The sequence below is a fragment of the Thermotoga petrophila RKU-1 genome (assembly GCF_000016785.1).
Taxonomy (GTDB): Bacteria; Thermotogota; Thermotogae; order Thermotogales; family Thermotogaceae; genus Thermotoga; species Thermotoga petrophila.
In genome coordinates this window covers 920835-978505 of the sequence record NC_009486.1, presented here as the reverse complement: position 1 = coordinate 978505, position 57671 = coordinate 920835, and the positions used below count along the sequence as shown (strand labels likewise).

Annotated in this window: 54 protein-coding genes and 1 CRISPR repeat array (2 of these 55 cut by a window edge); of the genes, 19 read left to right on the top strand and 35 right to left on the bottom strand. The window is 45.7% G+C overall.

Annotation, left to right across the window (positions count from 1 at the left end; all coding sequences use genetic code 11):
- Together TPET_RS04860 and TPET_RS04855 are read right to left on the bottom strand one after the other, a co-directional pair.
- A protein-coding gene (locus TPET_RS04860; RefSeq protein WP_011943513.1) for a GH1 family beta-glucosidase crosses the window boundary here: on the bottom strand, window positions 1-296 show its beginning. The gene continues 1045 nt to the left of window position 1, outside the view; 296 of the gene's 1341 nt are visible here — the first part of the coding sequence; the start codon lies at window positions 294-296; the stop codon falls past the left edge of the window.
- A 112-nt stretch (window positions 297-408) separates the two neighbouring features.
- Window positions 409-2850: a glycoside hydrolase family 94 protein gene (locus TPET_RS04855; protein WP_011943512.1), complete on the bottom strand. Its 2442-nt coding sequence runs from the start codon at window positions 2848-2850 to the stop codon at window positions 409-411.
- Between the two features lie 307 nt (window positions 2851-3157).
- Here TPET_RS04855 and TPET_RS04850 point away from each other — a divergent pair, with 307 nt between their 5' ends.
- Window positions 3158-4072: a DUF4382 domain-containing protein gene (locus TPET_RS04850; protein ID WP_011943511.1), complete on the top strand. Its 915-nt coding sequence runs from the start codon at window positions 3158-3160 to the stop codon at window positions 4070-4072.
- 71 nt (window positions 4073-4143) lie between these two features.
- Here TPET_RS04850 and TPET_RS04845 read toward each other — a convergent pair whose 3' ends face one another.
- The 19 genes from TPET_RS04845 to TPET_RS04755 all read right to left on the bottom strand — a co-directional run bounded on the left by TPET_RS04845 (window position 4144) and on the right by TPET_RS04755 (window position 24527).
- Window positions 4144-4323 (bottom strand): hypothetical protein, encoded by a 180-nt coding sequence (locus tag TPET_RS04845; RefSeq protein ID WP_011943510.1) that lies wholly within the window; start codon window positions 4321-4323, stop codon window positions 4144-4146.
- 203 nt (window positions 4324-4526) lie between these two features.
- The gene (locus tag TPET_RS04840) at window positions 4527-7559 is read right to left on the bottom strand and encodes an alpha-mannosidase (protein ID WP_011943509.1); all 3033 of its coding nucleotides are present in this window, start codon (window positions 7557-7559) and stop codon (window positions 4527-4529) included.
- Window positions 7560-7574: 15 nt separating this feature from the next.
- On the bottom strand, window positions 7575-8465 hold the full coding sequence (locus TPET_RS04835; protein WP_011943508.1) for a glycoside hydrolase family 130 protein: 891 nt from the start codon (window positions 8463-8465) through the stop codon (window positions 7575-7577).
- A 12-nt stretch (window positions 8466-8477) separates the two neighbouring features.
- Entirely contained in the window at window positions 8478-9299 is an 822-nt protein-coding gene (locus TPET_RS04830; protein WP_011943507.1) for a carbohydrate ABC transporter permease, read from the bottom strand.
- Complete coding sequence (locus TPET_RS04825) at window positions 9296-10168, bottom strand: carbohydrate ABC transporter permease (protein ID WP_011943506.1); 873 nt, start codon at window positions 10166-10168, stop codon at window positions 9296-9298. The genes TPET_RS04830 and TPET_RS04825 overlap by 4 nt, the downstream gene beginning before the upstream one ends.
- Window positions 10165-12321 (bottom strand): glycoside hydrolase family protein, encoded by a 2157-nt coding sequence (locus TPET_RS04820; RefSeq protein ID WP_011943505.1) that lies wholly within the window; start codon window positions 12319-12321, stop codon window positions 10165-10167. Before TPET_RS04820 ends, TPET_RS04825 begins: the two co-directional genes overlap by 4 nt.
- A gap of 50 nt (window positions 12322-12371) precedes the next feature.
- A complete protein-coding gene (locus TPET_RS04815) occupies window positions 12372-13703 on the bottom strand; it encodes a hypothetical protein (RefSeq protein WP_011943504.1) in 1332 nt (443 codons plus the stop codon).
- A gap of 44 nt (window positions 13704-13747) precedes the next feature.
- Window positions 13748-15004 carry an extracellular solute-binding protein gene (locus TPET_RS04810; protein ID WP_011943503.1) on the bottom strand — a complete coding sequence of 419 codons (1257 nt, stop codon included), beginning with the start codon at window positions 15002-15004 and terminating at the stop codon, window positions 13748-13750.
- A gap of 29 nt (window positions 15005-15033) precedes the next feature.
- Window positions 15034-16020 carry a LacI family DNA-binding transcriptional regulator gene (locus TPET_RS04805; protein ID WP_011943502.1) on the bottom strand — a complete coding sequence of 329 codons (987 nt, stop codon included), beginning with the start codon at window positions 16018-16020 and terminating at the stop codon, window positions 15034-15036.
- A gap of 205 nt (window positions 16021-16225) precedes the next feature.
- The gene (gene rny / locus TPET_RS04800) at window positions 16226-17749 is read right to left on the bottom strand and encodes a ribonuclease Y (RefSeq protein ID WP_011943501.1); all 1524 of its coding nucleotides are present in this window, start codon (window positions 17747-17749) and stop codon (window positions 16226-16228) included.
- Entirely contained in the window at window positions 17749-18234 is a 486-nt protein-coding gene (locus tag TPET_RS04795) for a regulatory protein RecX (RefSeq protein WP_011943500.1), read from the bottom strand. The genes rny and TPET_RS04795 overlap by 1 nt, the downstream gene beginning before the upstream one ends.
- Window positions 18164-19234: a recombinase RecA gene (gene recA, locus TPET_RS04790; protein ID WP_011943499.1), complete on the bottom strand. Its 1071-nt coding sequence runs from the start codon at window positions 19232-19234 to the stop codon at window positions 18164-18166. Before recA ends, TPET_RS04795 begins: the two co-directional genes overlap by 71 nt.
- On the bottom strand, window positions 19227-19790 hold the full coding sequence (gene thpR, locus TPET_RS04785) for an RNA 2',3'-cyclic phosphodiesterase (protein WP_011943498.1): 564 nt from the start codon (window positions 19788-19790) through the stop codon (window positions 19227-19229). The genes recA and thpR overlap by 8 nt, the downstream gene beginning before the upstream one ends.
- A gap of 3 nt (window positions 19791-19793) precedes the next feature.
- The gene (locus TPET_RS04780) at window positions 19794-20315 is read right to left on the bottom strand and encodes a CDP-alcohol phosphatidyltransferase family protein (RefSeq protein ID WP_004082412.1); all 522 of its coding nucleotides are present in this window, start codon (window positions 20313-20315) and stop codon (window positions 19794-19796) included.
- Complete coding sequence (rimO, locus tag TPET_RS04775) at window positions 20312-21604, bottom strand: 30S ribosomal protein S12 methylthiotransferase RimO (RefSeq protein WP_011943497.1); 1293 nt, start codon at window positions 21602-21604, stop codon at window positions 20312-20314. Before rimO ends, TPET_RS04780 begins: the two co-directional genes overlap by 4 nt.
- Window positions 21601-22140: a DUF4416 family protein gene (locus TPET_RS04770; protein WP_011943496.1), complete on the bottom strand. Its 540-nt coding sequence runs from the start codon at window positions 22138-22140 to the stop codon at window positions 21601-21603. The genes rimO and TPET_RS04770 overlap by 4 nt, the downstream gene beginning before the upstream one ends.
- Window positions 22128-22703, bottom strand: a complete 576-nt coding sequence (locus TPET_RS04765; protein WP_011943495.1) for a helix-turn-helix domain-containing protein — start codon at window positions 22701-22703, stop codon at window positions 22128-22130. Before TPET_RS04765 ends, TPET_RS04770 begins: the two co-directional genes overlap by 13 nt.
- Before the next feature lie 71 nt (window positions 22704-22774).
- On the bottom strand, window positions 22775-23452 hold the full coding sequence (gene nfi / locus TPET_RS04760) for an endonuclease V (RefSeq protein WP_011943494.1): 678 nt from the start codon (window positions 23450-23452) through the stop codon (window positions 22775-22777).
- Window positions 23453-23456: 4 nt separating this feature from the next.
- On the bottom strand, window positions 23457-24527 hold the full coding sequence (locus TPET_RS04755; protein ID WP_238374285.1) for an LCP family protein: 1071 nt from the start codon (window positions 24525-24527) through the stop codon (window positions 23457-23459).
- A 166-nt stretch (window positions 24528-24693) separates the two neighbouring features.
- Between TPET_RS04755 and TPET_RS04750 the strand changes: the two genes are divergently transcribed.
- Window positions 24694-25653: an L-lactate dehydrogenase gene (locus TPET_RS04750; protein ID WP_004082418.1), complete on the top strand. Its 960-nt coding sequence runs from the start codon at window positions 24694-24696 to the stop codon at window positions 25651-25653.
- Here TPET_RS04750 and ecfT read toward each other — a convergent pair.
- Window positions 25579-26394 (bottom strand): energy-coupling factor transporter transmembrane protein EcfT, encoded by an 816-nt coding sequence (gene ecfT, locus TPET_RS04745; RefSeq protein ID WP_004082419.1) that lies wholly within the window; start codon window positions 26392-26394, stop codon window positions 25579-25581. The two genes, TPET_RS04750 and ecfT, sit on opposite strands and share 75 nt — an antisense overlap.
- Window positions 26391-28775 carry a Lon protease family protein gene (locus TPET_RS04740; RefSeq protein ID WP_004082420.1) on the bottom strand — a complete coding sequence of 795 codons (2385 nt, stop codon included), beginning with the start codon at window positions 28773-28775 and terminating at the stop codon, window positions 26391-26393. The genes ecfT and TPET_RS04740 overlap by 4 nt, the downstream gene beginning before the upstream one ends.
- Before the next feature lie 99 nt (window positions 28776-28874).
- Between TPET_RS04740 and minD the strand changes: the two genes are divergently transcribed.
- The 3 genes from minD to TPET_RS04725 are packed head-to-tail and all read left to right on the top strand — an operon-like array spanning window position 28875 to window position 30384.
- Window positions 28875-29690, top strand: a complete 816-nt coding sequence (gene minD / locus TPET_RS04735; protein WP_008194265.1) for a septum site-determining protein MinD — start codon at window positions 28875-28877, stop codon at window positions 29688-29690.
- A gap of 4 nt (window positions 29691-29694) precedes the next feature.
- Complete coding sequence (locus TPET_RS04730; protein ID WP_011943491.1) at window positions 29695-29970, top strand: hypothetical protein; 276 nt, start codon at window positions 29695-29697, stop codon at window positions 29968-29970.
- 15 nt (window positions 29971-29985) lie between these two features.
- Complete coding sequence (locus TPET_RS04725) at window positions 29986-30384, top strand: secondary thiamine-phosphate synthase enzyme YjbQ (protein ID WP_004082423.1); 399 nt, start codon at window positions 29986-29988, stop codon at window positions 30382-30384.
- A gap of 1 nt (window position 30385) precedes the next feature.
- Here the strand turns inward: TPET_RS04725 and TPET_RS04720 are convergent, their stop codons facing one another.
- The gene (locus TPET_RS04720; RefSeq protein ID WP_004082424.1) at window positions 30386-31552 is read right to left on the bottom strand and encodes a type III PLP-dependent enzyme; all 1167 of its coding nucleotides are present in this window, start codon (window positions 31550-31552) and stop codon (window positions 30386-30388) included.
- A 233-nt stretch (window positions 31553-31785) separates the two neighbouring features.
- Between TPET_RS04720 and TPET_RS04715 the strand changes: the two genes are divergently transcribed.
- From TPET_RS04715 to TPET_RS04705, 3 genes are all read left to right on the top strand, one after another.
- Window positions 31786-31986: a cold shock domain-containing protein gene (locus tag TPET_RS04715; protein WP_004082425.1), complete on the top strand. Its 201-nt coding sequence runs from the start codon at window positions 31786-31788 to the stop codon at window positions 31984-31986.
- Between the two features lie 97 nt (window positions 31987-32083).
- On the top strand, window positions 32084-33478 hold the full coding sequence (gene gltX, locus TPET_RS04710) for a glutamate--tRNA ligase (RefSeq protein WP_004082426.1): 1395 nt from the start codon (window positions 32084-32086) through the stop codon (window positions 33476-33478).
- 32 nt (window positions 33479-33510) lie between these two features.
- Window positions 33511-34275: a metallophosphoesterase family protein gene (locus tag TPET_RS04705; RefSeq protein ID WP_004082427.1), complete on the top strand. Its 765-nt coding sequence runs from the start codon at window positions 33511-33513 to the stop codon at window positions 34273-34275.
- Here the strand turns inward: TPET_RS04705 and TPET_RS04700 are convergent.
- Window positions 34259-35008 (bottom strand): radical SAM protein, encoded by a 750-nt coding sequence (locus TPET_RS04700; protein ID WP_011943490.1) that lies wholly within the window; start codon window positions 35006-35008, stop codon window positions 34259-34261. The genes TPET_RS04705 and TPET_RS04700 overlap by 17 nt on opposite strands.
- 74 nt (window positions 35009-35082) lie before the next feature.
- Here TPET_RS04700 and TPET_RS04695 point away from each other — a divergent pair, with 74 nt between their 5' ends.
- Window positions 35083-36609, top strand: coding sequence for a bifunctional UDP-sugar hydrolase/5'-nucleotidase (locus TPET_RS04695; RefSeq protein WP_011943489.1), 1527 nt, complete (start codon window positions 35083-35085; stop codon window positions 36607-36609).
- A gap of 635 nt (window positions 36610-37244) precedes the next feature.
- Window positions 37245-38472: a CRISPR direct-repeat array (repeat unit 30 nt; unit sequence GTTTCAATAATTCCTTAGAGGTATGGAAAC).
- Between the two features lie 49 nt (window positions 38473-38521).
- Here TPET_RS04695 and TPET_RS04690 read toward each other — a convergent pair.
- The 3 genes from TPET_RS04690 to TPET_RS04680 are packed head-to-tail and all read right to left on the bottom strand — an operon-like array spanning window position 38522 to window position 42828.
- Window positions 38522-40474 carry an IGHMBP2 family helicase gene (locus TPET_RS04690; protein ID WP_011943488.1) on the bottom strand — a complete coding sequence of 651 codons (1953 nt, stop codon included), beginning with the start codon at window positions 40472-40474 and terminating at the stop codon, window positions 38522-38524.
- The gene (locus tag TPET_RS04685) at window positions 40471-41508 is read right to left on the bottom strand and encodes an L-Ala-D/L-Glu epimerase (RefSeq protein WP_011943487.1); all 1038 of its coding nucleotides are present in this window, start codon (window positions 41506-41508) and stop codon (window positions 40471-40473) included. Before TPET_RS04685 ends, TPET_RS04690 begins: the two co-directional genes overlap by 4 nt.
- 3 nt (window positions 41509-41511) lie before the next feature.
- Window positions 41512-42828, bottom strand: coding sequence for a transglutaminase-like domain-containing protein (locus tag TPET_RS04680; protein WP_011943486.1), 1317 nt, complete (start codon window positions 42826-42828; stop codon window positions 41512-41514).
- 33 nt (window positions 42829-42861) lie between these two features.
- Between TPET_RS04680 and TPET_RS04675 the strand changes: the two genes are divergently transcribed.
- Entirely contained in the window at window positions 42862-43536 is a 675-nt protein-coding gene (locus tag TPET_RS04675; protein WP_011943485.1) for a cyclase family protein, read from the top strand.
- A gap of 35 nt (window positions 43537-43571) precedes the next feature.
- On the opposite strand, the gene TPET_RS04670 is transcribed toward TPET_RS04675, so the two are convergent.
- Genes TPET_RS04670 through TPET_RS04655 form a run of 4 tightly spaced genes read right to left on the bottom strand, consistent with a single transcriptional unit; the run spans window position 43572 to window position 46710 of the window.
- Window positions 43572-44000, bottom strand: coding sequence for a ferritin-like domain-containing protein (locus tag TPET_RS04670; RefSeq protein WP_011943484.1), 429 nt, complete (start codon window positions 43998-44000; stop codon window positions 43572-43574).
- The gene (gene nuoF / locus TPET_RS04665; protein ID WP_004082447.1) at window positions 43997-45820 is read right to left on the bottom strand and encodes an NADH-quinone oxidoreductase subunit NuoF; all 1824 of its coding nucleotides are present in this window, start codon (window positions 45818-45820) and stop codon (window positions 43997-43999) included. Before nuoF ends, TPET_RS04670 begins: the two co-directional genes overlap by 4 nt.
- Before the next feature lie 18 nt (window positions 45821-45838).
- A complete protein-coding gene (locus TPET_RS04660) occupies window positions 45839-46219 on the bottom strand; it encodes a (2Fe-2S) ferredoxin domain-containing protein (protein ID WP_004082448.1) in 381 nt (126 codons plus the stop codon).
- 2 nt (window positions 46220-46221) lie between these two features.
- Window positions 46222-46710: an NADH-quinone oxidoreductase subunit NuoE family protein gene (locus tag TPET_RS04655; RefSeq protein WP_004082449.1), complete on the bottom strand. Its 489-nt coding sequence runs from the start codon at window positions 46708-46710 to the stop codon at window positions 46222-46224.
- Window positions 46711-46913: 203 nt separating this feature from the next.
- Here TPET_RS04655 and TPET_RS04650 point away from each other — a divergent pair, with 203 nt between their 5' ends.
- The 9 genes from TPET_RS04650 (at window position 46914) to TPET_RS04610 (ending at window position 53169) form a co-directional block, all read left to right on the top strand.
- Window positions 46914-47675, top strand: a complete 762-nt coding sequence (locus TPET_RS04650) for an oxygen-binding di-iron domain-containing protein (RefSeq protein WP_011943483.1) — start codon at window positions 46914-46916, stop codon at window positions 47673-47675.
- A gap of 9 nt (window positions 47676-47684) precedes the next feature.
- Window positions 47685-48521, top strand: coding sequence for a methyl-accepting chemotaxis protein (locus TPET_RS04645; protein ID WP_004082453.1), 837 nt, complete (start codon window positions 47685-47687; stop codon window positions 48519-48521).
- A gap of 90 nt (window positions 48522-48611) precedes the next feature.
- A complete protein-coding gene (porC, locus tag TPET_RS04640; protein WP_004082456.1) occupies window positions 48612-49190 on the top strand; it encodes a pyruvate synthase subunit PorC in 579 nt (192 codons plus the stop codon).
- Between the two features lie 12 nt (window positions 49191-49202).
- On the top strand, window positions 49203-49502 hold the full coding sequence (porD, locus tag TPET_RS04635) for a pyruvate synthase subunit PorD (RefSeq protein ID WP_004082458.1): 300 nt from the start codon (window positions 49203-49205) through the stop codon (window positions 49500-49502).
- A gap of 2 nt (window positions 49503-49504) precedes the next feature.
- Window positions 49505-50683: a pyruvate synthase subunit PorA gene (gene porA, locus TPET_RS04630; RefSeq protein WP_004082460.1), complete on the top strand. Its 1179-nt coding sequence runs from the start codon at window positions 49505-49507 to the stop codon at window positions 50681-50683.
- Between the two features lie 14 nt (window positions 50684-50697).
- Window positions 50698-51672: a thiamine pyrophosphate-dependent enzyme gene (locus TPET_RS04625; protein WP_004082462.1), complete on the top strand. Its 975-nt coding sequence runs from the start codon at window positions 50698-50700 to the stop codon at window positions 51670-51672.
- A 41-nt stretch (window positions 51673-51713) separates the two neighbouring features.
- Window positions 51714-52484, top strand: a complete 771-nt coding sequence (locus TPET_RS04620; protein WP_011943481.1) for a glucose 1-dehydrogenase — start codon at window positions 51714-51716, stop codon at window positions 52482-52484.
- A complete protein-coding gene (gene crcB / locus TPET_RS04615; protein ID WP_011943480.1) occupies window positions 52481-52864 on the top strand; it encodes a fluoride efflux transporter CrcB in 384 nt (127 codons plus the stop codon). The genes TPET_RS04620 and crcB overlap by 4 nt, the downstream gene beginning before the upstream one ends.
- The gene (locus TPET_RS04610) at window positions 52861-53169 is read left to right on the top strand and encodes a DUF190 domain-containing protein (RefSeq protein WP_011943479.1); all 309 of its coding nucleotides are present in this window, start codon (window positions 52861-52863) and stop codon (window positions 53167-53169) included. Before crcB ends, TPET_RS04610 begins: the two co-directional genes overlap by 4 nt.
- Here the strand turns inward: TPET_RS04610 and mutL are convergent.
- From mutL to TPET_RS04595, 3 genes are all read right to left on the bottom strand, one after another.
- Window positions 53166-54698 carry a DNA mismatch repair endonuclease MutL gene (gene mutL / locus TPET_RS04605; RefSeq protein WP_193325869.1) on the bottom strand — a complete coding sequence of 511 codons (1533 nt, stop codon included), beginning with the start codon at window positions 54696-54698 and terminating at the stop codon, window positions 53166-53168. The two genes, TPET_RS04610 and mutL, sit on opposite strands and share 4 nt — an antisense overlap.
- A 94-nt stretch (window positions 54699-54792) precedes the next feature.
- The gene (locus TPET_RS04600) at window positions 54793-56760 is read right to left on the bottom strand and encodes a methyl-accepting chemotaxis protein (protein ID WP_011943477.1); all 1968 of its coding nucleotides are present in this window, start codon (window positions 56758-56760) and stop codon (window positions 54793-54795) included.
- 60 nt (window positions 56761-56820) lie between these two features.
- Window positions 56821-57671, bottom strand: partial view of a carbohydrate binding domain-containing protein gene (locus TPET_RS04595; RefSeq protein WP_048810868.1) — the 3' end only. Its footprint extends 1078 nt past the window's final position; only the last 851 of its 1929 coding nucleotides appear in the window; its start codon lies off the right edge, out of view; the stop codon is at window positions 56821-56823.

Here is a 57671-nt window from a genome sequence, read left to right as displayed (position 1 = left end):
TCCAGTCCTTTCTGATTCACCCTTCCTGTTCCTTCCGGAAGTATTCTTGGCCAGCTGATTGAAAATCTGTAAGCCTTTACTCCGAGTTTCTCTATGATTTCAATGTCCTCTTTCCATCTGTTGTAGTGGTCGCAGGCCACATCTCCCGTGTCACCGTTCTTTACATTTCCAGGAGTATGGGAGAAGGTGTGCCAGATAGACATACCAGCTCCGTCTGCGAGGGGAGAACCCTCGATCTGGTAGGAAGCTGTTGCAACACCCCAGAGGAATCCTTCAGGGAACTTTTTCACGTTCATCACCTCTCCTGTTGTTTTGATTCGTGTGCCTAACTATTCTATCAAAACTCTCTGCACAAAAAAAGAGGGGGAGTACCCCCTCGTCTGTACTATATCATCGGAGAACAAAAGGTCAGCCCATCACAACTTCAACCCTGTGCACCTTTCCATCCTCGAAAACTGGAAGTACTTGTCCTTCTATCTTTTTTCCATCAACAATGATCTCTTTGACTCCTTTGGAAACATGAGAGAGATTCTTCACCGTTATATCGTAGATGCTTCCTCTGAACTTTCTTGTGATCCTGAATCCTTCCCATTCTTTCGGGATGCAGGGATCCACCACCAGGCCGTCGTAAGTAGGCCTTATCCCGAGTATATGCTGAGTGATCGCTACAAAGCTCCAAGCAGCAGTCCCCGTGAGCCAGGAATTCTTTGCCTCTCCATGCCTCGGTGCATCTTTTCCGGCAACCATCTGAGCGTAGACGTACGGCTCAGTCCTGTGTATTTCGCTGATGTCTTCGAGATAAGCCGGTGTGATTTTTCTGTAGATCTCAAAGGCTCTGTCTCCCCTACCTATAACAGTCTCGGCTATCGCTACCCATGGGTTGTTGTGACAGAAGATCCCCGCGTTTTCTTTGTAGCCCGGTGGGTAACTCGAGATCTCACCAAGCTCGATGTAATATCTGCTGTACGCCGGCTGCTGAAGAACGAGTCCGTAGGGTGTGTCGAGATATTTTTTGACAGAATCGAGAGCTTTTTCCGCGTATCCGTTGTCCACACCGATACTTGCCATAACACACATTCCCTGTGGTTCTATGAAGATCTTACCTTCTTCACACTCTTTGCTTCCCACCTTTCTCCCAAAGGCATCGTACGCCCTGAGGAACCATTCACCATCCCAGCCGTATTTCAGAGTGGTCTCGATCATTTTGTTCACATGTTTTTCTGCTTCTCTCGCTTCTTCTTCAAGTCCTCGTCTTTTGCAGATCTCCACGAATTCTTTTCCAGCAAGAACGAAGAGCCCCGCTATGAAGACGGACTCCGCTACCCTTCCGTCGAGAGCGTTGACGGTTGTTTGGAAAGACTCATCGGGATCTTTCGAGAAACAATTGAGGTTAAGACAATCGTTCCAATCGGCCCTTCCTATCAATGGAAGACCGTGGGGACCGAGGTTGTTCACAGTGAAGTAGAAAGATCTCTTCAGATGCTCGAAGAGTGATGCCTTTTTGTTCGGATCGTTGTCGAAGGGAACCTCTTCGTCCAGTATGCTCCAGTCACCCGTTTCTTTGATGTAAGCGCTCGTTGAGAGAATGAGCCAAAGCGGATCGTCGTTGAAGCCTCCTCCTATTTCGTTGTTGCCCTTCTTGGTGAGCGGCTGGAACTGGTGGTAAGTGCTTCCATCCTCGAATTGGATAGAGGCCAAATCGAGTATTCTCTGCCTTGCCTTCTCCGGGATCATGTGAACAAAACCTAAGATATCCTGGTTCGAGTCCCTGAAACCTATTCCTCTACTGATACCAGACTCGAAGTACGAAGCGCTTCGAGAGATGTTGAACGTGACCATACACTGGTACTGATTCCAGATGTTCACCATTCTGTTGAGTTTTTCGTCATGGGTTTCTACCTGTATTCTTCCAAGAAGGTCGTCCCAGTATTCTTTGAGTTCCTTCAGGGCGTGCTCAACATCTTCACCTGTTTTGAATTTCTCTATCATCTCTTTTGCTCGCTTTTTGTTTATCACACCGGGCTTTTCCCATTTTTCCTCCTCTGGATTCTCTACGTACCCGAGAATGAAGATGAGTTCTTTCTTTTCGGATGGAGCGAGTTCTATCTCTAAGTAATGTGAAGCGATCGGTGCCCACCCGCTCGCGACGGAATTTCTGGGTTTTCCTTCCACCACCGCTTGAGGAGCTTCAAAACCGCTGTAGAGACCTATGAAGGACTCTCTGTCTGTATCAAAACCATCTATCGGTTGATTCACAGAATAGAACGCGTAGTGGTTTCTTCTTTCTCTGTATTCTGTCTTGTGGTAAATCACAGAACCTTCTATTTCCACTTCACCCGTACTGTAGTTTCTCTGGAAGTTCGTCATATCATCGAGAGCGTTCCAGAGGCAGAACTCTATAAAGGAGAAAAGTTTTATCCTCCTCGGCGTGTTCGTTCTGTTCTCCAGAACAAGGTGATGGACCTCCCCTGTGAAATGTCTTGGCACAAAGTAGGTGATGGTGGCTCTCAGGCCGTTCCTTTCACCTGTGATCTTTGTGTATCCAAGACCGTGGCGCGCTTCAAAGAAGGAAAGATCTTTTCTCACAGGCATCCACGTGGGTGTCCAGAAATCTCCATTTTCTTCTCTGATGTAAAAGTACCTTCCTCCAGCATCCGTTGGAACGTTGTTGTATCTGAACCTCGTTATTCTTCTGAGTCTCGCGTCTTTGTAAAAACAGTAACCCCCTGCCATGTGAGATATGATGGAAAAGAAGTCCTCCGTTCCCAGATAATTTATCCATGGATACGGAGTTTGAGGAGTTGTGATCACGTATTCACGGTTGACGTCATCAAAATAACCGAATCGCACGCTATCACCCTCTCTTCACTTTTTCTGTCTCTGGTATTTTATTCTGAAAATGTTTTCATTCAAAATCTGAAGAGATGGATGCAGAAACAAGTATCGGCGAATATTTTTCAAAAGAAACCATTTTCTTCTAAATCCGCGGTTCCAGTCTCCGGTATTTATTAGACGAAATCAAAAAAGATAATTTATTAGTGGGCAAAAATCTTAGTGTTTAAGATCGAAAACATACAGGCTATTAATAGATAATTTGTTCACATATTTATTATGAAACCATTAATGAGTTAAAATATATTTTGGAGGAGGTGAGAACATGAAATACGTGCTCTGGGCAGTTCTGATTTTGAGTTTGCTGGCTGGATGTGTGCTTTTCACAACCGGAACCAACACCGTAAAAGTTCCTGTGTATCTCACGGACAACCCAACTTTCAACATCGAAAAATTACTGGTGAAAATTTCAAACGCGGAATACCACTATTCATTGGATGGAGAAGAGTACACTGCTACCGCTGCTCTGCTGGAGAATGAGTTCGATCTCCTCTCACTTGCTGGAACTAAAGTTCAGTTCTTCGAGATGGAATTGCCCGAGGGCGCTAATCTCGAGTGGATCAGACTCTACATCGATGCCGCCACTGCTGTTACAAACGATTCAACAGAAACAGTTGTGGTTCCTTCCAGAAAGATCAAAATCATAAAGCCCATCATAGTGCAAAGCGGTGACTCGATCGTTCTCGACTTCGATGTGGCAAGATCTCTCAAAATCACATCCACGGGAAACAACAAAAAATACTTGCTCAGGCCCATTATAGTTCCATATCACCACAGAGAGAGGAACGAGTACGGTTTTGGTGAAGGAGAGAAACACAGGTATGAGGTGGAAGGAAGGTTGAAAGAAACACTTTCAGGAACACCATGTCTTGTGGCACTCTTTGAGGGAGAAACCTGCTCCGGTACACTCGTGAATCTTGAAATCACAGACGATCATTTTGACTTCGAAGATCTGAAGGAAGCCACTTACACCGTTTGTGTGTACACCGATTTTGAACTTCCAGAAGGATTCACTAACACTGATGAAGAATTGGAAATAGACGAAGACGATATAGAAAACGCAAATGATGAGATTTCAATACCGGAAACTCCATTCGCATCAGAAACGTTTTATCTCAACGATTCAACGATCACCTACATTCTCGATTCAAACCTGATAGAACTCACACTCGGTGATTAAAAGTAGGGGAGGGATGCCTGGAAGTCTCAAAAAAGGGTATCTGGGAAGGCAGATCATTAAAGATGGCAGGTTTACACTTCGACGGTTTCTTTCTCTCTTCTCCTCCTTCTGGAGGAGACTTTCTTTTCTTCTTTCACTGCCTTTTCAAGGAGTTCTTTTTTGAGTTCGATGGCTTTGAGATTTTCGAGAGCTTTCTTTACCCTCTCTTCGTGGATCTCTCTAACAACTTCCGGCGGCAAGAACATCATCATAGTTTCACCTCCTTTTTGTTGTCATGCCTTTTTATCATTTATTTCTTCTGTCCTGTTATTTTTATAACATAACAGTGATACAAATCAAGAACACATTTTAGAAGAATCGTTTAAGGCTTTATTTATGGGTGTTTACACAGGAAAAATTAGGTTGATCAAAGAGCGGGGTGCTATCCCCGCTCCCGAGCGATAAGGTTGAACCTTCAATCTTCTACAACGAAGGTGTAGATCTTGAACGGATGGTAAACCATTGGGAAGGCTACTTTTTGCTTCTTCTCTTCCAGAAGGTTCGTCTGGTAGATCTCACCGTTCCACGGAGTCTTAATGGAAAGTTTCCCTGATGTTCCAAAGATCTCAACAAGCCTCAGAACAATTCTGTCCTTCACCCTTCTCAGTGAAGTGAGACGGAAATTTCGAGGAGAAATCTCCAGTAAGGGAGAGGGAAGGTTCAACATCCCATGATGAACGATGAAAGACTTGTTGAGCTCTTCTGATTCTTTTACAACATCTCTCAAGCTGTCTCCGGGGTGTACGTAGACAGAATAGGTGAAATTGTGTTCGCCTTCGTCACAGAGAAAGTCGGGGAAAATACCCGCTTTTATCAGCGAAAGTGCCATGGTGTCTTGATAAACACTGCCACCGTATTTTCCGTCGTTCAGGATGGATACACCAAAATCTGTCTGGGAAAGATCCATCCACCTGTGAAACGGCACCTCGAAACGCGCCTGTTCGAAACTGGTGTTTCTGTGCGTGGGCCTTTCGATGAAACCACCGGAGATATCGAACCTTGCCTTTCTCGACAAAACAGTTGTTGGGAAGTAAGCCCTGAGAAGCGCACGTCTTGTGTGCCAGTCTGCCTTCGTTTCTATATCGAGCCTTCTGCTTTTCCTGTAGAGGATGTAATGCTGTATAATCTTGCTTCCTTCCGCCTCGTATTCGACGCGGATCACCTCCCGAACAGGACCAGATTCTATTTTTTCTATGTTTTTCGCACTCAGGGTATATCCTGTCTTTTCTACGTTTTCTGCGATATCCCAGTTGTCCCAGTAAGTGGGAATGTTTTTGTGGAGTTTCAAGACGTTTCCCTTTTCTTCGAAAACGTACCTATCCAGTTCCTTATCGTAGATCTGAACCGTTCCGTCATCGTTGACGTACACCCTGAGAAACTCGTTCTCCATGATGTTCGCTTCTCTCAACTCATTTGGAGTTTCCTCAGACGTGGCTTTGCGAACCTTCAGTTCCACTTTCGTGAACGGTGGAATTTCTCTGTCTATGAAGTACACATACCTTCCATCGTGGGTTTTCTGTTTCAAGAGCGCTTCTCCTTCGAGGAAGATCTCAAGATCTTCGTTGAGGAAGAAAAGACACTTCTTTGGAAACGAAGAAACGTTCAAAAGGGTTAAAACCTCTTCGTTCTCAGAAGAAAGAACTTTGAGAGATTCGACAATGATGCCTTTTGATTTTTCTATCACCTGTCTGAGTTCTTTTTCTGTATCTTCATAGACTTCCTTTATAGAAGATCCAGGCAGAATATCGTGAAATTCGTTTCTCAGTAGAATTTTCCAGAGTTCGTCTATTTCGTCTGAAAAATCCTTATCCGTGAAAGCCGAGATCAACTCTGCAAGATAAAGGCTGTCTTCCGCTTCTTTGTGAAGTTTCTTTGTCTTGGACTGAGAAGTGTAGGTTCCCCTGTGAAGTTCAAGGTAAAGCTCTCCGTCCCACACAGGAAGTTCTCCGTCGATCTTCATTTTCTCGAAAAATTCTTCCACAGTTCCCATTTCAAGGCGCGGCAGTCCAGGAAAATCCTTCAGAACTTCGTAATTTTCCAGCATCTCTTCGGTTGGGCCGCCACCGCCATCACCATGTCCGAACGAAAGAAGAACTCTGTTTGTGAGATCTTTTTGCTTGAAATTCTTCCAGGTCCTGTAGATCGTATCGGGATCTATCCTCCCGTTGTATCCCTCGTTGGGATTTTTGAAGCTGAAATAGATAACTTCGGATCCATCTATTCCCCTCCAACGACACAGATCGTATGGAAACTCGTTCGTGTCGTTCCAGTTGAGTTTCGTAGTGACAAAGTACTCTATTCCCACGTCTCTCAGAATCTGAGGAAGTACCCAGGAGAAACCGAACACATCCGGTAGCCAGCATACTCTGCTCTTTCTCCCGAATTCTCTTTCGAAAAACTTTTGACCGTAGTAGAACTGCCTCACAAGGGACTCTATCGATGGGATGTTGCAGTCCGACTCCACCCACATGCCACCGACTGGTTCCCATCTACCCTCTTCTACGAGCTTTTTCACTTCCCCGAAGAGTTCCGGTGAATTTTGTTTGAGATCCTCGTACATTTGAGCAGAAGACTGGGTGTAAACGAACTCTGGATAGAGCTTAGAGAGCAACACGGAGTTTGCGAAGGTGCGAAGGATCTTCCGTCTCGTCTCCTCCACGGGCCAAAGCCAGGCATAGTCTATGTGTGCGTGACCGACAAGGCGGATCGTCCCAGAACCCGGGTGGTCTTTCTTTATTTTGTCCAGCTTCTCTTTGAATTTTTCGAACTCTTTCAGAATCTGGTTTCTCAACTCTTCAGGAAGCTTCACACCTGTGAACTCTTTGAACTCTGGTGTGCTCCAAGTGTTCTTGATCTCATCTTTTATTCCCGGATCTTCCGGTGCCGTCATCAGATAGGTATCTGTGTCTCGTGGAACCCAGACTTTCGAGAGAAACTCTTCGGAGATATCCAGCAGTTTCTTAGAAAGCGACTCGTCTTCTACAACTTCCGCCGTCTTTATGGTGAGTTCGAGCGTTTTCACCACCTTCATCAACGCTTCATCGACGACGATGAAGAAAGCTTCCGTGAATACTGGCTTTTCCGGTCTTCCAAAAAGACTCCTTGGCATCACCTGAGCTTCTATTGTATGTGGTTTACCATCAGCAAGTGGTGTGATGTTCAGTATCCTGTGGTACTCATTGATTTCCCCGTAAGGTTTCCCATCCACAAGAACAAGGGTCTCCCCACCGAACCAGAGTTTCAGGTAAGCCCTCTGTCCCCCGTCGACAGAGAAGGGGGACAGACCCTTTCTGAACCAAACAGGAGCGGAGTTGAAATTCCATTCGAAGGGAGGATCCACGGTTTTCTCAACAGCATCATCGGAGAAAACCCAGCTTTCTATTCTTTCTCTTCTCAGAAAAGTATACGGAACAATCTCTGAGAGCATTCTCCACAATCGGCCTTTCACAACTTTTTCCCCCTGCTATTCTCTACACCATTTCATAACCTTTTCCACAGGAATTGTCGCAAGAGCAATACAGTTGTCTGCTGCTCCGTAGTAGACGTAGTAGTAACCGTTATACTCTATCATCGCATCGCTGAAGACCACGTTCGGTACTCCCCCGAATTTCTCCCAGTCCTCTTCCGGTTCCAGAATGGGTTCTTTCGACCTTTTTATGACTTTTGTGGGATCCTCCAGATCGAGCAGCATGAACCCGAGTCGATATGTGGGTCTGGAAGTACCCGTGTTCTGCACGCCGTGATAGAGAACGAGCCAGCCGTACTCAGTCTTTATCGGAGGAGCTCCCACTCCGATCTTCAAGTCGTCCCACATCCCAGGCCTTGGAGAAGCGATCTTCACAAAGTTGTCCCAGTGCACGAGATCATCGGAAAACGCAAGCCACATATCAGGCGGAATTCTGTGGAACATAACGTACTTTCCATTGATTTTCTCAGGAAATAGAGCCGCGTCTTTGTTATCCATTTCTGGTATCACAACACCATACCTCTTCCAGGTGATGAAATTCTTCGTGGAGGCCATAGCGATTCTGACACCACGTGGAGAATAGGCAGTGTAAACCATGTAGTACTCGTCTCCTATCTTCGTGATCCTGGGATCTTCCACTCCATAGAGTTCATCATCACTCTTGGGCGCGAATACGGGCTTTTCGAACTTGTTGAAATGAATTCCGTCGGTGCTCACGGCGTATCCGATTCTTGAAACCATGTCCTCTCCTTGCGCTCTGTAGAGCATGTGAAAGAGTTCTCCGTCGTACACCACAGCCGGGTTGAAAACAAACCTGCTCTCCCAGAGAAAGTACGGAGAAGGTTCCAGAATGGGATTTGCCGGGTGTCTTTCCAGCTTCAACTCCATGTTCTCCCTCCTCTACTTGAAAGACATAGATATTCCCTGAAGGAATTGTTTTCTGAAAATCAAAAAGATGAGAACCATCGGAAGAGTTTGTATTACGGACCCTGCCATCAACGGCCCCACATAAGCTGCGTATTCGTGGTTAAAGGTGGCAAGCAAAACGGAAAGCGGCATCTTGTTGTAGTCCTTCACCACCATCAAAGGCCAGAGGAAGTTGTCCCAGATCCCTATGAACGTGAAAAGACCCACTATAGACAGTGTGCTTCTGGAGAGAGGTACCATCACTCTAAATATTATCCATAAGGTGCTTGCACCATCAATTTTGGCGGCTTCTATGTAATCCTGAGGAATCGTTTTATAGGACTGTGTTAACATGAAGAGGCTCCATGCACTCATGAGAAACGGAACGATCATCGCAGAGTAAGTGTTGTAGAGACCCAGTTTTCTTATGAGAACGAACAATGGGATTATGAACATGAACCCAGGAAAGAGCATTTGGAAAATTATGAAGTTGAAGACAGCATTGCTTCCCTTGAACCTTAACTTTGAAAGTCCATAGGCAATGATGGAAGAAGTGAAAACCACGGAGAAAGTAACTGTGAGAGTTACAAACAAACTGTTAAAAAAAGCTCTCAGAAATGGCCTTTCCATTTTCTCTGCCATTGTGAAGATGTACTTGTAGTGCTCCAGAGTGACTCTAGAGGGAAAAAATCGTGTGAATATCTCTTCAGAAGGTTTTATAGACGAAAGGAAAAGCCATGCGTACGGATATATCCATATCAAGGCAAGAAGAATCATCACCCCGTGAAGTATGATCTCACCCATTTTTTTTCTCATACGATGGTCACCTCTTTTTCAATGACCTTTCTGATGAAGATCACAATGGAGAAGTTTATCAATGCTGTCATAATCGCTATTGTTGTCGCATAGCTGGGATTTATTCTCTGAAAGGCGGTGTTGTACATGTAAAGCATGAAGGTGAGCGTTCTGTTCATTGGACCTCCACCGGTGATCATGTACGGCTCTGTGAATATACCAAAGGAGAGATTCACAGCGAGTATCAGAACCGTCACAATCGCTGGGTTCAATAGAGGAAGTGTGATCTTCCAAAACTTCACCCAAGAAGTTGCACCATCCAGTTCTGCCGCTTCAAATATAGATTTGGGAATGGCTTGAAGACCTGAGTAGAGAATGAGACCGTAGTACCCGACGAATTTCCAGGTGACCATTATCGCTATAGTCAACATTGCAAGCTGTGGATCTGTGAACCATGGTATCGTGATTCCAAACGCGTTGTAAAGAAATCTGTTTATGGGGCCTGTTTCTGAGAATATTCTCTGGAACATGATTGAGTACGCAACACCTGATGATACATAGGCAACCAAAAAACTCAGAGTCACAAACGTCTTGAAGTACTTCATACGATTCAGAGCGATCGCAAACAGAATAGACGCGATGAAAACCATAGGAATGAAGTAGGAAAGAAAGTTTATTGTGTTCAGAAAAACCCTCCAGAACATCTTGTCTTCGAATATCTTCAAAAAGTTCTGGAGTCCCACAAATTTGAGAGATCCCACAAATTTCCACCGTGAAAAGGCAAGTATTAGCATCCAGAAAAATGGATATCCCCAGAAAATAGCGGTATATAGAAGGTAAACAGAAACGAGACTCCACCCGAGTCTTGCTTCTCTTCTTCTGAGGCTCATTTTTCTCCCCCCACACTAAACTCAAGGGTAATGGCAAATACATGCACATTCGGGGCATTAGGTAAGGTTATCTCTCTTATTGGAGTATCAACAGGTATGCTTATTAGATCAAGACCACATTTTATGTTCTGTTTTTCCCCACTGGTAACATATCTATAATCGAACATCAATTTCTTCGGAAAAAGACACCAATCAGTGACCATAACTTTGAACATCTTATCATCCACAAAAATTTCAATCTCATAGTTCCCGTGATTTGCAGCCATAAGTAAGTGAAGATTTTTCACATGGATTGCTTCTTCCAATACTATTTTCTGTCCAAAACATCTCGCATTATCAAGGCCAGAAACCTTAAGAAGAAATGGAGTACTTTCCACAAAGATCAATCCTTCTTCAATCTCATTAGCAGGGAAATAAGCACCTACTATTCCTGCGGGATTATCAAAATTACCTGGTGATACTGGTGTTCCAAATCCGTCATTATTGAACATTTCTCTTAGATTCAATATAGCGTAATTCCTGGTCACTTCTAAAGGTACTCTATAGGTTAATTTTTGTTTTTTTAATTCTTTCTCTTGGAAAAGCTGACCTTCAACCAAGTGCAAATTGTTTTCTTGAAGATCAAAGAAAATCGTTTTTACCTTCTCATTATCTTCAAGACTGATTCCATATCTCTCCGGCACAAGTATTAACTGATCTAAAAAACCGCTTCCAGAAAGAGAAAGTCTAAAACTGGAATCTAGCACAGCTTCCCCAAAGTAGAAAATACCTTCACCGGTAAGATTTTTCTTTATCTTTTCACCCGTTTTTGAATAAACCGTCAACTCCACATTCAAAAAATTTCCACTCACAAAAATTCTGTATTCATCCGATATCCTTGGATCTTCCCATTTAAGTCTTGCGTTTCCTTCAAGGGTAACAGCCGCTCCACCCCCAAAATTTCCCGTGACAATTTTCACATCAGATATTCCTGGATTTCCGGATTCAGCCTCCAGTAGAATTAATCCATTCCTTGATAAAATACGGGGAAACTCTATAAAACTTTTATACTTATCGGGTAAATCCATCGCATACAATACTACTCTTTGCGCGCAAATCGTGGATTCCGCGCCTGAATTCTTGTTTACATGCATATATTCAAGTCCATCGTATCCTTCACCATTCGGTCCCAGCATAGGAACACCCAATCTATTTCCTCCAAAAAGCCAAGAAGCGGCAAGTGATGCCAGGTAAGCATACTCTTCCTTACCCGTAATCTCCCATATCTTTATCAGAGGTGTCACAATGCAGTCCAAGGAATACGAGAGTTCGGGAAAGAGGCGAATATATTTATCTATGGAGTAGATCAGACCAGTTGCCAGAAGCAAAGGAACCTGTGAACTAAGCAGCTTCTCCGCCATCTCTAGGTAATTTCTTTCCCCTGTGGCAATGTACGCTTCTACTAAAGCCTCTGCGTAGTGGTTTCCCCACCCGTTCCACGAAAAACGATCTCTATAAACTGAGAAGAATGTCCCCACAAAATCCTCCCGGATAAAACTCAAGAGTTCATCGGTGAATTTCTTTATGTCCTCTTTCACATCAAAAACCTTGTTGTATTCGCACAATCCAAGTATAAAAAGAGCAAGACGAGAAGATGTATCCGGTGGTGACTTCTTTACTGCACGATAGGTATCCTGGATAGAACGCAATATATCATCGTCTTCTACAAACTGGGCAAGCTTCGATAACCCCCAAAACGCCCTTAGAGTCCACCATGAAGAAGGAGTCTTTGCACTTGTTGAACCATGTTTGTTTATCGTTCCATCCAAGTAAGCAAAGTTGTAAAACAAACCATCAGGTGCTTGCATTCCAAGAACAAACCTCGCAGCTTCTTTTGCAAGATCGAGGTATTCCTTCTTTCCGGTCTTTTCGTAAGCTTCACTGTAAAAAAGAACCACCCTCGCCACATCATCAACGCAAAAATCCCCTTCATCTTTTGCTCCAATAACCTGGTATTTGTCTCCACGTTTTTCAGCATAAACCCAGTAACCTTTTACTTCTTGGCCTTCCAGAAAAAACTTTTGGGACAGAGATTCAAGGTGTGATGGATTAAAAGAGATTGAAAAACCGGCGATCGCTATGAAAAAAGATAAGATGAAAACTCTTTTTATCACTTCCTCACCTCCTGTTTCCTCGAGAAACTAAAAGATGGGGGACCCCCCCATCAAAATTCCTTGAAGGGTTTCCCACCAATTTTCAGATTTCTGAAAGATTCACTTTTTTTCTCCAAAAATCGTATAGCGGTTTCCTCATCATTAGCCTCATAAATACTGAAGAGTCTGAGATGACGAACAACATCGCCGTATTTGTATCTGTTTGGCATATCTTCCAGCCTCATAGAATAGATTCCCTTTGTGGCGGAATAAACCTCGAATTCACTGGGCATCCACTTAAAAACACCATCCCTGAATTCAAGACTCTCGTATATCCAGGTATCTCCATCGAGCCATTTTTTATAATCTGAAGGAACAAATGGATTTTCAGGGAGTATTTCCGCTACGCCTATTCGCGCGGTAGGTGAAAAGTTTGTTCTCCAGCGTTCCATGGAAGCGAATATATAAGTTGCCCCCCACCAGAGAGGTTTCATACTATCTTTGGCAGGAAAAACGATATAGGGTAAATTATCAACCCAGATCACTGCATTCCTTTCCAGCCAATACTCGTAAGGAGTGATGCCCAACTGATCGGCCCAGATCAGTCTTCTGAAAACAGGAAGTATGTGTAAAGTGTCTTCAAACAAAATTGCCAAAGGTCTTGTTACCATCGTCTGAAGTTTCATTATATCAGCGTAATTTTCGAATATGAAAGAGTTGTCAACCAGTATATCACCATTGTGGAAAATATGGACCACTAGATTTTGTATCAAACCTTTAAACTTTTCAGAGGCCAGGGTTGCCATTATACCAGTGGCAACGGGACCAGCGCCAATTATTTTTACAGAAACTATCCTGAAAGCGCCTGAAGTCTCTTCATAGTGATTACCGAGATTTCCATCAACATAGAAAGTTGATTCTGGCCATCCACTCACTCTAGCTATGCCTATTTCATCCAGAATAGTACCTTCAATATTTTCGTATCTGATGATCTTTGCAAGTCCCCATTTGTTGACTACTGCTCCAATTTTTTCAGATGCTATTTTCCAACCAGTTTCTGTCTCAATCACATCAAAGACCTTTTCATATTCAGGTCTACTCACCTTCTCATCCGAAAGAACAATTTCCCCTTTTCCCTTTGCGAGAAACACGAGATAATCTTTTGCTGAAATTCTACCGTTTTCATCAACATCTTCCACTTGATAAGGAACTTCTTTTCCATCAAAGTAAATCCTGATACTATCCCAGATGGGTTCGAAATCTTCTGGTATTAAGTCAAGAAAATTAGAGAATTCCATAACAACAGGTACTTCAACGTCTCCAGCTATCACAGGTATCGAAAAGTTGGCACCGAAAAGAACAAAACCAATCAGAAGCAGCATCAATACAAAGAAACCTTTCATAACTTCACCCCCACATGAGGAAAAATGAGGTGAGGGGCCCCCCCTCACCACAGGAGTGCGTTGATTTCTTTAACAGCCTGTTTTAGAGCTTCTTCGGGTGTAGTCTTCAGATACATGAGAGGTTCTATCAAATACGTGGTCATGGTGTTCTGGACGTCTATCGTGTTGGTAATTAGAGCGGGTGGGACCGCATACGCAACTGCCTCAGCTATTTTTGCAAAATATGGATCCTTCATGTACTCAGCAAACACAGGATTCGTTCCAAGATCTTCTCTTGCAGGCGGCATCCTTGTGAGCTCGATCCAGCGTGCGTCATTCTGTGCGTTGGAGAAGACCCATTTGATGAATTCAAAGGCTTCCTTTTTGTATTTAGAATGTTTGAACATAACGAGTCCTTTGGTGTCTGCAAAAGTGTAGATCGGTTTGTTTTCAGGATAGTTATCTGGAACAGGAGGAGGTGTCATCACTATGTGCGGGTACACCTTAGGATAATGTTCTTTCGTGTAGTTCAGGTGCCATGGTCCCATGAGCTGACCAAGGATCGTACCGTTTTCGAAGGGATCCTGACCCAGATCCACAGCGGTCCAGCCGTTCTTGAAGAGTGTGTAGATGAATTCAGCGACGGCTTTTCCGTACTCGTTATTGAAGACGGCTTTACCATTTTCGATGTAGGGTTTTCCACCACTTGCCGCATAGTAGAACGTTATGAAGTCGAACCATCTGTCCCACCAGTTTCTCCCAGCGACTGCTCTTATAACGTACTTTTCTTTCGGAACAACCCATTTCTTTGCCAGTTCGTAAATCTCAGAGTAAGTTCTTGGAGGTTTTTCGTATCCAAGTTCTTTCAGAAGATCTCCTCTCCACCAGAAGAGCATGGGGTTGGAGTAAATGGGTATGACGTAGTAATGTCCGTTGAGCTTCCAGCCCTCGAGTATGCCTCTCATTTTCCTTGCGTCCGCAAGTTTCCAAAACTCTTCTCCAAACTCCTCATCGAAAGCAACGAGAACATCCAGTTCTTCTGCGAGCTGGGCAGCAAAGCCACTGAATATGTTGGTACAAATATCTGGTGCGTTTCCAGCTGCGATAGCGTTCAAAATGGCTTCTTCAGAACTTCCAGCGGCTGGGATAACCGACCACTCGATCTGAACATCCGGATGTTCTGCGTTCCACTTTTCAACGAGTTCTTTCCAGAAAGTTTCCTGATTCGGGTTTGGTGCTGTCCAGAACACTATTTTCTTGACCTCGGCGAATGCAAAGACAGAAAGAACAACGAGCATAACAAGAAGTACTCTCTTCCACATACGTATCCCTCCTTTATAAAAGGTTGATGTTATTTTGTGCTTTTTCTCTTTACAAACTGTGTGAAAACAAGAATGCGAACAGGGTGTGGATTAATGCCAGTTAGCAATTCATGTAAGCGCTTACACGCAAGACAGCCCATTTCGTACTTGAAGACCCTCAGTGTCGTCAAAGGAGGATCGAAGTTTTCAGCATCAACAATATCGTCAAAACCTATTACAGAAACATCTTCTGGCACTCTGATACCATGCTCTTTGAGGCGTTTTATCGTCCAGAACGCGATGCTATCGTTGGAAGTGAAAATAGCTTCCGGTGTGCCATAAGAGTTCAACATGATGTCGATAACTTTTCTGGTTCCTTCTTCTGTGTCATCGCACTCATAAAATCGAGGCATTAATCCTGCTTTTTCCATTGCGTCTTTATAACCGTCGTATCTCATCTTGAAACCGTATGGATGCAGCGGACCGTGAATGTGAACGATTCGTCTGAAACCTTTAGAAATGAGGTAATTTGTCGCATAAAGCGCTCCATCGTATCCGTCACTTATCACACAATCCACACGCTCTCCGGGAATGTAATGGTCCACCAGAACAAAAGGTTTCTTCCTCGATTTGATTTCCTTCAAAGTCTTCTCCGAGAGATCTCCCCCTATGAATATGTAACCATCGGCTCCATTTGACTCAAAAAAGTTCTCGAGCATTTTCAGTTCTACATTCATTCCAAGTCTTCCACAATTTTCCTCAATGGCTCTTATTATCACTCCGTAGAACTCTCCCAAAATGCCATTGCTTTGAAGAGGCGACAGTATTCTTTTACTGGCAAACACATGGATATTGAACAGTTTTCCCTTCGAAGCAAGGAGCTTCGCTGAAATCTCTGGCTTATAACCCAGCTCTTCAATGGCTTTCCAGACTTTATATCTTGTTTTTTCCGAAACATAACCCGAACCGTTTATCACTCTTGAAACAGTTGCGATGGAAACCCCGGCAAGCTTTGCGACATCTTCTATTGTTGGCACAGATTACACCTCCTGTAAGCGCTTACATATCGTTTATACAAAAATCTCCGTGTTAAATCAAGATCTATTTCAGACGAATAACTTCAACTATTTCCAATTAAGAGAAATTATTCAGGATTATGATGCAAAATCTCAATTTTAATCAAAATTCACAAAAAACAAAAGCCCCCTGATGGGGGCTTGAAGGTTTTCCGTACCAAAACTCTTACTTTGCGTAAGCGACGCTTCTTTTCTCTCTTATCACCACAACTTTCAGAACACCAGGATACTCGAGCTCTTCTTCTATCTTTTTAGAAATATCGTAGGCGAGTTTTTCAGCGAGAGCGTCATCCACTTTGTCGGGTTCCACAATCACTCTAATTTCTCTTCCAGCCTGAATGGCGTAGGCCTTTTCAACGTACTTGAAGCTTTTTGCTATCTCCTCCAGCTTCATAAGACGTTTGATGTAGTTTTCCAGACTCTCTCTTCTCGCACCTGGTCTTGCCGCAGAGAGAGCATCGGCAGCTGCCACGAGTACTGCTTCAGGTGTCATGGGTTCTTCTTCTCCGTGATGGCTGAGAATCATGTTTATGATGTCTTCTTTTTCTCCGTATCTTCGGGCAAGCTCTGCACCTATGGTCGTGTGTGAACCTTCCAGCTCCTGATCAACAGCTTTTCCTATATCGTGGAGGAGTCCTCCTCTTCTCGCTTTGTCCGCGTTTAGCCCAAGTTCAGAAGCCATGTAACCGGCGAGCAGAGCCACTTCTATCGAATGGTTCAGAACGTTTTGGCCATAGCTCGTTCTGTATTTCAATTTTCCAAGGAGTTTCACAAGCTCCGGATGGAGCCCCATAACACCCGCTTTGAACGTCGCCTCTTGTCCAGCTTCTTTTATGGCTTTCTCCACTTCCTGCTTTGCTTTTTCGTACATTTCTTCGATCCTTGCAGGATGTATTCTTCCATCCGCCACCAGTTTTTCCAGTGTGATACGGGCTATCTCTCTTCTCAGAGGGTTAAAGCAGGAAAGAACCACCACTTCCGGGGTGTCGTCTATTATCAAGTCCACACCCGTGATCTTTTCAAACGTTCTGATGTTTCTTCCTTCTCTGCCTATGATTCTTCCCTTCATGTCGTCCGACGGAAGTGAAACGGTAGAAACGGTGATTTCTCCTACATAATCCGGTGCGTATCTCTGAACAGCGAATGCTATGACTTTCTTGGCTTCCTTTTCGACTTCTTCTTCAACCTGTTCTTTCATCTCTTTGTAGAGTTTCGCAAGGTCGTGTTCGTACCTCTGCCTGGCTTCTTCGAGAATGAGCTCTCTTGCTTCTTCCACAGTCATACCGGCAAGACGCTTCAATTCTTCGTCGATTCTTTTTTCCTTTTCTTCGACCTCTCTCATTTTCTCTTCCAGATTTGCTTTGAGTTCCTCAATCTGATGTTCCCTTTTTTCAAGGTTTTCCTCTTTCCTCGTCAGGAGTTCTTCTCTCTTTAAAATTCTTTCCTCAAACGCTCTCAATTCTTCTTCTCTTCTGGATCGCTCTTTCTCGAATTCCTCTCTGAGCCTGTGAACTTCCTCTCTTCCTTCTATTATCGCTTTCTTTTTTATCTCGTTTGCTTCTTTTTCTGCTTTCTCGATTATGGTTTGAGCGTCTTCTTTCGCTTTTCTGAGCTTTTGATTTATCTGATAACTTGCTATTAAGTATCCAATCAGAAGACCACCGGCTCCTGCTACTATGTACCACAGCATCATTCTTCACCTCCATCTATTTTATTGAGAATTTCCTCGATGAGAGAAGGATCGAACCCTCTTCTGTAGAGATAATCTCTTAACTCCCATCGATCTTTGAATCGACCTTTCAATCTCTTCAATTCTTCGTGAAAATCGATCTCCTCCAGAGCCTTTTCGATCGCTCTTTCTATGATCTCTTCATCCACTCCAAGTGATTTGAGCTTCATCCTCACAACTCTCGGTCCAAAGAGTTTCAACCGCATTTCGTCGAGTGCAAAGAGATAAGCCGCTTTTTCATCGTCCAGATATCCCTGCTTCTTCAAGGTATTAATGGTACTTTCCACTTCCTCATCTGCGAAGCCCTGTTTCTTCAACCGCTCGCGAAGTTCGTCTTCAAATCTGACTCGATACTTTAGGAGCTTCAACGCATAATTAAGAGGCTTCTTCGTCTGAAGATTTCTCTTCCTTCTTCTGTTCTTCTTTCTCCACTGATAGTAATCCATATTTTTCTCTTATTCTCCTTTCGATCTCTCCTGCTATTTCAGGGTTATCTTTGAGAAACTGAACGGCGTTCGAGCTTCCCTGCCCAAGGGAAACTTCCTCACCTTTGAGAGTGGTGTAGTAATACCAGCTACCTTTTCTTTCTACCATGCTTTCCTCAACAGCGATATTGAACAGCTCGTACTCTCTATCGATCCCTTTCCCGTATATGATGTACGTCTGAGCGGTTTTGAACGGAGGAGCAACCTTGTTCTTCACGATCTTTACACTTATCACGTTGCCTATCACATCTTTTCCTTCCTTTATAGGTTCACCCCTCCTGACTTCCATCCTCATGGTTGCGTAGAATTTCAAGGCGAGTCCGCCGGTCGTGGTTTCCGGGCTTCCAAACATAACGCCTATCTTCATTCTGATCTGGTTTGTGAATATAACTACCGCCTTGGATTTGTTCACACTTCCCGCGATCTTTCTCAGTGCCTGAGACATGAGACGCGCCTGAAGACCCACCTGCATGTCTCCCATGGCACCTTCTATTTCCGCTCTGGGAACGAGAGCCGCAACGGAATCAACAACTATGAGGTCGACCACACCACTTCTTACGAGTTCATCCACTATTTCGAGTGCTTGCTCTCCATGATCAGGCTGAGAGATGAGAAGACTCTTCAGATCCACTCCAAGGTTTTTCGCGTAAACAGGGTCCAGTGCGTGTTCTGCGTCTATGAAAGCAGCCACTCCTCCCATCTTCTGGGCCTCTGCTATGGCGTGAAGCGCGAGGGTGGTTTTTCCGCTCGATTCCTGACCAAAGATTTCCACAATCCTTCCTCTTGGGTATCCTCCAACACCCGTCGCGATATCGATGGCGAGAGACCCTGTTGGTATCACCTCTACAGGCTGAACCTGGGTTTCATCACCCAGGATCATTATGGAACCCTTTCCAAAGTTCTCTTCTATTCTCTTCAACGCTTTTTCCAGGACACTCTTTTTCTGTTTTTCATCAGACATACCTGATCAATCCTCCTTCAAACTGGCATTCGTAAAGAACTCTGTAGATGGGACCCGTCGGTGTTAACGTGGACGAGTAAATCTTGAATCTGTCCACAGCAACTTCGATGGGTGGAAAATCGATGTCTTCGATCAGTTTTTCCCATTTGTCCGGGTAGTACTTCACCCTTCCAATCGTAATGTGAGGGACGAACTTCTCTTCAAACGAAAAACCGTGGTGAGACAGCTCGTTTCTGAGCTCTTCGTAGAGTTTCATCAGGCGATCAGTGTTCTCCACTCCGAGCCAGAAGACGCGCGGAGACATCTTCCTTTTGAAGTACCCAAAACCCTTCACGGTGAACGAAAAAGAAGGAAAACCTCTCACCCTTCTACAGAGGTGTTCGGCTATTTCAGAGATTTTTTGTTCGTCAACCTCCCCCAGGAAAAAAAGTGTGAGGTGCATGTTTTCTTCAGAAACCCACGTTGCACCAAAACCTCTTCTCATGAGTTTTTCTATGATTTCAGAAGCTTGCTTCTTGACTTCTTCGTTAACATCGATAGCAATGAAGGTCCTCATGAACTATCCCTCCAATTTCGTGATTCTTGCAATATCGATCGTGTACGTAATCCAGGAGATCACCGTTACTGTGAGTGAGAGCACCACAAAAAACATGAGAAGTGCGTTACTCAAAAAGCCCATCTTGAAGAGATACGCAGCGATCAACACCACAAATTGAGAAACAGTCTTCGCCTTCCCTATCCACCTCGCTGGCACAACGTTTCCTCTGCTGGCTGCGAGTATTCTGAGCCCGTTTACAAAGGTGTCTCTTGCAAAGACAACCAGAACGTACCACAACGGAAGAACATCCAACATGGCCACTGCCGTGGATATCACGAGAATCTTGTCAGAAACCTGATCGAAGACCTTTCCAAAATCCGTTACCTGGTTTTTCTTCCTCGCAAAAAAACCATCGAGATAATCTGTGAAAGCCGCAAATACAAAAATCAGGAACGACAAAGAGATCCATCCTTCCATGTAAAACCAGACAACAGGAATTACCAGCGCCGCTCTCAACAAAGAAAAAAAGTTCGCAAGATTCATATCACTGACCCCCACATGTCGTACTCGTCGTGCTCTTTTATCACCACTTCAAGAAAGTCTCCTATCTTCCCTTTCCCTCTTACAAAAACCACTCCGTCCACTTCAGGTGCTTCCGTCCAGGTCCTTCCCACAAGAAACTTCCCTTCTTTTCCCTCAACCAGGAACTTCAATTTTTTTCCAACGAATCTATCAAGCCTGCTGTTTGAGATCTCCGCCTGGAGAAGGAGCAGTTCTTCCTGTCTTCTTTTCGCCATTTCCGGGTCAACTTTCTCTTTGAGGTTGAAAGCAACCGTTCCCTCCTCATCCGAATAAACGAAAGCTCCGAGTTTGTCAAACTGAATTTCTTCCACAAATTGCTTGAGTTCTTCGAAGTCTTCTTCAGTTTCTCCCGGAAATCCCACGATTATACTCGTTCTAAGAACCGCGTCCGGGAACCTCTCTCTGATGCTCGAAAGCATTTTTTTCAACTCTTCTGAACTCTTCGTTCGTCCCATTAGTTTCAATATTTTATCGCTTCCATGCTGCACCGGAACATCGAAATACTTCACAACCTTATCCAGTTCCAGCATTGCGCTTATTATTTCCTCTGTCAGATGATCCGGATGAAGGTACATAACCCTGATCCAGAACTCTCCGTTTAGACTGTTCAGTCTCCTCAAAAGATCAGGCAGCGCTTGCTTTCTATAGAGATCGATCCCGTAGGACGTCGTGTCCTGAGCGACGAGGATTATTTCTTTCTTTCCTTCTTTCAAAAGGTCTTCCACCTCTCGCGTTATGTCTTCTATGCTCCTGCTTCTCAGACTTCCTTTGAACGAAGGTATGGAACAGAAAGTGCATCCTCTGTCACACCCGTCGGATATCTTCACGTAAGCGTAGGGTCTCTCCTCCAGATCGATTCTTTTTCTGTATCTGTACACGGTCTCTGGTTGATCTGGAACAAGATCTGTACCATTTTCAATGGCATTCGCTATCTCTTCAGGATCTGCAACACCTATCCACTGATCCACCTCGGGGACTTCTTTTTTCAGCTCTTCGTAATAACGCTGAACAAGACAACCTTTCACAACCAATTTGTAACCATACTGATCCTTTGCATCTACAAAAGAGAAGATTTCATCTATTGATTCTCTTTTCGCGTCCTCTATGAAAGCACAGGTGTCCAACACAACCACATCCGCATCCTTCACATCGAAAACTATCTCGTGACCTCCTTCTCTCAACACACCTGCCAGGACTTCGCAATCCGCTTCGTTTTTCGGACATCCTAGAACCTTTATACCAACCCTCACTTCATCATTTTCCTCCTCTTTTTGAGGTACAGCTCCCTGATCTTTTCAAGATGCTTTTTGTACTCTTCTTCTCTGTAATTTGGATAGGTGAACTCCATATGTCTGAATTCTCCCCGCACGTAAACCAGCGTCACCTCAGCGTAGATTCCTTTGCCTATGTAGATGCGGTTCCCCCAGTGTTTGGTGGAAGCGAGAACGAACTGAGTGTGATGAATGTATCCTGGATCTATGTTGACTTTTCTCTTTCCTTCGATCGAGAACATCTTTTCTATCTCGTTGGTTTCGCGCTTTATATCCGCCAGCTGGAAAGGATGGACGAGTCTTTCAAAACTCACGAGTCTTCCCTTCAAACCCTGTCCCATTTCTTCCGAATAGTAAAGAGTGTACTTCTCAAAATCGAGAACATCCGAAACGTAATCCATGGGCCCAAAACGTCCTTCGAGAACGGGCCTCACTTCGTTGAACCAGTAATCTATGTGCGATGCGAATATGAACATCACAAGATTCACCATGTCAGGTACCTTCACTTCTCCCATAAAACACTCACCTCGAACTTCCTGATCTTCACTGTCCACTCCTCGGAAGCCGTTTTTAGAACCACGTCGCTTCTGGATTCGACAATATACTCTCCTTCTTGAAGAGGAATCTCTCCACTCACACTTTTACCGTTCACGATCGTTTCCTCTGGTGCAACAAGGTAAGCAGGTGGTGTCTGCCGCAGCTTCAAATTCTCCACCGCTGAAAACAGAAGAAAAACCAGTCCTGCTATCAGAAAAAAGAACATCACCAGGTCCCTTGTTTTCTCTTTCTCCTTCTTTTTTCTCGGCTTCTTCTCTTCAACTTCTTCAGCTACTTCTTCCTTGCCTTCTTCGTACAGTTTGAGCATCTCATCTGGGGAGAGTTCGAGAAACTCCGAGTATCGTTTTATGTAACTTTTTATATAGACTTCTGCGTCAAGTCCCTTCAGATCGCCTTCCTCGATCCGCTTCAATTTCGATGGATTTATGTTCGTGAACAGAGAAGCGTCGAGAAGGGTTATTCTTCTTTCCTCCCTCTTTTTTCTGAAAGTCTCACCGAGTTTCTTCCATTTTTCGCTCAAAACAATCTCCTCCAGACCCCCGTGTCTGGTATCCTGAGGCTGAATTTATTTTATCACAGCCGAAAAATCTTTCAGAAAAGGCCTTTTTTGAGCCGTTGTGTGTAGATGTGTGCCAGTCTGGTGGGTTCCGGTATCCTTCTTCCGGGTAAGGTAAAAGCCTTGATCAGTCTTTTCGAACTTTCAATGTCCATGAGATGGCCCGGAGACACGAAGATAGGAGCACTTCCTTCCTTTGTTCTGATCACACAGCCTATTATCTCCTCGCCGTCGTAGAGATAACTCCAGGAACACCTTTTATCTTCAGGCATTTTGAACGTTCCATACAGTCTGGATTTTGCCACACCAATGGTCGGGATCTCTATGAAGAGTCCCATGTGGGAGGCTATCCCAAGTTTTCTGGGATGTGCCAGTCCCTGACCATCGAAGACCACAACATCGGGTTTCGTTCTCAGCTTTTCCCAGGCCTTCAAGAACAGAGGTCCTTCTCTGAAAGCAAGGAGCCCCGGAATGTAGGGAAAAGTTATCTCTCCCCTTTCAGAAACGACCTCTAATATTTTGAAAGAAGGATATTCGAGTACCACTATCACCGCGAGCCCTTCTTCTTTTCCCGGAAACGAAAGGTCCACTCCCGCCACGTACTCGGGCTCTCCTTCGTATGGAGTGAGTTTTATCTTCTTTCTGAGTTCGTTCTGCACTTTTATCGCTTCCTCCGGAGGAAGATCCCATCTGTGAAGCTGCCTGTAATCCATCGAATCACTCCCTGAAATCGTCTATCAGAATCAAAGCAGATACCGGAAAATCGGGATATATTCTGTTCTTTGCGAGGCTTTCCAGTATCGTGTAGTACATCGTGTAATCTTCCGGTCTGTCGAACCTGTGCACCGTAAAATGCCTGGAAGGATGCGCTTTCCTCAGAATTTCCAGGATATAGTCCTCCTTTTCCGGTTCCCCTATGAAGACATGGTCTCCCTCGAATTTCTGCGATATTCCCACGTCTTCCCAGACAACACGGTCCGGTTCGAATCCAACCCTGTCTTTCCACACTCCCCTCAGGTTGGCTTCGAATACCCTCGAAACAAGCGATGAGGTGTTCACAACGAGGAAGTTCACGCGGTATTTTTCCTGAACACTGCTTCCAATGAGATTCTCTTTGAAAGAAACGAGTCTTTTTTCATCCACAAAGATGCTTCCGTCGCTATCCACCTTGTACGGAAGTGTCGAAAAGCTCACCCTAACACTGTTTTTCAATTTAGAAAAGAGTGTTAGAATCTCTGGAAGACCGATATCCGTTTCGATGTAAGGACTTATCTTTTTGTAAAGTACGGAAATTTCGAGAGGATTTCTTGAAAGGGCCTTGCTGAGGAGTTTCTTCAGTACATCCTTCTGTCTTTCTATTCGGGCAAGATCCCCCATGGAGTCTTTTCTGTATCTTATGTACGCAAGAAGCTGTTCTCCATTCAATTTGTAAGGAACCCCAGGTTTGAAATCTATGACGAGATTCTGCGACAGATCTTCATAAAACATGACCTCGTTCGGTATCACCTCTATTGGTCCCAGTTCATCCCCGAGTATTTTGAAAGCCTCGTAGTTGAATATCACGTAAGAATCCGGCTTCTGTCCCAGAAGTGATTCGATGATCTGAAATAGTTTTTCCATTCCATAAGTGTTGTAAATCGCGTTGATCTTTTTTCCCTCTATCATCAAATCCCTGGGTATCGATACAAAAGAGAGATTTCCTTTTTTCCAGTCCAGCACACCAACAACTATCACATCGGTTCGAACGGTGTGTTCGATCTCTTTATCTTTTCCCAGAACGAGAAACACGTAAGGGTTTTTCACCTCACCCTTGAAGAGATAAGATACCATCTTATCCAGTAAAAAGAAGGATGATATAATTAAAAAGAAGGCTAAACTAATTGAAAGTGACAGAAAGATTTTCTTCAACACGATATCACCCTGACTGTATTCTATCACCGGGGAGGTGATTCTGATGAAAATAGGTATCGTAGGACTCGGAAGGGTTGGTTCCAGCACGGCTTTTGCACTCCTGATGAAAGGTTTTGCGAGGGAAATGGTTCTGATAGACGTCGATAAGAAAAGAGCAGAAGGAGACGCTCTCGATCTCATTCACGGAACACCTTTCACGAGAAGAGCGAACATCTACGCTGGAGACTATGCGGATCTGAAAGGATCAGATGTGGTGATCGTCGCTGCGGGAGTACCTCAGAAACCAGGAGAGACGAGGCTTCAGCTTCTTGGGAGAAATGCAAGAGTGATGAAAGAAATAGCGCGAAACGTCTCCAAATACGCTCCTGATTCGATTGTCATCGTGGTCACGAATCCCGTCGATGTCCTCACGTATTTCTTCCTCAAAGAGTCCGGAATGGATCCCAGGAAGGTGTTCGGTTCCGGAACGGTTCTCGACACAGCAAGGCTCAGAACTTTGATAGCGCAACACTGCGGCTTTTCTCCAAGAAGTGTGCACGTGTACGTGATAGGAGAACATGGAGATTCAGAGGTTCCTGTGTGGAGCGGTGCCATGATAGGAGGTATCCCCCTACAGAACATGTGTCAGATTTGTCAGAAGTGCGATTCGAAGATACTGGAAAACTTCGCTGAAAAAACCAAAAGAGCCGCGTACGAGATCATAGAGAGAAAGGGAGCCACCCATTACGCCATAGCTCTCGCCGTGGCCGACATAGTGGAGAGCATCTTCTTCGACGAAAAGAGAGTGCTTACGCTTTCCGTTTATCTCGAAGATTACCTCGGTGTAAAAGATCTCTGTATCAGTGTTCCTGTTACCCTTGGAAAGCACGGAGTGGAAAGAATCCTCGAACTGAACCTGAACGAAGAAGAACTGGAAGCCTTCAGAAAGTCAGCTTCCATATTGAAAAACGCCATCAACGAAATAACGGCCGAAGAGAACAAGCACCAGAACACCAGCGGTTAATAGGACGTAGAGTGTGTCCATCGGTTTCCACTTTATGTCTTTGAACCGTGTTTTTGGAGGCTCGCCCGTGTAGAGACGAGCCTCCATGGCCACAGCCAGTTCTTCTGCTTTTCTGAGGGCCGATATGAGAAGGGGCACTATTATCACCACAAGCGCTCTTATTCTGTCGAAAAACTTTCCCCTTTCGAAGTTTGCCCCCCTGGCAATCTGGGCCTTCAAGATCCTATCCGCCTCGAGCGCCAAAACAGGAACGAACCTCATCGCAATGGTCATCACCATTCCTATCTCATGGCCGATTTTTCTGGCACCGAACGTCGAGAAGATACTCTCTATAGCCCTGGCAGAAAGCAAGGGCGGAGTGGTGGCAGAGAAATTCTCAGCAAGGAGGATTATGAGCACCAGTCTGAGCATAATGTAAACGGCAGACCATATGGCTCTGTCGGTGATCATCCAGAAGATCTTTTCACCCTCTGATGAGGAAAAGAACTGAACCAGAACCGCAAACACAAGGAAGAACCAGAGACTCCTGAGTCCCGCAAGGTAAATCTTGAATCCTGTTCTGCTCAGAAACATCAAAAGAAAGATAGCCAAACCCGGTACGAGGTAAAACAAAAGATTGGGTACGATCAGCACAGCGGAAATGAGAAAGATCATACCCAGGAGTTTCGCTCTTGGATCGAGTCTGTGAACAATCGAATCAACCGGAATATATCTTCCTATCAGAACCGTCGGCAGTCTCATTTTTTACCCTTTCTCTTTTTTTTCTTCCTTTCTTCTGGGACTCCATCGAGGAGTTTTTTCATCTTCTTCAATTCTCGGTAAACCAGGTAATTCACACTGTTTCTTTCGAATTTTCCGGTCTTTGTAACCCTTCCGGCCTTCATTCCCATGACGATCTCAATCGCGTCGTCTATGGTTTCCACGGTCCATATATGGAAGAGGCCTTTCTTCATAGCCTGGATGATTTCATCCTTCAGCACCAGATTCTTCGCGTTGGCTTTGGGTATGATCACGCCCTGTTCCCCATCGAATCCACGGGTTTTACAGGCTCTGTAGAAACCCTCCACTTTCTCTACGATTCCCCCAACGGGCTGCACCTCACCGTGCTGATTTATGGAACCCGTTACGGCTATTCCCTGCTTTATGGGCACCTTAGAAATGGCAGAAAGGAGAGCCAAGGCTTCTGCAAGTGAAGCGCTGTCTCCCTCCACTTCACTGTAAACCTGCTCGAAGCTGATGGACGCGCTGACGGAAAGTGGAAAGTCCTGAGCGTATCTGCTCCCCAGAAATCCTTCCAGTATGAGAACAGCCTTGCTGTGGATTTTCCCGCTCAGATCCGCTTCGCGCTGAATGTCAACAACACCCGGCCTTCCAAGATAGACCTTCGCGGTGATTTTCACAGGAACACCAAAAGAATGATCTCCAAGGTCGAGAACGGTAAGACCGTTTATCTGTCCCACTTTCGATCCAGTTACTTCGATCATGAGATCGAATGTCTTTATCATTTCGTCGTATTTTTCTTCGAGGAGATTTCTTCGGTTCTCCATAGCTTGATATGCCTTGAGAACGTGATCAGAAGTGGTAACCTCTGATCCTTCAAGTCTTGCGAGTTCCCCCGATTCAACTATGAGATTCACTATGTCTCCAAAAACAGCGGAAAGTTTCGTGCTGTTTCCAGCGTTTCTCATAGCGTACCATATGACTCTCTTCACAGCGCCTCTGTCGAAGTGGGGAAGATTCTTCTCTCGACAGACAGACGAGATGAAGGATACGTACTTCTGGACGTTCAATTCGTTTCTGGGTATTTCCCAGTCGAACTCCGCTTTTATCCTGAACAGCTTTCTGAAGTCTGGATCGAGTTCGTAAAGGAGTTCGTACAAATAGGGTGTGCCAATGATGACGACTTTCAGATCGAGGGGTATTTTTTCTGGTTTCAGGGTGATCGTGCTTGAAACTCCTAAGGTGTGTTCGAGATTTTCAACGGAAATCTGACTTTCCATGAGAACCCTTTTCAGGTTGTACCACGCGTAAGGCTGACTCAAAAGCCGCTCGGCCTCGACGATCAAGAAACCACCGTTCGCTTTGTGGACACTGCCCGGCCTTATCATACTGAAATCCGTGTGGAGGAAACCGCCTCTCACGTAGTACTCGATCTTTCCGAACAGATTGGAATAAGTGGGATTCGTTTCATAAATGACAGGGGCGCCTGTGAGATCCGAGTTGTCCACAATCAGATTCAGAGAGTACTTCCTCATGTATATCTCTTTTCTCTCCCTGGCGTCCATTCTCAAAAAGTCCAGGAGATTCTCCACAATATCCTTCTTTACGGATTCAAGGAATTCTTTCACACCTTCGTTTTCGAATTCACTCTCCACTTCAACAAAGAGTGGATCAATGGCGAAGAGTGCCGTTCTTTTGTGGAACTCTTCGAGGGATTTTCTGAACTCGATATCCAGCTTCCTGATTCTGTAGAGCGTTCCGTCCACCAGATGCTTCAATTTCATCTGCCTTTCTTCGATTTCCCTTATGGCCTGGTCTGGTAGGGCATTCACCGCTTCTGGTGGAAGCGGTTTCCCGTCCACCACAGGCAACATAACGACGCCGGCTGGAGTCAGCTGAACCACGAAACCGAGTTCGCTCGCCTTTGCCTCTAAACTCTCCCAGAGCTGCTTTCTCATGAGAGCGTATTTTTCTTCCATTTCGGAAATCTTTCTTGCGAATTCCTCGCTTTCGAAGGATTTGTTCAAAGCTTCAACCACTTCATTGATCAAATCTTCGAGCCTCTTTTTAAACCTCCTTCCCTGTCCCGCTTTGAAAGAAATGGCCTTTGGTTCATACGGATTCTCGAAATTGTAAACATACCCCCAGTCGTTCGGCACGGGAAGTTTCTTCGCGACATCCTGGAGCATCATCTGGACAAAGGTTCTTCTTCCCGTTCCCGTCATTCCTGTAACGAAGATGTTGTAACCCTTTTCTCTGATTCTTATTCCCGTTTCGATAGCCTCTTTCGCCCTCTTTTGACCTATAAAACCTTCGTTTGGAGGGACCTCCTCCGTGGTCTGAAAATTCAAAAAATCAAGGTCGAAACTGTTTATCTCATCGGGCCTCAATTTTCTGATCACCCTCTCACTCCTCATGAGGTAATTTTTTGTACGATCACATTTTATTGTACAATATTTTGAGGAGAAAACTGTTCAGGTGAACGAGAAAGGGTGGGATTGATGGGAAATGTCATAGTAGTGACTTCTGGAAAAGGAGGGGTGGGTAAAACCACCATAACGGCTAATCTCGGATGCGCCCTGGCCAAACTTGGAGAGAAGGTGTGTCTTATTGATGCCGACATAGGATTGAAAAATCTGGACATAGTTCTCGGATTGGAAAACAGAATCGTTTACACCATGATCGATGTAGTGAACGGTAAGGTCTCTCCCCAAGAGGCTCTTGTCAAACACAAAATGCTGAAGAATCTGTATCTTCTTCCTGCTTCGCAGATAGCTACGAAAGAAATGATCTCGCCGAACGACATGAAAGCCATTGTGAAAGAACTGATACCGCACTTTGACTACATCATAATCGATTCCCCGGCCGGTATCGAAAGGGGGTTCAGAAACGCTGTTGCCCCAGCTGAGAGGGTGCTTGTTGTCACAACTCCGGAGCTTCCGGCAATCTCTGACGCGGATCGTGTGATCGGTCTTCTGGAAAACTTCGGATTTTCCGATGAGAAGATAAACGTGATCATAAACAGATTCAAACCGCACATGGTGAAAAAGGGAGAGATGCTCACCACTGACGATATCAAACACACACTGTCACTGGAGATCATAGCCGTTATACCGGACTCAGAAGATATCATAGTTGCTTCAAACACTGGAATCCCGGTTTCACTGAACGGAAATTCGAGGATTTCCAAAAACTTTGAAAACCTCGCAAGAAGAATTCGGGGAGAGGGTGTTCCTCTAGAGAACGATTTCGTCACCGTTTCAAAGGGTTTCCTCGACACGTTGAAAGACTTCTTCTCAAAACTCAAGAGGGGATGATATTATGAAGTTCCTGTTCTGGGAGTTCGGAAAGAAAAAGAAAAGCAGAGAAACCGCTAAAAAAAGGCTGGAACAGATAGTTGGGACAACAAAAAGAAGACAGATGAACATAACAGAGATCATTCCAAAAGAAATGCTCGATAAAAATTCGGATAAGATAAAAGAAAGAATCGCCAGCTGGCTTTCCGAGACTTTCAACGTTGAAAAAGAAAAGATAAAGATAGATCTCGAAGAAAGAGAAGGTCATGTGGTGATAATCACAAATGTGTTTTTCAAATGAAGAGGGGGGAAATAGATGCTTAAAAGACTCACAGTTCGGACCTCTTCGCGAACGCAGTTCGTGGATATCACTTCGGAGATTGTGAAATTCATAGAAGAATCTAAAGTGAGAAACGGTATCTGCGTGGTTTTCGTTCCGCACACCACCGCGGGTATCACAATAAACGAAAACGCAGACCCGAGTGTGAGACAGGACATAATGAACACGCTGAACAAACTGGTTCCACCGTCGGCTGGTTACACACATCTGGAAGGAAACGCCGACTCTCATATAAAAGCGTCTCTGGTGGGATCTTCTGTCACGCTCATAATAGAAAACGGACGCCCTCTCCTCGGAACCTGGCAGGGAATATATTTCTGCGAATTCGACGGCCCGAGGACGAGGAGCGTTTATGTAAAAATCGTTGAGGGATGATTCAATCCAGCACTCGTGTTTTGATTTTCTCCTCTATTGAGATCTCCGTGAGTTCTTCGATGAAAACCATCTTTGGAGGTTCTATTCCGTTGAAACGGGTGTTGTACTCAACCGTGTAAGCCCCCGCGTTTATGAAGCACACAAGGTCGTTCAGAGTGATGCTCTTTGGAAGAAAGATTCTGTCGTATATCACATCCACGCTGTCACAAGTGGGACCCGCCAGATGGTACTCTTCGAGCTCTTCTCTTTCTTTTCCGAGGACTCTGATTTCGTACTCGAAGTTTTGGATAGTTTCTGCGAGCCCGTGAAATACTCCCGCGTCGATGTAAACCCATTTTTCACCTGATCTTTCGCTCTTCAAAAGCACTTTTGTGACAAGCCAGCCTGCTTCTCCGACCATGTACCTTCCGGGCTCGGCTATCACTTTCAAATTGTGGACAAACCAGAGGTTTTCGTCTATCGCCTCTTCGATTGCCTTTCCTATTTCTTCCATACTTGGAATTGGCTTTGTGTGCTGAACAGGAAAGCCTCCACCAACGTTCAAGAGGAAAAGATTCAAACCGGATCTCATGGCTTTTTTGAACACTCTCCCCGCGATCTCTATCGCCTTTTTCCAGCTTTCAGGATTCAAATTCTGAGATCCCACGTGAAAACTCAATCCCGCGGGGATCAGTTTCATCTTCGAAGCATAGGAGAGAAGCTGAAGAGCATGCTCTGGATTGGTTCCAAACTTTCTGGAAAGGGGCCAGTCTGCGTCTGCACCATCCGTTTCCACTCTCACAAAAACGAAGCTTCCAGGAGCATTTATAGCGACTTTTTCCACTTCCATCTCACTATCCACTGCAAAGAGCCTTATACCGTTTTTGTACGCGAACGCGATGTCTTCCTCTCTTTTTATGGTGTTACCAAAACTCATTCTCTTCCCATCCACACCAAGTGCGAGGAGCTTTTCTATCTCCCCCTTGGAAGCCACATCGAAATTACTCCCCAACCTGGCAAGAAGGGATATAATACGCGGGTGGGAGTTTGCCTTCACAGCGTAGTAAATATCCGCTTTTTTGAGAGCAGCTTTCATCTCCAGATATTTCTTTTCCACGACCGACAGATCGAAAAGAAGAAAAGGCGTTTTCACTACTTCAAGGGCTCTTCTAATCCAGTATTCCATCATGGACTCCTCCTCAACGGGATATGGTTATGCATATAAAGAATAGGTAAAAAACTCTTTCATAGAAAGACCCATTAAGTTAAATAAATATGTCTTTAGGATAAAACTAAGATTTCAAAACACCGTAAACCCCTTCTGATGAAGAATACAGAGATTTTGACAAAGCCGTATCCGGGGTGTACACTTAGGAGGTGCCGCCTTGAGCGGAAAGATTTTTAAGAAGGAGTGATTTTTTCATGAGAGGTACGGTTAAGTGGTTTGACTCCAAGAAAGGCTACGGTTTTATCACCATGGAGAACGGAGAGGACATCTTCGTTCACTGGTCAGCGATCCAGATGGACGGTTTCAAGACCCTCAGGGAAAACGAAACAGTCGAGTTCGAAGTCCAGAAAGGTACCAAAGGACCTCAGGCTGTCAATGTGAGACCTGTTAGATAATAGAGGTCGAAACCGAATCCAGGCCCCGGTGTTCATCACCGGGGCTTTTTTTGATATATTAGAAGTCGGACCAAAAAAAATCAGGAGGTGCTTCGAATTGGTCAGAGTCAGGTTCGCCCCGAGTCCAACAGGCCATCTCCACGTAGGTGGAGCCAGAACCGCTCTGTTCAACTGGATGTTCGCAAGAAAAGAGGGTGGAAAGTTTATCCTTCGAATAGAAGACACCGATACTGAGAGAAGCTCAAGAGAATACGAACAGCAGATCCTGGAATCTTTGAGGTGGTGCGGTCTCGATTGGGACGAAGGGCCTGACATAGGTGGAGATTTCGGACCCTATCGACAGAGCGAAAGACTCGAGATCTACCGAGAATACGCTGAGAAACTGGTGGAAGATAAGAGGGCTTATTACGTGGTTTACGATAAGGAAGATCCCTCTAAAGAGCTCTTCACAACTTACGAGTATCCCCACGAATACAAGGAGAAAGGGCATCCCGTTACCATAAAATTCAAAGTTCTTCCCGGAAAGACTTCCTTCGAGGATCTTCTGAAAGGCTACATGGAATTCGATAACTCCACCTTAGAAGATTTCATCATCATGAAGTCGAACGGATTTCCCACCTATAATTTTGCGGTCGTGGTGGACGATCATCTCATGAGAATCTCCCATGTGTTTCGCGGTGAAGATCACCTTTCTAACACCCCAAAACAGCTCATGATATACGAGGCTTTCGGATGGGAAGCACCCGTCTTCATGCACATTCCACTCATCCTTGGATCGGACAGAACGCCTTTGAGTAAAAGACATGGCGCCACTTCCGTTGAACACTTCAGAAGGGAGGGCATTTTGAGCAGGGCTTTGATGAACTATCTTGCACTTCTCGGATGGAGAGTGGAAGGAGACGAAATCTTCACTATAGAAGAGAAACTTCAGTCATTCGATCCAAAAGATATTTCGAACAAGGGAGTCATATTCGATTACCAGAAACTCGAATGGGTGAACGGAAAGCACATGAGAAGAATCGATCTCGAAGACCTGAAGAGGGAATTCATCGAATGGGCAAAGTACGCGGGAAAAGAAATCCCCTCCGTGGATGAAAGATACTTCTCAGAGACCCTCCGTATATGTCGGGAAAAGGTGAACACACTCTCTCAGCTGTACGACATCATGTATCCGTTCATGAACGACGATTACGAATACGAAAAGGACTATGTAGAGAAATTTTTGAAGAGAGAAGAAGCCGAAAGGGTGCTTGAAGAAGCAAAAAAAGCCTTCAAAGATCTCAACAGCTGGAATATGGAAGAGATAGAAAAAACATTGAGAGATCTTTCTGAAAAGGGTCTGGCATCGAAAAAGGTGGTCTTTCAGCTCATAAGAGGAGCGGTTACTGGAAAGCTGGTAACACCCGGTCTTTTTGAAACCATAGAGGTGCTGGGAAAAGAAAGAACACTGAAAAGACTTGAAAGAACTTTACAGTTCTTAAAGAAAACCTAAAAAAATCACGCTTTATAGTTGAGGGTGACAAAATGAGGCTTGCCTTCTTTGGAGATGTTCATGGAAATTTCGAAGCGTTGAAGGCCGTTCTGGAGGACATGGAGAACAAAGGTGTCGATGAAGTGTTCTGCCTTGGAGATTTGGTCGGCTATGGACCCGATCCTGAAGCTGTTGTACAGACAATCATGGAAAAAAACATCAAAACGATTATGGGAAACTACGACGATGCCGTTGGCTATTCCAAAGAGAGCTGTGGTTGTTCCTACGCGCCCGGAAGGGAAACAGAGGTTGGAGACATCTCCCTCAAGTGGTCGATCGAAAACACTTCTGAGAAAACCAGAGAATTTTTGAGAAATCTTCCCAAAAAGCTGAGTTTCGAAGTTGAAGGAGTCAGATTCTTGCTCGTTCATGGAAGTCCTCTAAACGAACTCCTCGAGTACGTGAAGCCCAACACTCCTCCAGACAGGCTGAAGAAGATCGTGGAATCGGTCGAAGAGAATGTTGTTGTGAACGGACACACTCACCTTCCCATGGTGAAATGGGTTATGGGAAAGCTCGTTTTGAACCCAGGAAGCGCCGGAAGACCGAAAGACGGGGACCCGAGAGCGTCTTACATGATCGTTGATGTTGAAAACGGTACGGTCAGCTTTGAAATAGTGCGTGTCAGGTACGATGTGAAGACAACCGTAGAAAAGATCGCAAGAAACGGCCTCCCAGTTGAACTTGCGACCGTTCTGGCACTCGGACAAACGTTCGACATGGGACCGGGAAAGGTCACTTTCACCCTCGGCCGATGAAGGCACAGCATCCTTTGAACTCACCCGTCCCGCCGACGGGCTTTGTGATGACATCCACGAGATCTTTCAACTCGCTTTGAAGCTTCTTTCTGTATTCCCCCCTCGGTTGCATACAGCCGAGGATTACTCTTTTGAACAGTTTTCTTGCCTTCTCGAAGAGTTTCACAACCTCCTGGAGATCCGGTGGGAAAGATTTTCCAAACTTCGTTCCGGGAGTTGGAATGAACACGTTCAAAACAACGGTGTCTGTCTCCTGAGACAGGATCTCGAGCGCTTTTTCTTCGTGGGTGATCTTTCCACCCGTTATTCCTACCGTGATGTGAAACACCACGTTCTCATAAAAGTGAGCGATATCTAAAATTTCCTGTGGAGTCAATGCGAGTCCGTAGATGCTTTTCAAAACGGTTTCATCACCGAAGAAATCCATAGAAACGACGTCAGCCAGCTCCTTTGCAACCTTGGACTTTTGAAACCCCACGTGAAAGTTGTAAAGAAGACCGTGGGATTCTTTCAGCTCCTTCAAACGTTCGTAATACTTTTCAAACGGAATGGAACCATCTGGAAGCATTCCGCCGCTTATCAGAAAGTTTCTGTAGCCTTTCTTCACAAAGGCTGGAATTTCATCCACGGAGATCATGTGTTTCAAATAGTGCGCTCCACAGTGAGGGCAGTTGAGCGAACAAAACGTGCCGGTCACGCTCACGGGAATCGTGTGAGATGGATCCACCGTCACGAGTGAAACCTCCTTAACAGAATCTCACAATATGTTAGCACATTAGAGTTAAAATCTCTGAAGGGGGTGATATCATGAGAAAGTTCCTGGTGATCCTTCTGGCTTTATTGATAACCGCTCTGCTTCTTGGTGCAAGGCTCACCATCCTTCACGTCAACGACACACACGGTCACGCTTGGGCATTCGATGAGTATCGTAATCCCGGAATTGGGGGCCTTGCAGCCATCGCAACGATCGTAGAAGAGGTGAAAAGGGAAGTCGAGAGTCAGGGTGGGTACGTGATCTTTCTCCATGCGGGAGACCTGAACACCGGTGTTCCAGAGTCCGATCTTCAAGATGCCATACCAGACATTGTTGGATTCAACATGATAGGACTCAAAGCCATGGCCGTTGGAAACCACGAGTTCGACAATCCAAGGGAAGTACTCGAAAAACAGATGAAATTCGCAGATTTTCCGTTCCTTTCAGCGAACATAGTAAAAGAAGATGGTGAACCGTTCTTCAATCCATACATCGTCGAAGATCTCGGTGAGCTGAAAATCGCCATCATCGGCTTCACCACAGAAGAAACGGAGATCCTGGAACCCCTCTACCTCGAAGGTCTGAAGTTCGAAAACGCCCTGAAAGTGGCCCAGAAAATAGCACCCGAATTGAAAAAACAGGCAGATGTTGTGATCGCTCTTGCGCACCTTGACTGGGGAGAGCCGAAGAAGGAAGACATCACCACGACACACCAGCTGGCAGGAGTTGAGGGAATAGACGTTGTGATAGCAGGGCACAGCCACGTGCTTGGATCTGACGTTGTGGACGGAAAGATAATAGCTTCGGCCGGAGAATATGGAAAGTACGTTGGAAGACTCGATCTGGACATCGAAGACGGAAAGATCGTGGCGTGGCACTGGGAAGCGATACCCGTTAATTTGAAGGTGTACGAAAACGAAAAGTACAGGTACCTCGGGAAGCCGTACCTCGAAAACAGATACGTCGCAAAGGCTCTTGAATACTTCAAGAAAGTGGGAAATGAAAAACTCGATACCGTCATAGGAGAGACGAAGATCTACCTCGATGGTGAAAGAGAACACGTCAGATCGAAAAGCACGAATCTTGCCAACCTCATAGTGGACGCCATGAGATGGAAAGTGGGGGCGGATATCGCTTTCACAAACGGTGGAGGTATCAGAGCCTCTATAAAACCTGGAAAGATCACTGTGAGAGATATACTGACGGTTCTTCCGTTTGGAAACACTCTCTACGTACTGGAACTCACCGGTGAACAGATCATGAAAGTGCTCGAGTACGCCGCTACCATTCCGGAAGGTAAAGGTGCGTTCCTCCAGGTTTCCGGCCTCACTTGGAAGAGCAAAGACGGAAAAGTCGTAGAGGTTCTCGTGAACGGAGAGCCGCTCGATCCAGAGAAAAAGTACAAAGTGGTCACAAACAACTACATGGCAGGTGGTGGAGACGGTTATGTCATGTTCAAAGAGTGGGACGGATACGACACGGGATACCTCATGTCAGACGCCGTCATTGAGTACATCCAGAATGTTCTGAACGGGAAAATAGAAGAGTACGACGATTCGCAGAGGTACGTGAGAGAGTAACTGGAACAGTTCGAAGAGTTCAGGTTGAGGCGGGGCAATCCCGCCTCTTTGGTTTTTGATATTAAAAATTAACTTGAAAATTATTGATATTTACTAATTAACTTTTATGCATACAAACCAGGTTAGTTCCAATCATTCACAAAGTGGGTGATGCGTGTATCTGGCACTGGAAGAACGATACAGAGTATGCAATTACCGGTAACGAAAAATTTTATGCGGGTTTGTGGTACCGGAAGCTATGCGTTAAAAAGGGAATAATGGATGATATGAAGAGACAATATGAAGAGAATTTGTGGTAATCGATGACGTGTAAGTGCTTTTAATTAGAGAAGTTAACAGTTAACTTCTAACACACTGAGGAATACCTTCTTTCATCTATTTGTGAAACATGGAACTAATCGATTTTTACCAAAAACATCCCAAAATGCCCTGACGTAGGTTGATATAATTTATCATCTGTTTTTTGCTTGTGTTCTTTTCTTGTTTGACTATGCAATTATTCCATTTTTCCAAACAGTACTTGAAGGTGCTCTCTTGTGTGTTAGAATGGTTTATGGAAAGGGAGGATATGGAAGGTCAAAAAACATCTTGCTTTCAGAGTGTGTTTGTGGTATAATTTCTCTTGAACTCAACGGGTTTCAATAATTCCTTAGAGGTATGGAAACATTTCATCCTCCTGCATCCATGTGCTGTAGTAGACCACGTTTCAATAATTCCTTAGAGGTATGGAAACCCAACCAATCGCCTACGGCAGCCGGATGCGTGGCGGGTTTCAATAATTCCTTAGAGGTATGGAAACTGCGCCTCGATACTCGAAACCTCAACACGTTTTCGTGTTTCAATAATTCCTTAGAGGTATGGAAACATCCTCCTTACTTTGGCCGACACCGTTCGTCCGTTTGTTTCAATAATTCCTTAGAGGTATGGAAACTTTTGAGAAATAGAACATATTATTTTGCGTTGGAGTATGGTTTCAATAATTCCTTAGAGGTATGGAAACCTTCAAGCCATACTAATATTGCGTATTCTCTTCTCAGTTTCAATAATTCCTTAGAGGTATGGAAACAAAAGCCTACGAAGGGCTTCGAGTACCACCAGCTTTTGTTTCAATAATTCCTTAGAGGTATGGAAACGGGCTGAAAAATTTCCCATTTCGTTTTATCACCTCCTGTTTCAATAATTCCTTAGAGGTATGGAAACCAAGGGGAGGATGATACTGAATGGATAGGGGAACTCAGTTTCAATAGTTCCTTAGAGGTATGGAAACACCATTCATCCATTACAACCTCTTTGCCTCTAATTTGTTTCAATAGTTCCTTAGAGGTATGGAAACAATATGACTCCAACAGGGCCGTCAAACTTGATGGCCTGTTTCAATAGTTCCTTAGAGGTATGGAAACTTATGATATGTGAAAAAAATCTCGTACGTTCGCAAAGTTTCAATAGTTCCTTAGAGGTATGGAAACTCTAAAAACGCCTTCGCTTCTTCTTCTAATTTCTCTTGTTTCAATAGTTCCTTAGAGGTATGGAAACAGCACTTTTACGTCCGGATTTGTGAACACGACTTCCTGTTTCAATAATTCCTTAGAGGTATGGAAACTGATGTCTTCCCATTGTTTCGTGTTGTCAAACACCTGTTTCAATACTTCCTTAGAGGTATGGAAACTAAAGCATACGCTCCAAAACGTGAACAAATTCTCTCAGTTTCAATAATTCCTTAGAGGTATGGAAACAGTTGGACGACGATCTTGTATTCATAAATGTTGTTGTTTCAATACTTCCTTAGAGGTATGGAAACTAAGACATTCTTTCGCTAAGAAAATCTAATAGTTTGTTTCAATACTTCCTTAGATGTACGAAAAAAAATAACCCCCACATGAGTGGGGGGATGTTTTTGTTATAGACTCTCATATCAAAAGATCACGTAAGTTCCCTTCTTTTTCACGAACTCTACGAACCTTCTGTAAGTTGGATGGACAGAGAGCGTGCTCGAATCTCCCGTTGCTATCAGTTTTCTTTTCGCCCGTGTGAGTGAGACGTTGAGTCTTCTCAGATCTTCGAGGAACCCTATTTCACCGTTTTTGTTCGAACGCACAAATGAGATGATGATGACCTCTTTTTCCCTTCCCTGAAAACCATCCACACTGTGTACTTCTACTTTCGCTTCGATCAACTCTCTTATGAGATTCACCTGATCATCGTAGGGAGTGATGATCCCGATCCAATCCTCCTTCACCCCCATGGAGAGAAGCTTTTCCACAACCTCTTTCACGATCTGTGCTTCTAATGGATTCTCTCTCGAGGGAGAGTCTTTCCTTTGCCTTTCAAATCTGTCAGATCTGTTCTTTGTGTCTATGAAGACCAGAACGTTTTTTGGGGAGAGAACAACATCCCAGAACTTTCCAAAGTTCGGTATCTCCACTCCAAGGTCGAAGAGCGTTATGTTTCTGACTTTCTCGGCCGCTTTCAGTTTTCCGTCGTAAAATTCTTCACTCGGAAACTCCATCAAAAGTTCGTTCATTCTGTACTGGGTATCGAGAAGAGAAGACTTCTCGGGATATCGAGTTATGAGTTCTTCAAACAGTGTTCTCGAAAGATCCTTCGCGTCTTCTGAGAGTATCGTGGGTGGAAGCTGTTTGTGATCCCCAGCGAGGACGAACTTTTTGCCTTTCGATATGGGAATGAGGATGCTTGGGATAGTTGCCTGAGAGGCCTCGTCAACAACTACCACATCGAAGACTATTCCCGATATTATTTCCAGAGCTGCGGACGAATTGGTTGAAAGCACAACCTGCGCTTCCCGTACTATCCTGCTCGCTATTATTTCCTCTTTGCGTTCTATGAGGTCCCTGATATCTTGAATCTGGCTGTTTAACTTTATCCACTCTGCCATCTCCTTTATCTTTTCCTTGGAAGCTCCCCTGGCACTCCAGTTCTTCTCCGCGTACTCCAGGATCTTCTTGTCGCTGAGCCCTCTTCTCCACTGCGGTGAAGGTTTTGTGAAACTGTCCCTTTTTTCGATCAACTTTGCGAGTTCTTCCTTCATCTTCTTTACCTTCTCGTACTCACTGCTTGTTTCGATTTGATGTGCGAGTGTGGACTCCTTCAGATGAGAGGACACGCGCGAAGGATGGCCAATTCTCACCAGAGACACTTTCCCCCAGAGCCTCTCCACGAGGTTGTCCACAGCAAGGTTACTCTCCGCTGTGACCAGAATTTTCTTTCCACGTGCTACTTCCTGTCTTATGTACTCCACGAGTGTTCTGGTCTTTCCCGTGCCGAAGGGGCCGTGTATGAGAAAGAAATCAGAACTTCCGAGGGCAAGGGAAACCGCTTCCCTCTGACTCTCGTTCAATCCTTCATCGAAGGGAGTGAACTCTTCTTCAAACGACTCTTCTGGCTTCCTCTTTCCAAGTAGAAACTCAAGAGCTTTTTTCCCTTCCGAAGAAAGCGTCATCAGGTTCTCTATTTGTCTTCTGAACGTGATGTCGCTCGCAAAGAGGTCTATCCTCACATTTTTGAGCTTCCACGATGGAAGCCTATCGACCGCTACCGTGATGAAACGCTCTCCTTTCTCCACAACCGTTCCCGTGTAATCACTCTTGAGGGGGTTTCCTTTGCTTATGAGAACAAGATCACCCACACCGATTTCTGTGTCTATCTTCTTTCTTCTTCCAAACCTCACAAGGAAATATCCAAGTTCTTCTCCTATAAATTTTCCTGTGAGACCCAGAACGGTACGACCCTTTTTCTCTCTTTCCTCCCCCGAGAGCCGCTTCATCTCATCGAGCATTGCGTTTATTTCCGCGTTCCTTTCGAGCTCTACGAGCCTCACAAGCTTCTTTATGAACTGCTGAACCGTCATTGATCTTTCACCCTCATTCTCGGACCATCCTGGATGAATTTTCCTCTGAAAACTTCTTCCTTCAGCATCAGGTGACTGTCAAGGTCATGAAACTCAAAAGCTCCCGTTCCAAGCGCAAAATGAACACTCTGATTTATTCCGAGCGAGGACTCTCCCATGCATCCGATCATGAGCTTCAAACCTGACGATTCTGCTATTTTCACTATGGCAAGAGCGTCGGAAATTCCCGACTTCATGAGTTTTATGTTCACGTAATCAACCGCTTCTTCCTTCACAAGCCTCATCACATCGAACTTCGTCCTCGCGGATTCGTCCGCCGCGACGGGAAACGGAGAGTGGAACCTCACGAACTTCAAGCCTTCTATGTCTTCCCTCCTCACAGGTTGTTCGTACACAGCGATGTCTATTCCTTTTTGATATACTGCTCTCGCGAACTCCACCGCCTCCTTCTGGGTGTATCCCATGTTCGCGTCAACTATGTACTTCGCTCCACGGGTGACTTTCGCTATCTCTTCCACGGCTTCGATGTCTTCCTTCAAATTCTCTCCAACTTTTATCTTGATCACTCTGAAACCCTCTTCGAATATCTTCTTTGCCTCCTTCACACGGTTTTCGACGGTGTCTATCCCAACTGTTTTGTCCGTTTCTATCTCATCTCTTTTTCCTCCAAGGAGATAACAGACCTGTGTTCCAAGTTCTTGAGAGAGAGCGTCCAGTGTGGCAAATTGAACGGCTGCTTTCAAACTCGGAAACCCGAAGAGCCTGTCTGTGATCTCGAAGATCCTGGCATAGTTTCGCACATCGATGCCTGTGATCATCTCCCTCACAGCGTTTTCTATTGCAAGAAGTGCTTCCACCCTTTCACCGTTCACTCTGAAGGAGGGAGACGCTTCTCCGTACCCTTTGACACCACTTTCCAAAACGATTTCAACCTCGACATTTCTGCTTTCGGAAGATACGCTTCCAGTTATGTGAAACGGCTTTTCGTATTCGTATCTCTTGAGAGAAAGCTTCACGTTCACGATCCTCGACATCTCTCACACCTCCTCGAAACTAATAACTTCTATGGTACTTTCGAACGGCAGACGTTTCTCTTCGCTTTCCGCCTCTCCAACCTGGTTGTCTGTGGGATCGCTTCTCACAAAACGAGTTTTCGGATCGAAGTCTTTCATGAAGCCGTCGTTTGCCACCATTCTGAAGCCGTCCAGGTTTCCAAAGTAGAAGCTTCTGAAAGATTCATTATCTCTCCTCGCACCGCCAAAGGAAAGATCCGCAGGAAGCCACCCATAGGGCTCCACGTAGAAAAGTGCCCAGTCGTGAGGAGAACCGAAGATCGGATTTATGTACCATCCAGACTGCCATCTTGCGGGGACACCTGCGATCCTGCACATCGTTATGAAGAGAAGTGCCTGAAAACCACAGTCGCCTTTCAGGTTGTTCACCACAAAATCCGTTATGTTCTCGTACAGGGCATACGGTTTCACGTAGAAGTACCTCACGTTGAGTGTGATCCAGTCGTATATCCTTTTCGCTTTGAGGTACGGGTTTACCTCGCTACCCACCACCGTTTGTGTTAACCACCTGAGTTTCGGAGTAAAAACGATGTGTGGAGGCTCTTCTTTCAGGAACTCTTCAAATCCCACAACTTTCTCTGAAACTCTTTCAGGATCGACGTGGTTCACCCACTCTCTAACAATGTACTCGAATTCCACGAAAAAAGTGCTGTCTTCGCCTTCGAAGTAGATGGTCCTCTGTGGAACATCGTTCGGAGAAATGTAGTAACTTTTGTGACTTGTTCTCAGAAGTTTCACACTTTCGATCTGAAGGCCTTCCTTGGGAAACGGAAGCCATACGCGGTGCTTGGAGGATGTTTCCTTCAGTTTCAAAGTTATTCTCGCTCTTATTCTGTATCTTTTCGGATCCTCACCCTTTATGAGACGCTCCAGCCGTTCGTGGAGAATTCTTCGGGCTTTTTCACTTCTTTCATCTTTTCTGAGTCTTTCTCTGTACTCCGATCTGACGAAGGCGAGGTTGTGGAAGAAACGCCTTTCGAATCGTTTCTCACCCTCCACGACGATGTAGTCGAGTACTCCTTCGTTCATGAGATATTGGAACTCTCCCTCTGAGAAACCCTCGAACATCTCCCTCATCTTTTCCATCGCTTCTTTTTCGGTGAAAGGATAATCCTCGAGGAGTCTTTCGATCCTCTCTTTTTCGTAGATGAGTCTTTCACGCTGAAGCAAAGGGAGGTCCTTTTTCAGAAAGTCATCGATCAGCTTCAAAGCGACTGAAAAGTTCCCCAGCATTTCTTCTCTGAGCACTTCCTCTGGTAAACTGTAGATGAGAAACTCCATGTTGATACCTCCTTCAGAAAGGGAGTGACAGACGTGTTCATAGAATTATCTTATCCTATAGAAGAGAGAATGTTGACCTATCCGGACAACCCGCCAGACTATTTTGAGCCGAAAAGCAGAATAGAACAGGGAGACGCCGCCAACACGATGATGATTCATCATTTCTCGCACACGGGTACACACGTGGACGCCCCCTACCATTTTTGTGAAGAGGGCTGGACATTGGATCAGATACCTCTTGAATACTTCATTTTTGAAAAACCCCTGCTCGTGGACAGGGAGAAGAAACCAATGGAACTCTTCACCATCGAAGATATCGAAGAACTGGATCTGAATGGTGTGGATCTTCTCATGTTCAGATCGGGTTTTGCGAAGTTGAGAAGAACAGATCCTGCAACCTACAGGTACATGTTCCCCGGCATTTCAAAAGAGTTGGCTCGTTTTCTGAGGGAATCTGTCCCCTCTCTCAAAGCGGTCATGCTCGATTTTCTCAGTGCCGATCCCATCGTGTTGGGTGAAAAAGAAAACTACCCCGCGCACAGATGGCTTTTGTCGAAGAAATTCAGCAGCAAAAGACCTATCATCATATTCGAAGATGTGAATTTAGAACCCGTCGCTGGAAAGAAGATAAAACGTGTGATCGCTCTTCCTTTGAGATTCAAGGGGCTGGACGGTGGACCCGTCAGCGTTCTGGCAGAGGTGGAATGATTTGAACAAAAACCCCGCCGTCCGGCGGGGTATCTTCACACTTCCAGTCTCAGAAGGTCCCTCAGATGCTTTTTCTCCTCATCGATGATCGCCTGAACGGGTTCTTTCTCCGGTACGTAGCTCAATATTTCGCTGTAAAAGACTATGGAATCTTTTTCCACTTCGATGGCCCTTCTCACAGCCTCTCTCAGATCATCAGGGGGAGTTTCTTCGAGTTTGGGAAAGATAGAGATCTCTGCGAGAGCTTCGAGATAACCGAGCACCTCATCGGATGGGTTAAGATCCTGCTCGTATTTTTCGAGGATCTCCTTGAACTTTCTGGAGTGGTCCCTCTCTTGTTCCGCCAGTCGTTCAAAGAGTGCCTTCGTTTCCCCCTCCGTTTTCTCCGTGAGATTCTTGTAGTAAGAGTAACCGGTTGATTCGATCCTCAAAGCTATATTCAGAAGATCCCTTGGGCCTATCATTCTACCGCCTCCTCCACCGGCAGAGCTGGAGTAACCTTGCTTATAGCTCCAAATCTACAGACTTCGATACAGCTACCACACCTGACACACTCCGCCTGATCTATCACGTGAGGCTGTCTCACCTGACCGCTTATACACTGAACCGGACAGACCCTCGCACACGCGGTACATCCAACACATTTTTCAGGATCAATCACGTAGCTGATCAACGCTTTACACTTCTTGGATGGACACCTCTTCTCTTTGACATGCGCCAGATACTCGTCTCTGAAGTATCTGAGTGTGGAAAGAACAGGATTCGGTGCGGTTTGACCAAGTCCACAGAGGGAAGTGTCCTTTACCACATGCGCCAGCTTTTCGAGCTCTTCTATGTCCTCCTCTGTTCCCTCTCCGGAAGTGATCTTCTCCAGGATTTCGAGCATCTTCTTCGTTCCTTCTCTACAGGGCGTACATTTTCCACAGGATTCTTCCACGGTGAACTCGAGGAAGAACCTTGCGACGTCAACCATACAGTCGTCTTCGTCCATCACTATCATTCCACCAGAACCCATGATTGCACCGAGTTTCTGGAGGGATTCGAAATCAACAGGTGTGTCTACGTACTCAGCGGGGATACACCCTCCGCTCGGTCCCCCAGTCTGGATGGCTTTCAGCTTTTTGTCTCCGGCTATTCCTCCTCCAATCTCGTATATGAGCTCTCTGAGTGTGATTCCCATGGGAACTTCCACAAGACCTGTGTTCTTCACTTTACCGGCGAGAGCGAATACTTTCGTTCCCGGAGAGTTCTCCGTCCCGTATTTTCTGAACTCTTTCGCACCGTTTCTGATGATCCAGGGTACGTTCGCAAGTGTTTCAACGTTGTTGATCACTGTGGGGTATCCCCAGAGTCCCTTCTCAACGGGATAGGGAGGCTTCACCTTCGGTTGGCCTCTCTCACCCTCTATGGAGGCCATCAAAGCGGTTTCCTCACCACAAACGAACGCACCCGCACCGATTCTGATCTCTATATCGAAGGAAAAATCCGTTCCCATTATGTTTCCTCCAAGGAAACCGTACTCTCTTGCCTGATTCAGCGCTATGTTGAGCCTTTCAATGGCGAGAGGATACTCCGCCCTGACATAAACGAACCCCTTCTGAGCACCTATCGCGTAGGCGGCTATTGCCATCCCCTCTATGACGGCGTGTGGATCTCCTTCAAGAACCGATCTGTCCATGAAAGCACCCGGGTCTCCTTCGTCCGCGTTACAGACAACGAATTTCTTCTCGGCCTTTTGCCTTGCCGCGAGTTCCCACTTGAGCCCTGTTGGAAAACCCGCTCCTCCTCTTCCTCTGAGTCCGCTGTCCTTTATCTCCTTTATCACGTCTTCCGGTTTCATCTGAAGAGCCTTCGCAAGGGCAAAATATCCGTCTCTTGCGATGTACTCCTCTATCTTCGTGGGATCTATGACACCGAGATTCCTTGTGACGATCCTAACCTGTTTCTTGAAGAAAGGCACTTCCTCATGAACTCTTGGAACAGGTTTTCCTTCGGAAGCCTTGTAAAGGTACTTCTCCACGATCCTTCCCTTCAAAATGTGTTCTTCGACGATCTCTCTTGCTGCGTCTGGTGTGAGTTTCTGGTAAAACACACTTTCCGGGTAGATCACGGCAATCGGTCCCAATGTACACGCTCCCATACAACCGGTCTCTATCACCCTGACAACTTCATCGAGGCCGTACTTTCTCAATTCTTCTTCGAAGGCATCTTTGACACTCTTTTCGCCGGCGGAAATACACGCTCCACCTGCACAGATAAGGATCGTGTTCGTTGTGAGCGGCACTCTCCTTCACCTCCAGAGTCAGGCTTCTCCTCTTTTGACCACCAGATCTTCGACGACCCTTCCTTCGAGTATGTGCATCTTCACGATTCTCTTTGCGTTTTCCGGAGTGACCCTTCCGTATATGACTGGCTCCTGACCTTCGAGCCTCACTTCAACGGTGGGTTCCACCTCGCAGAGTCCCATACAACCCGACTGAACAACCGCTATATCGTTTATGTTGTATTCATTGAGGGCTTCAACGATCGCCTTCAGAGTCTCTTTGGCACCCGCCGCTATTCCACACGTACCCATCGCAACAGTTATCTTCCCCCTTTTACCTGTTTCGCCCCTCAGCTGGAGATCCTTCAGAGCCTGTTCCTTTATCTTCATGAGTTCTTCCAGACTCTTCACCTTGGCCATCCTCATCCCTCCCGCTTGTACTTACTGATGATCTGAGGCACCATATCGGGAGTTACTCTGCCGTAAAAATCGTCTTCATCCACCATGACAACCGGTGCCATACTGCACGCCCCGAGGCATCTCACACCGTGAACGGAGAACATACCATCGCTGGTGGGTTCATCCGGATTCACCTTGAGTTCTTCGAGGAATCTTTCGAAGATTCTGTCCGCACCCTTCACGTAACACGCGGTACCGAGACAAACCTTGATCTGATGTTTACCCTTTGGCTTTGTGGAGAAGAAGTTGTAGAAGGTGACCACTCCATAAACCTTCGAGAGAGGAACGTCGAGTTTGTCTGAGATGTACTCGAGAACATCCGCGGGAAGATATCCGAAGAGTTCCTGGGCCTTGTGAAGCACCTGTATGAGTGCATCCTTCTTTCCCTCGTACCCATTTTCTTCTATGAAATTCTCCAGCTCTTTGAAGAGTTCCTCCTTCGACTTGACCAAAACCGCCACCTCCTGATCAGAATTTATCGGGAATTTTTTCACAATTTTTATCTGATATTTTTTTCACATTCACCATAGTCGATTATAACACCTCTCACTGTCATATGATGAAAAGAAAAGAAACAGTCACAAAGTGTTGCATGTAGTGATAGAATCAAATGGGGATTAATTCTTGAAATCGTTTGAAATCTGGAGGTGACAATATGTTTGAAAACGAAATCCTCTTCGACAACGGTCAGCACAAATTCATGTTTCTGGGATGGGAAGAGAAAGAAGAAGAGATCGTTCAGACGAACCAGTATTTGATCCTCGATGGAAACGAAGGGATTCTCCTGGACCCGGGCGGAGCACACGTCTTTCCCAGGGTGATGTCCAACGTAGCGGAAGTGGTTGATCTTTCCAGCATAAGACATATATTCTACACGCATCAGGATCCCGATGTCACATCCGGGATTTTGCTCTGGCTTTCGATATGTGAGAACGCGAAGATATACATATCCTCTCTCTGGGTGAGGTTTCTCCCACACTTTGGAATCTACGATCAGAAAAGGATCGTTCCGATCTCTGACAAAGGAACAAAGATAAAACTCCTGAGTGGTAACGAGCTCGAGATACTCCCGGCGCATTTCCTTCATTCTACTGGGAATTTCGTTCTCTACGATCCGGTGGCAAAGATCCTTTTCTCAGGAGATATAGGCGCCGCGGTGTTCGAAAAAGGAAAGAGGTACAGGTACGTCGATGATTTCGAAAGACATCTTCCGCTTATGGAGGCCTTCCACAAAAGGTACATGTCTTCCAATACGGCCTGCAAGAAATGGGTGGATATGGTTTCAAAGAGAAAGATAGATATGATCGCACCTCAGCACGGCGCTGTGTTCAGAGGAGAGTCTGTGAAGAAATTCCTCGAGTGGTTCAGAAATCTCAAATGCGGTGTTGATCTGATAGACAATCTCTATTCTTTGTGAGGTGATTCTATGAGAGAAAGAGAAATCGTGGATAAACTCACTTCTGCGTTCTTTGCAGAGAACACGATCATATCCTTCACAAGCCAGCTGGACGAAGCACTGACCAGAAAGCTGAGAAGAATGCAGCGCAGAATAGAGGAAGTTAAAGAAAGGTTTGTGAATCTCAACAGACTGTTTCAGGAACTGGTGGGAGATTTTCAAGCGAAAAGTGATCAGCTCGTCTCTGTCATCCAAGACATGGAAAAGATCAGTGAAAACATCATGGAGGAGTTGAAAAAATCCGGAACAAATGTAGATCAGATCGTCGAAAGGGTGAAAGAAGCTTCATCCCAGATAGGAGAGACCCTTGAAAACATAAGATCGATCGAAAAGTTGATTCAGAACATTATGAGAATCGCCAGGGAAACCAACATCCTCGCCTTAAACGCCACCATAGAGGCTGCGAGGGCCGGAGAAGCGGGAAAAGGCTTCATGATCGTAGCAAACGAGGTTCAGAATCTATCAAACGAAACAAATGAAGTGACAAAGCAGATCGTCGAGAAGGCCAGAGAAATCCTCGAATCTTCACAAAGATCCCTTGAAAACCTCGAGTTCATGGCGAATCTGTTTGAAACAGTTGGTAAAACCCTCCAGAATATGGTTCGTTTTATGGAAAACAACGTAAAGCTCCTTCAGGAGGTCAGAAACTCCCTCGATACCTCGAAGGAGTCACTCTCAGAAAAGAGTGCGGAAATCGACAGTGCAACGAAGGTTCTGGAAGAGACTGCAGGAGGATTCACGACCATAAACAGAGTTATCAACTCAGTGATCACCGCTCAGAGAAAACTGAAGGATCTAAAGATTTAATTTATTGTTTAAGTATACCATTATGAAATGCATTATGTATCTGATACAATAACGTGGGTTAAATCCATGTTGTCGAGGAGGTGCAATCGGATGCCCGTTGCGAAGAAATACTTTGAAATACGATGGCACGGTAGAGCCGGGCAAGGTGCGAAGAGTGCTTCCCAGATGCTGGCAGAAGCCGCTCTGGAAGCCGGGAAATACGTTCAGGCTTTTCCAGAATACGGTGCAGAAAGAACAGGTGCTCCCATGAGGGCCTTCAACAGGATTGGTGATGAGTACATCAGAGTGAGATCTGCAGTGGAAAACCCGGACGTCGTTGTGGTGATCGATGAAACACTACTTTCTCCCGCCATTGTAGAAGGCCTTTCAGAAGATGGTATCCTCCTTGTGAACACCGTTAAGGATTTCGAATTCGTCAGAAAAAAGACAGGATTCAACGGAAAGATATGCGTGGTGGATGCTACAGACATCGCTCTCCAGGAGATAAAGAGAGGAATACCGAACACACCGATGCTTGGAGCGCTGGTCAGAGTGACAGGTATTGTGCCTCTCGAGGCGATAGAGAAGAGAATCGAGAAGATGTTCGGAAAGAAATTCCCTCAGGAAGTGATTGATGCGAACAAGAGAGCTTTGAGACGTGGATATGAGGAAGTAAAGTGCTCAGAGTGAGGAGGTGTGAGAATGTCTCTTAAAAGCTGGAAGGAAATTCCCATTGGAGGAGTCATCGACAAACCGGGAACAGCAAGAGAATACAAAACAGGTGCCTGGCGTGTGATGAGACCTATTCTTCACAAAGAGAAATGTATAGACTGTATGTTCTGCTGGCTCTACTGTCCAGATCAAGCGATCATCCAAGAAGGCGGAATAATGAAAGGTTTCAACTACGACTACTGTAAAGGATGCGGACTCTGTGCGAACGTATGTCCAAAGCAGGCCATAGAGATGAGACCTGAGACTGAGTTTCTGAGCGAGGAGGGATGAGGATGGAAAGGGTCGTCGAGAGAGTGGCCGTCACCGGCGCTGAGGCCGTTGCCAATGCGATGAGACAGATAGAGCCCGATGTCGTTGCGGCGTACCCGATCACTCCACAGACACCTATTGTGGAGTACTTCGCCAGGTTCGTCGCGGACGGCGTTGTCAGGACAGAAATGATTCCCGTCGAAAGTGAACACAGTGCGATGAGCGCTGTCGTTGGAGCCGCTGCCGCGGGAGCAAGAGCGATGACAGCAACCAGTGCAAATGGACTCGCACTGATGCACGAAATAGTTTACATCGCTGCCTCCTACAGACTTCCCATTGTGATGCCCGTTGTGAACAGAGCGCTCAGTGGTCCTATAAACATTCACTGTGACCACAGCGACGCGATGGCAGAAAGGGATTCTGGATGGATTCAGCTCTTTGCGGAAACTAATCAGGAGGCTTACGATTTCACCATTCTCGCTGTGAGACTGGCAGAACACGAAGATGTGAGACTTCCCGTCATGGTGAACCTCGATGGGTTCATCCTTTCTCACGGAGTGGAACCCGTTGAGTTCTATCCCGATGAACTCGTGAAGAAGTTCGTTGGAGAGCTCAAACCCATGTATCCTCTTCTGGATACTGAACACCCTGTAACCTGGGGTCCTCTCGATCTTTACGATTACTACTTCGAACACAAAAGACAGCAGATTGAAGCCATGGAAAACGTAAAGAAGGTGTTCCCGGAAATCGCAAAAGAATTCGAAGAAACGTTTGGAAGGAAATACTGGTTTGTCGAACCGTACAGAATGGAAGATGCAGAGCACGTGATGGTAGCACTGGGCTCCACAAACAGCACGATAAAGTACGTGGTTGATGAACTGAGAGAAGAAGGCTACAAAGTTGGATCTTTGAAAATCTGGATGTTCAGACCGTTCCCGAAGGAGCAGCTTCAGGAACTCCTCAACGGAAGAAAGAGTGTAGTTGTGCTCGACAGAGCTGTTTCCTTCGGAGCGGAAGCACCTCTCTACGAAGCAGTGAAATCTGCGCTCTACGAAGTAGCAGCGAGGCCGATGCTTGGATCCTATGTCTACGGTCTCGGTGGAAGGGACATCAAACCAGAGCACATCAGAAAAGCGTTCGAAGATGCCATAAACGGAAACCTCATAGCAGATGAACAGAGATATCTTGGTCTCAGAGAGTGAAGGAGGTGTGAGGAATGCCCGTTAACATAAAACAGCTGGCACAGGAGTTCGATAAGAAAGAAATCGGTATCACACAGGGTCACAGGCTCTGTCCAGGTTGTGGAGCACCCATCACAGTGAAGTTCGTGATGATGATCGCAAGACACCTCGGATACGAACCCGTTGTTGGACTCGCAACAGGTTGTCTGGAGGTTTCTACCTCCATCTATCCGTACACCGCTTGGAGCGTACCTTACATTCACAACGCCTTTGAAAACGTGGCAGCAACGATGAGCGGTGTGGAAACGGCTTACAAAGCACTGAAAAACAAAGGAAAGATCCCAGAAGACAAAAAATACGCCTTCATTGCTTTTGGTGGAGACGGTGGAACGTACGATATCGGTCTTCAGTCACTGTCCGGGATGCTCGAAAGAGGTCATAAAGTGCTTTACGTGCTCTACGACAACGAGGGATACATGAACACAGGAAACCAGAGATCCGGATCCACACCCCCGGGTTCGGATACCACAACAGCCCCTGTTGGAAAGAAACTCCCCGGAAAGGTCCAGCTGAAAAAGAACATCGTCGAGATCGTAGCGGCTCACGAGAACGTCTACGCAGCTACCGCATCGCTCTCTGAACCCATGGACTTCTTTGCCAAGGTGGAAAAGGCGCTGAACTTCGATGGACCTTCTTTCCTTGCGGTCTTCTCTCCTTGCGTCAGGTTCTGGAGAGTGAACGACGATAAAACAGTAGAAATATCAAAACTCGCCGTAGAAACGAAGTACTGGCCTTTGTACGAAGTGGAAAGAGGAGTTTACAGAGTCACCAGAAAACCGAGACAGTTCAAACCTGTGGAGGAATTCCTGAAGGCTCAGGGAAGGTTCAGAAAACTTCTTTCAAGACCGGATGCAAAAGAAATCGTAGACGAACTCCAGGAATACGTCGACAGAAGATGGGAAAGACTACTCACACTGGAAGAGGTTACAAAGGACAAACCGATTAGATAAAACGGGCGGGGGTTACCCCGCCTTTTCTGTGGGGTGTTAGCATGCTCGAAGGCAAGGTGGCAGTCGTTACAGGTGGAGGTCAGGGAATCGGAGCCGCGATCACGCAGCTTTTTGCGGAAAACGGCATGAAGGTAGTCATAGCAGAGATAGACGAAGAAGCGGGCGTTGAAAGAGAAGAGATGTTGAGAGAAAGAGGGCTGGATGTCACATTCGTAAAAACGGACGTTGCAGATGAAAACTCCGTGAAGAACATGGTGAGAAAAACCGTCGAAATATACGGCGGGGTAGACGTTCTGGTGAACAACGCAGCCGTCATGTCCGTGAAGAGCATCTTCGAAAGACCTCTCGAAGAATGGGAGAGAGTGATCAGGGTGAACCTCACGGGGCCTTACATCTGTTCTCGATACTGCGCGGAAGAAATGATAAAACGCGGTGGCGGAGTGATCATAAACATAGCAAGCACAAGGGCATTTCAGTCAGAGCCGGACACAGAACCCTACTCGGCTTCAAAGGGAGGCCTCGTAGCGCTCACGCACTCCTTGGCCGTGAGTCTTTCCAGATATCACATAAGAGTGGTGAGCATAAGCCCCGGCTGGATAGAAACATCGGAATGGAAGAAGAAGTCCCTGAGAAAAAAACCCGATCTGAGACCCATCGATCACGAACAGCACCCGGCTGGAAGAGTTGGAAATCCCTTAGATATTGCCCATCTCTGCGTCTTTCTCGCGGACGACGAAAAAGCAGGTTTCATAACAGGCACGAACTTCATCGTCGATGGTGGTATGACGGTGAAGATGATATACGAGGAATGATCGAGCTGGATTACCTGACAATTGCATTCGGAGGAGCGATTGGAGCCGTTCTCAGATACCTTGTTTCCCGTACGATCAATTCACTCCTGCCGTTCTCTTACATACCACTTGGCACGATCATCGTGAACTCTGTGGGTTCTTTTTTTCTTTCGTTTTTGATGTTCGCCGCTATCGAGAAAGTTCCTCTCTCTAAGGAAGCCATCCTTTTCTTTGGAACGGGGCTCCTGGGAGCTTTCACCACTTTTTCCACTTTTACCTATGAAACGCTCTCACTCATCGAAGAGAGTCCCGCAAGGGGAGTTGCCTACGCGCTCGTCAATCTTCTCTTCGCTTTTACATGTGCCTACTTTGGAATGATTCTGGGGAGGGGGAAGGTATGAAGCTTCTCAAGATCTATCTTGGAGAGAAAGACAGACACAGCGGAAAGCCTCTTTTCGAGTATCTTGTGAAACGCGCTTACGAACTCGGTATGAGAGGAGTCACCGTTTACAGAGGCATTATGGGTTTCGGTCACAAAAGACACATGCACAGAAGTGACTTCTTCAGTCTTTCACCGGATCTCCCCATCGTTCTTGAAATCGTCGATGAAGAAGAGAGAATAAACATGTTTTTGAAGGAAATCGACAATATAGACTTCGATGGTCTCGTTTTCACCGCTGACGTCAACGTGGTAAAGATGGGTTAACGCTCGAAAAATCGATCCATATCCTCATAGCTGATCTTGAAAGAAATCGGTCTTCCATGAGGACATCTTTCAAACCGCTTCTTGAAGAAGACATCCAGCAGTTTCGATGTGGTCTCTTCGTCGAATTCTCCAGATTTCGTGGCAAGTTTACAAGCGGCAAGGGCTATTCTTTCCTTCAATTTCTCATCAACCGAGAAGTCCCTGAAAAATTCCTCCACGACGTCTTCTGTGAGAAACTCCGGGATTTCAATGACTTTCAAAGCTCCTTCTTCTCCTTGAAAGGAGAATCCGTATTCTTCCAGTTTTTGTTTTTCTTCCCTTGATAGCACAACTGTTATGTTCTTTTTCACCGGTCTTTTCCCCCAGCTTTTTTTCGAAAGGATTTCTTCGTAAATCGTTCGTTCGTGGAGTGCATGGAGATCCACAAAGAGCAGTCCATCTTCCACTTCAACGACGGCGTACTTACCCTTGACCAGAAACCATCTGTAGGATGGCGCTTCTGCCACACTCAGGGCACGGGAGGATATCTCTTCGTATGTAACCGATCTGTACCATTTCCGTGCCAGATTTTTTTTAAGAACCTCTTCCAGACTTTTTTTTACCTTTTCTTCGTTGAGAAATTTCACCACGATTTTCGAAGGGTGTATGTTCACGTCGAGTTCTTCCGGATTTACCTCTATGAAAAGAATCACAATAGGATAGCTTCTTTTTGGAAGGTCGTAAACTTTCATGAGTACTTCGTGGAGTTCATCGGAAACTACAAAGCGGCCGTTCACGTAGAAGTACTCCCCTGTTCTGCTGGATCTAGTTACCTCTCGGGATGAAACAATTCCATTTATCCTCAGGCCGGATAATTCCTCTTCGAACGTGATGTAACCTTTCCTCAGATCTTCAAGGATCAAGAGGGCTCTTTCAAAGATGTTCTGTGTTTTTGGAAAGGAATGGACTATCTTTCCATCTGAAGCAAAGACAAAATCAACGTCGTTTCGCGCAAGGACGAATCTTTCAAACATCTCGCGGCACATTCTCAACTCTATGGCAGAGGATTTCAGGGATTTTCTACGGACGGGTAGATTGAAGAAGAGATCTCTCACTTCAACAGTGGTACCGATATCCCTGTGGGTTTCCGAGATTTCTTCAACTTTCCCTCCAGCGATCACCAGCTGTGTTGCAAGTGCATCTTTTTCCGTTTTCGTCACGATCCTGGTTCTACTGACCTGCACGATCGAAGCGAGCGCTTCCCCTCTGAAGCCGTAAGTTCTGATCCTTTGAAGATCCTCCTCATTCTCTATCTTGCTTGTCGTGTAAGGTTCTATCGCCAGAAGGGCTTCTTCTCTGGTCATCCCGATTCCATTGTCGGATACCCTTACCATGTTTTTTCCACCGTTTTCTATCTCAACAACTATTCTGGTGGCCTGTGCATCCAGGCTGTTTTCCACAAGTTCTTTCAGGACAAAAGAGGGATTGTGGATTACCTCACCCGCTGCGATCTTTCTGATGAGGCTTTCGGGAAGCCTTTTTATTCTCAAAACAGAACACCTCTCCACACGATTTCTCTGAAAATTTTAACACCCAGAAAAAAGGCGGGATAACCCCGCCTGTTTTTTCTGTTGATTTTTCTTCTCACACCTTGAACTTTTGAACGAGCGTTGAGAGCTGTTCAGAGAGGGAAGAGAGTTTTTCGGCAGCCTCTGAGACTCTGGCAGCAGACTCGGTCTGGTTTTCTATGAGAGACTCCATCCTGTTCAGGCTTTCCACAACCCCTTCAACGATCTTTGTGACGTTGTCCATGGCACTTGCCATCTCTTCTGCAGCTGCCCCCTGCTCCTGCGCTGTCGCTGCCGTGTTCTCTATCATGCTGTTGATCTCTTCTATCCTTCCAAGGATCTCTCTGAATCTCTTCGTCACTTCTTCTCCCATCACCGCTATCTCGTCCACTCCTTCGAACATCTCTTTCGAGCCGTTCTCTACGTGTTCTATCGTCGTCCTCAGATTGCTCAGCATCTTCGCTATGTCTTCTGTCGCCCTCTGGCTCTCTTCTGCAAGTTTCCTTATCTCGTCTGCCACAACCGCAAAGCCCCTTCCAGCTTCCCCTGCCCTCGCCGCTTCTATCGCTGCGTTCAAGGCAAGTAGGTTCGTCTGCTCTGCTATCGAGCTGATCGTGTCCACTATCTCTCCTATCGTCTTGGCTGAGTCAACGAGTTCTTTCAGGTAGTCCCTCTGTCTTTCTGCTGACCCTTTGAGTTTGTTTATGACTCCTCCCACCGCTTCTACCCTCTCTGTCCCTTCCCTTGCCGCTTTCGTCACCGCTTCTGACCTTTCTGTCAAATCCTGGGTGATCTTTGAGATGTTTTGAGCACTCGCTGCCACTTCTTCTACTCCACTCGTCACTTCTGTCAACGCACTGCTCATGTTGTTCGCTTCGTCCAGTATCTTTTTGGCTTCTTCGTGCAGGTTCTCTGACATCCTGTGGCTCTCTTCTGAGAGAACTTTTATCTCTTCTGATGCACCGTTCAGCTCCTTTGCAGCTTCTATGATGCTCACTATCATCTCTTTGAGTGAGAGTGCTGCTTCTTTCAGGCTCTCTTCCATCTGGGTCAGCTCGTCTTTTCCTTTTGCTTCAAACTCTACTGTCAGGTCCCCTTCTCCGAATCTCTTCACTCTCTCCACCTGCTGCCTCATCCTCTTCACTATCGGCATCATCGAAACAAACAGTACCACAAAGATCACGCCACCAAACACCACATACGTCACTATCGTCCCAAGGGTCGCTTTCCTTCCTTCTGCAAGAAGTTCTTCCAGGTACCCCGTCGAGAAGATGTAGAAGTCGTATCCAGGTACTTTCTCCCACACGGCGTATTTCTTCCCGTCGTATTCGTATTCTACGTATTTTTCCCCACCTCTCTTTGCCTCTTCAAACGCTTTCTCAAAGCCACCAAGCTCTTTCACGTCTCTCATGAAATTCCCCATGTCCCTGTGGAGCAACACCTTCCCATCACCTGTGACAAGTATCCCGTAGCCACTCTTGCTCGCTTTCCCTTCTTCTACAACTGACTTCCAAAGATCGGAGTTCTCAGAGAGGGATATACCTAGTGCTATCAGTCCAGATGGTTCTGAACCGAACGTTGTGATTCCCTCTAAGAAAAGCAAAACAGGCTTTCCATCGATGGATTCGGCAAGGACAAGCGAAGTTTTGTTCTTTTCCTTCATAAGACTGAGGTACTTTCCGTACTCTGAATAGTTCTTCTCTTCTATTTTTTCTGGTAGAACTAAATAAGCAGATTCGCTCATCTCATCGACAACAATACCAACGGAGACTGTATCCGTAGCCCCCTGAAGAACAGACTGAAGGTTAGAAGCGATCGTGTAACCTCCTATGAGAGAGCTGCCAAGGAGAGTTTTCAGATTTCTCTGAACCTCGTTCAACTTCTGGGAGATGTACTTCGAAAGAGAAGATACCGATTTTTCCATGTAATCTTTTGCGTTGCTGATGAGAAGAGACGATGTGCCTCTCTGGACCAGATAAGCACTGAGAACGAAAGAAACAAGAATCACAACCATTATGAGTATGATCCTGAATCTTATGTTCACTTCGCATCTCTCCTTTTACGGTTCTGAAACATCCCCGGCGCGAAGCACCGGGGAGGAGTCTCATTGAGGACTCACCGAAACATCATCGAAATAGATTGTAGTTGCCGTTTCTTTTCCAAGTTCGAAACTGATCTGAACGACCTCATCCGCATCGTCTGGATGCGTGTAGGTGAACGTGAACGTCTGCCAGTCCGCTGTGAGATTCACCGTTTGAGCAAAATAGTTGGTCCAGGGATCGTGATTCTGCAGAATTTTCACATTTATAGGTCTTGGTGTATCCGCTTTTGCTTTGAAAGAAATGGTGTAGGTTTTTCCTCTGTAAAGACCTATCCACTGGTTGAACTGAATATGCCACGTGTCAGTTCCAGGATCGGCTATCGTGATATAAGCGTAGCCATCCCTGACACCGTAATCGGAGACCCTGGCACCACTGATTCCGTAGTCTCCCGCCTGCCAAATGAACCATTCGTCCGGGTTGTTGGCCTGATCGTTCACAATAGGTTCGTCGAAGGTGCCGTTGTTTATCCGTTCATAGGTCACCTCGGGACCTGCCTGCTGCTGTGCTTGTTCATATTCGCAGTCATCCACTTCCCCGGTGATTGTTTCAGGATTCTTATCTTCGTAGACTCTGATGTAGTCGATGTACATTCTCTGCGGGAATTGGGTGGTTTCGTCGGGATAACCTGGCCAGTAGCCTCCCACGGCAACGTTCAGAATGAGGAAGAACGGATGGTCGAAAACCCACTCAAGACCGAGTTCGGCCAGTTCATCCTTGCTGAGGACGTGGTAGAGCTGTCCGTCCACGTACCACTCCACTTCGTCTTCGTCCCACTCGATGGAGAAAATGTGGAAGTCTTCGGAGAAATCAGGAACTCCTTCTGGAAGATGATAGGCCACGCCTATACTTGCAC

Bases quoted from the DNA above. Each gene is read 5' to 3' on its own strand.
- TPET_RS04850 (WP_011943511.1), top strand. From the start codon at position 3,158: ATGAAATACGTGCTCTGGGCAGTTCTGATTTTGAGTTTGCTGGCTGGA.
- TPET_RS04845 (WP_011943510.1), bottom strand. From the start codon at position 4,323: ATGATGATGTTCTTGCCGCCGGAAGTTGTTAGAGAGATCCACGAAGAG.
- TPET_RS04835 (WP_011943508.1), bottom strand. From the start codon at position 8,465: ATGGAGTTGAAGCTGGAAAGACACCCGGCAAATCCCATTCTGGAACCT.
- TPET_RS04830 (WP_011943507.1), bottom strand. From the start codon at position 9,299: ATGAGAAAAAAAATGGGTGAGATCATACTTCACGGGGTGATGATTCTT.
- TPET_RS04825 (WP_011943506.1), bottom strand. From the start codon at position 10,168: ATGAGCCTCAGAAGAAGAGAAGCAAGACTCGGGTGGAGTCTCGTTTCT.
- TPET_RS04815 (WP_011943504.1), bottom strand. From the start codon at position 13,703: ATGAAAGGTTTCTTTGTATTGATGCTGCTTCTGATTGGTTTTGTTCTT.
- TPET_RS04810 (WP_011943503.1), bottom strand. From the start codon at position 15,004: ATGTGGAAGAGAGTACTTCTTGTTATGCTCGTTGTTCTTTCTGTCTTT.
- rny (WP_011943501.1), bottom strand. From the start codon at position 17,749: ATGCTGTGGTACATAGTAGCAGGAGCCGGTGGTCTTCTGATTGGATAC.
- TPET_RS04795 (WP_011943500.1), bottom strand. From the start codon at position 18,234: ATGGATTACTATCAGTGGAGAAAGAAGAACAGAAGAAGGAAGAGAAAT.
- recA (WP_011943499.1), bottom strand. From the start codon at position 19,234: ATGTCTGATGAAAAACAGAAAAAGAGTGTCCTGGAAAAAGCGTTGAAG.
- thpR (WP_011943498.1), bottom strand. From the start codon at position 19,790: ATGAGGACCTTCATTGCTATCGATGTTAACGAAGAAGTCAAGAAGCAA.
- TPET_RS04780 (WP_004082412.1), bottom strand. From the start codon at position 20,315: ATGAATCTTGCGAACTTTTTTTCTTTGTTGAGAGCGGCGCTGGTAATT.
- TPET_RS04770 (WP_011943496.1), bottom strand. From the start codon at position 22,140: ATGGGAGAAGTGAAGGTACCTGACATGGTGAATCTTGTGATGTTCATA.
- nfi (WP_011943494.1), bottom strand. From the start codon at position 23,452: ATGGATTACAGGCAGCTTCACAGATGGGATCTTCCTCCGGAGGAAGCG.
- TPET_RS04750 (WP_004082418.1), top strand. From the start codon at position 24,694: ATGAAAATAGGTATCGTAGGACTCGGAAGGGTTGGTTCCAGCACGGCT.
- ecfT (WP_004082419.1), bottom strand. From the start codon at position 26,394: ATGAGACTGCCGACGGTTCTGATAGGAAGATATATTCCGGTTGATTCG.
- minD (WP_008194265.1), top strand. From the start codon at position 28,875: ATGGGAAATGTCATAGTAGTGACTTCTGGAAAAGGAGGGGTGGGTAAA.
- TPET_RS04730 (WP_011943491.1), top strand. From the start codon at position 29,695: ATGAAGTTCCTGTTCTGGGAGTTCGGAAAGAAAAAGAAAAGCAGAGAA.
- TPET_RS04725 (WP_004082423.1), top strand. From the start codon at position 29,986: ATGCTTAAAAGACTCACAGTTCGGACCTCTTCGCGAACGCAGTTCGTG.
- TPET_RS04720 (WP_004082424.1), bottom strand. From the start codon at position 31,552: ATGATGGAATACTGGATTAGAAGAGCCCTTGAAGTAGTGAAAACGCCT.
- TPET_RS04715 (WP_004082425.1), top strand. From the start codon at position 31,786: ATGAGAGGTACGGTTAAGTGGTTTGACTCCAAGAAAGGCTACGGTTTT.
- TPET_RS04705 (WP_004082427.1), top strand. From the start codon at position 33,511: ATGAGGCTTGCCTTCTTTGGAGATGTTCATGGAAATTTCGAAGCGTTG.
- TPET_RS04695 (WP_011943489.1), top strand. From the start codon at position 35,083: ATGAGAAAGTTCCTGGTGATCCTTCTGGCTTTATTGATAACCGCTCTG.
- TPET_RS04690 (WP_011943488.1), bottom strand. From the start codon at position 40,474: ATGACGGTTCAGCAGTTCATAAAGAAGCTTGTGAGGCTCGTAGAGCTC.
- TPET_RS04685 (WP_011943487.1), bottom strand. From the start codon at position 41,508: ATGTCGAGGATCGTGAACGTGAAGCTTTCTCTCAAGAGATACGAATAC.
- TPET_RS04680 (WP_011943486.1), bottom strand. From the start codon at position 42,828: ATGGAGTTTCTCATCTACAGTTTACCAGAGGAAGTGCTCAGAGAAGAA.
- TPET_RS04670 (WP_011943484.1), bottom strand. From the start codon at position 44,000: ATGATAGGCCCAAGGGATCTTCTGAATATAGCTTTGAGGATCGAATCA.
- TPET_RS04660 (WP_004082448.1), bottom strand. From the start codon at position 46,219: ATGGCCAAGGTGAAGAGTCTGGAAGAACTCATGAAGATAAAGGAACAG.
- TPET_RS04650 (WP_011943483.1), top strand. From the start codon at position 46,914: ATGTTTGAAAACGAAATCCTCTTCGACAACGGTCAGCACAAATTCATG.
- TPET_RS04645 (WP_004082453.1), top strand. From the start codon at position 47,685: ATGAGAGAAAGAGAAATCGTGGATAAACTCACTTCTGCGTTCTTTGCA.
- porC (WP_004082456.1), top strand. From the start codon at position 48,612: ATGCCCGTTGCGAAGAAATACTTTGAAATACGATGGCACGGTAGAGCC.
- porD (WP_004082458.1), top strand. From the start codon at position 49,203: ATGTCTCTTAAAAGCTGGAAGGAAATTCCCATTGGAGGAGTCATCGAC.
- porA (WP_004082460.1), top strand. From the start codon at position 49,505: ATGGAAAGGGTCGTCGAGAGAGTGGCCGTCACCGGCGCTGAGGCCGTT.
- TPET_RS04625 (WP_004082462.1), top strand. From the start codon at position 50,698: ATGCCCGTTAACATAAAACAGCTGGCACAGGAGTTCGATAAGAAAGAA.
- TPET_RS04620 (WP_011943481.1), top strand. From the start codon at position 51,714: ATGCTCGAAGGCAAGGTGGCAGTCGTTACAGGTGGAGGTCAGGGAATC.
- crcB (WP_011943480.1), top strand. From the start codon at position 52,481: ATGATCGAGCTGGATTACCTGACAATTGCATTCGGAGGAGCGATTGGA.
- TPET_RS04610 (WP_011943479.1), top strand. From the start codon at position 52,861: ATGAAGCTTCTCAAGATCTATCTTGGAGAGAAAGACAGACACAGCGGA.